Origin of the sequence: Streptomyces erythrochromogenes (assembly GCF_036170895.1) — a bacterium.
Lineage (GTDB): Bacteria > Actinomycetota > Actinomycetes > Streptomycetales > Streptomycetaceae > Streptomyces > Streptomyces erythrochromogenes.
The window spans coordinates 5077501-5135171 of record NZ_CP108036.1 but is presented as its reverse complement, the minus strand read 5'-3'; the positions used below and the strand labels follow the sequence as shown (position 1 = coordinate 5135171).

Annotated in this window: 43 protein-coding genes, 2 rRNA genes and 1 other RNA gene (2 of these 46 only partly in view); 21 read left to right on the top strand and 25 right to left on the bottom strand. The window is 71.8% G+C overall.

Going from position 1 to position 57671, the window contains the following annotated elements; all coding sequences use genetic code 11:
- The 3 genes from OHA91_RS23490 to OHA91_RS23480 all read right to left on the bottom strand — a co-directional run.
- Positions 1-48 carry the 5' portion of a uroporphyrinogen-III synthase gene (locus OHA91_RS23490; protein WP_051893257.1) on the bottom strand. The gene continues 1131 nt to the left of window position 1, outside the view, so only the first 48 of its 1179 coding nucleotides appear in the window; the start codon lies at positions 46-48; the stop codon falls past the left edge of the window.
- A 95-nt stretch (positions 49-143) separates the two neighbouring features.
- Positions 144-1511, bottom strand: a complete 1368-nt coding sequence (locus tag OHA91_RS23485) for a nitrate/nitrite transporter (protein ID WP_328739952.1) — start codon at positions 1509-1511, stop codon at positions 144-146.
- 97 nt (positions 1512-1608) lie between these two features.
- Positions 1609-2595, bottom strand: coding sequence for a LysR family transcriptional regulator (locus OHA91_RS23480; protein WP_031152429.1), 987 nt, complete (start codon positions 2593-2595; stop codon positions 1609-1611).
- 93 nt (positions 2596-2688) lie between these two features.
- On the opposite strand from OHA91_RS23480, the gene OHA91_RS23475 reads away from it, so the two are divergent.
- The 4 genes from OHA91_RS23475 (at position 2689) to OHA91_RS23460 (ending at position 5939) form a co-directional block, all read left to right on the top strand.
- Positions 2689-3999, top strand: a complete 1311-nt coding sequence (locus OHA91_RS23475) for an MFS transporter (protein ID WP_328741164.1) — start codon at positions 2689-2691, stop codon at positions 3997-3999.
- 48 nt (positions 4000-4047) lie between these two features.
- Positions 4048-5241, top strand: a complete 1194-nt coding sequence (locus OHA91_RS23470; protein ID WP_328739951.1) for an SH3 domain-containing protein — start codon at positions 4048-4050, stop codon at positions 5239-5241.
- A gap of 165 nt (positions 5242-5406) precedes the next feature.
- On the top strand, positions 5407-5679 hold the full coding sequence (locus OHA91_RS23465) for a type II toxin-antitoxin system Phd/YefM family antitoxin (RefSeq protein ID WP_031152436.1): 273 nt from the start codon (positions 5407-5409) through the stop codon (positions 5677-5679).
- Complete coding sequence (locus tag OHA91_RS23460) at positions 5676-5939, top strand: Txe/YoeB family addiction module toxin (protein ID WP_328739950.1); 264 nt, start codon at positions 5676-5678, stop codon at positions 5937-5939. Before OHA91_RS23465 ends, OHA91_RS23460 begins: the two co-directional genes overlap by 4 nt.
- Before the next feature lie 95 nt (positions 5940-6034).
- Here OHA91_RS23460 and ssrA read toward each other — a convergent pair.
- From ssrA to ftsE, 5 genes are all read right to left on the bottom strand, one after another.
- Positions 6035-6423: a transfer-messenger RNA gene (gene ssrA, locus OHA91_RS23455) on the bottom strand.
- Between the two features lie 82 nt (positions 6424-6505).
- Positions 6506-6991: an SsrA-binding protein SmpB gene (gene smpB, locus OHA91_RS23450; RefSeq protein WP_030028291.1), complete on the bottom strand. Its 486-nt coding sequence runs from the start codon at positions 6989-6991 to the stop codon at positions 6506-6508.
- An 18-nt stretch (positions 6992-7009) separates the two neighbouring features.
- Positions 7010-8197 (bottom strand): S41 family peptidase, encoded by a 1188-nt coding sequence (locus OHA91_RS23445; RefSeq protein ID WP_266500772.1) that lies wholly within the window; start codon positions 8195-8197, stop codon positions 7010-7012.
- Between the two features lie 67 nt (positions 8198-8264).
- Positions 8265-9227, bottom strand: a complete 963-nt coding sequence (ftsX, locus tag OHA91_RS23440) for a permease-like cell division protein FtsX (protein ID WP_031152441.1) — start codon at positions 9225-9227, stop codon at positions 8265-8267.
- Positions 9228-9243: 16 nt separating this feature from the next.
- Positions 9244-9933, bottom strand: a complete 690-nt coding sequence (gene ftsE, locus OHA91_RS23435; RefSeq protein WP_030011324.1) for a cell division ATP-binding protein FtsE — start codon at positions 9931-9933, stop codon at positions 9244-9246.
- 236 nt (positions 9934-10169) lie between these two features.
- Here ftsE and OHA91_RS23430 point away from each other — a divergent pair, with 236 nt between their 5' ends.
- The gene (locus OHA91_RS23430; protein ID WP_030662818.1) at positions 10170-10361 is read left to right on the top strand and encodes a hypothetical protein; all 192 of its coding nucleotides are present in this window, start codon (positions 10170-10172) and stop codon (positions 10359-10361) included.
- Positions 10362-10496: 135 nt separating this feature from the next.
- Here OHA91_RS23430 and prfB read toward each other — a convergent pair whose 3' ends face one another.
- Positions 10497-11606: a peptide chain release factor 2 gene (gene prfB, locus OHA91_RS23425; RefSeq protein ID WP_031152444.1), complete on the bottom strand. Its 1110-nt coding sequence runs from the start codon at positions 11604-11606 to the stop codon at positions 10497-10499.
- Positions 11607-11921: 315 nt separating this feature from the next.
- Between prfB and OHA91_RS23420 the strand changes: the two genes are divergently transcribed.
- A complete protein-coding gene (locus OHA91_RS23420) occupies positions 11922-12923 on the top strand; it encodes an isopenicillin N synthase family dioxygenase (protein WP_328739949.1) in 1002 nt (333 codons plus the stop codon).
- Between the two features lie 80 nt (positions 12924-13003).
- On the opposite strand, the gene OHA91_RS23415 is transcribed toward OHA91_RS23420, so the two are convergent.
- Both OHA91_RS23415 and OHA91_RS23410 read right to left on the bottom strand, forming a co-directional pair.
- Positions 13004-14257: a serine/threonine-protein kinase gene (locus OHA91_RS23415; RefSeq protein ID WP_328739948.1), complete on the bottom strand. Its 1254-nt coding sequence runs from the start codon at positions 14255-14257 to the stop codon at positions 13004-13006.
- A 159-nt stretch (positions 14258-14416) separates the two neighbouring features.
- A complete protein-coding gene (locus OHA91_RS23410; protein ID WP_328739947.1) occupies positions 14417-16180 on the bottom strand; it encodes a serine/threonine-protein kinase in 1764 nt (587 codons plus the stop codon).
- A 435-nt stretch (positions 16181-16615) separates the two neighbouring features.
- Between OHA91_RS23410 and OHA91_RS23405 the strand changes: the two genes are divergently transcribed.
- From OHA91_RS23405 to OHA91_RS23385, 5 genes are all read left to right on the top strand, one after another.
- Complete coding sequence (locus OHA91_RS23405; RefSeq protein ID WP_328739946.1) at positions 16616-19678, top strand: FHA domain-containing protein; 3063 nt, start codon at positions 16616-16618, stop codon at positions 19676-19678.
- A 117-nt stretch (positions 19679-19795) separates the two neighbouring features.
- A complete protein-coding gene (locus OHA91_RS23400; RefSeq protein WP_051893261.1) occupies positions 19796-21154 on the top strand; it encodes an ABC transporter substrate-binding protein in 1359 nt (452 codons plus the stop codon).
- A 4-nt stretch (positions 21155-21158) separates the two neighbouring features.
- Positions 21159-22475 (top strand): carbohydrate ABC transporter permease, encoded by a 1317-nt coding sequence (locus OHA91_RS23395; RefSeq protein WP_051893262.1) that lies wholly within the window; start codon positions 21159-21161, stop codon positions 22473-22475.
- Positions 22472-23380 (top strand): carbohydrate ABC transporter permease, encoded by a 909-nt coding sequence (locus OHA91_RS23390; protein ID WP_031152462.1) that lies wholly within the window; start codon positions 22472-22474, stop codon positions 23378-23380. The genes OHA91_RS23395 and OHA91_RS23390 overlap by 4 nt, the downstream gene beginning before the upstream one ends.
- A gap of 116 nt (positions 23381-23496) precedes the next feature.
- Positions 23497-25764: a bifunctional glycosyltransferase/CDP-glycerol:glycerophosphate glycerophosphotransferase gene (locus OHA91_RS23385; protein ID WP_266500763.1), complete on the top strand. Its 2268-nt coding sequence runs from the start codon at positions 23497-23499 to the stop codon at positions 25762-25764.
- A gap of 63 nt (positions 25765-25827) precedes the next feature.
- On the opposite strand, the gene OHA91_RS23380 is transcribed toward OHA91_RS23385, so the two are convergent.
- Positions 25828-26475, bottom strand: a complete 648-nt coding sequence (locus tag OHA91_RS23380) for a TetR/AcrR family transcriptional regulator (RefSeq protein WP_328739945.1) — start codon at positions 26473-26475, stop codon at positions 25828-25830.
- Positions 26476-26591: 116 nt separating this feature from the next.
- Between OHA91_RS23380 and OHA91_RS23375 the strand changes: the two genes are divergently transcribed.
- Both OHA91_RS23375 and OHA91_RS23370 read left to right on the top strand, forming a co-directional pair.
- The gene (locus OHA91_RS23375; RefSeq protein ID WP_328739944.1) at positions 26592-27500 is read left to right on the top strand and encodes an ABC transporter permease; all 909 of its coding nucleotides are present in this window, start codon (positions 26592-26594) and stop codon (positions 27498-27500) included.
- A gap of 37 nt (positions 27501-27537) precedes the next feature.
- Positions 27538-28326 carry an ABC transporter ATP-binding protein gene (locus OHA91_RS23370; protein ID WP_051893268.1) on the top strand — a complete coding sequence of 263 codons (789 nt, stop codon included), beginning with the start codon at positions 27538-27540 and terminating at the stop codon, positions 28324-28326.
- Positions 28327-28411: 85 nt separating this feature from the next.
- Here OHA91_RS23370 and OHA91_RS23365 read toward each other — a convergent pair whose 3' ends face one another.
- From OHA91_RS23365 to OHA91_RS23355, 3 genes are all read right to left on the bottom strand, one after another.
- On the bottom strand, positions 28412-33361 hold the full coding sequence (locus tag OHA91_RS23365) for an NAD-glutamate dehydrogenase (RefSeq protein WP_031152472.1): 4950 nt from the start codon (positions 33359-33361) through the stop codon (positions 28412-28414).
- A 367-nt stretch (positions 33362-33728) separates the two neighbouring features.
- Complete coding sequence (locus OHA91_RS23360) at positions 33729-34394, bottom strand: HAD family hydrolase (RefSeq protein ID WP_328739943.1); 666 nt, start codon at positions 34392-34394, stop codon at positions 33729-33731.
- Entirely contained in the window at positions 34391-34891 is a 501-nt protein-coding gene (locus OHA91_RS23355; RefSeq protein WP_031152476.1) for a DUF6912 family protein, read from the bottom strand. Before OHA91_RS23355 ends, OHA91_RS23360 begins: the two co-directional genes overlap by 4 nt.
- 313 nt (positions 34892-35204) lie before the next feature.
- Here OHA91_RS23355 and OHA91_RS23350 point away from each other — a divergent pair, with 313 nt between their 5' ends.
- On the top strand, positions 35205-35681 hold the full coding sequence (locus OHA91_RS23350) for an Rv3235 family protein (RefSeq protein ID WP_266500754.1): 477 nt from the start codon (positions 35205-35207) through the stop codon (positions 35679-35681).
- An 80-nt stretch (positions 35682-35761) separates the two neighbouring features.
- Here the strand turns inward: OHA91_RS23350 and secA are convergent, their stop codons facing one another.
- The gene (secA, locus tag OHA91_RS23345) at positions 35762-38554 is read right to left on the bottom strand and encodes a preprotein translocase subunit SecA (RefSeq protein ID WP_328739942.1); all 2793 of its coding nucleotides are present in this window, start codon (positions 38552-38554) and stop codon (positions 35762-35764) included.
- A 240-nt stretch (positions 38555-38794) separates the two neighbouring features.
- Between secA and OHA91_RS23340 the strand changes: the two genes are divergently transcribed.
- Together OHA91_RS23340 and OHA91_RS23335 are read left to right on the top strand one after the other, a co-directional pair.
- Complete coding sequence (locus OHA91_RS23340; RefSeq protein ID WP_031152483.1) at positions 38795-39370, top strand: GNAT family N-acetyltransferase; 576 nt, start codon at positions 38795-38797, stop codon at positions 39368-39370.
- Positions 39371-39419: 49 nt separating this feature from the next.
- Positions 39420-40601: a winged helix-turn-helix domain-containing protein gene (locus OHA91_RS23335; protein WP_031152485.1), complete on the top strand. Its 1182-nt coding sequence runs from the start codon at positions 39420-39422 to the stop codon at positions 40599-40601.
- A 30-nt stretch (positions 40602-40631) separates the two neighbouring features.
- Here OHA91_RS23335 and OHA91_RS23330 read toward each other — a convergent pair whose 3' ends face one another.
- From OHA91_RS23330 to mtrA, 6 genes are all read right to left on the bottom strand, one after another.
- The gene (locus OHA91_RS23330; RefSeq protein WP_031152487.1) at positions 40632-41384 is read right to left on the bottom strand and encodes a response regulator; all 753 of its coding nucleotides are present in this window, start codon (positions 41382-41384) and stop codon (positions 40632-40634) included.
- A 191-nt stretch (positions 41385-41575) separates the two neighbouring features.
- On the bottom strand, positions 41576-42271 hold the full coding sequence (hpf, locus tag OHA91_RS23325) for a ribosome hibernation-promoting factor, HPF/YfiA family (protein WP_031152489.1): 696 nt from the start codon (positions 42269-42271) through the stop codon (positions 41576-41578).
- Positions 42272-42601: 330 nt separating this feature from the next.
- Positions 42602-43342: a ComF family protein gene (locus OHA91_RS23320; protein WP_328739941.1), complete on the bottom strand. Its 741-nt coding sequence runs from the start codon at positions 43340-43342 to the stop codon at positions 42602-42604.
- Between the two features lie 104 nt (positions 43343-43446).
- On the bottom strand, positions 43447-45327 hold the full coding sequence (locus OHA91_RS23315) for an LpqB family beta-propeller domain-containing protein (protein WP_031152493.1): 1881 nt from the start codon (positions 45325-45327) through the stop codon (positions 43447-43449).
- Positions 45317-47173: an MtrAB system histidine kinase MtrB gene (mtrB, locus tag OHA91_RS23310; RefSeq protein WP_328741163.1), complete on the bottom strand. Its 1857-nt coding sequence runs from the start codon at positions 47171-47173 to the stop codon at positions 45317-45319. Before mtrB ends, OHA91_RS23315 begins: the two co-directional genes overlap by 11 nt.
- An 88-nt stretch (positions 47174-47261) precedes the next feature.
- Positions 47262-47951 carry a two-component system response regulator MtrA gene (mtrA, locus tag OHA91_RS23305; RefSeq protein WP_189747360.1) on the bottom strand — a complete coding sequence of 230 codons (690 nt, stop codon included), beginning with the start codon at positions 47949-47951 and terminating at the stop codon, positions 47262-47264.
- Positions 47952-48185: 234 nt separating this feature from the next.
- Here mtrA and OHA91_RS23300 point away from each other — a divergent pair, with 234 nt between their 5' ends.
- The 5 genes from OHA91_RS23300 to OHA91_RS23280 are packed head-to-tail and all read left to right on the top strand — an operon-like array spanning position 48186 to position 53841.
- Positions 48186-49433 (top strand): hypothetical protein, encoded by a 1248-nt coding sequence (locus tag OHA91_RS23300; protein ID WP_328739940.1) that lies wholly within the window; start codon positions 48186-48188, stop codon positions 49431-49433.
- Positions 49434-49443: 10 nt separating this feature from the next.
- The gene (locus tag OHA91_RS23295) at positions 49444-50121 is read left to right on the top strand and encodes a DUF4129 domain-containing protein (RefSeq protein WP_328741162.1); all 678 of its coding nucleotides are present in this window, start codon (positions 49444-49446) and stop codon (positions 50119-50121) included.
- The gene (locus tag OHA91_RS23290; RefSeq protein WP_328739939.1) at positions 50118-51548 is read left to right on the top strand and encodes a DUF4350 domain-containing protein; all 1431 of its coding nucleotides are present in this window, start codon (positions 50118-50120) and stop codon (positions 51546-51548) included. Before OHA91_RS23295 ends, OHA91_RS23290 begins: the two co-directional genes overlap by 4 nt.
- On the top strand, positions 51545-52531 hold the full coding sequence (locus OHA91_RS23285) for an AAA family ATPase (protein WP_328739938.1): 987 nt from the start codon (positions 51545-51547) through the stop codon (positions 52529-52531). Before OHA91_RS23290 ends, OHA91_RS23285 begins: the two co-directional genes overlap by 4 nt.
- Positions 52531-53841: a DUF58 domain-containing protein gene (locus OHA91_RS23280; RefSeq protein ID WP_328739937.1), complete on the top strand. Its 1311-nt coding sequence runs from the start codon at positions 52531-52533 to the stop codon at positions 53839-53841. The genes OHA91_RS23285 and OHA91_RS23280 overlap by 1 nt, the downstream gene beginning before the upstream one ends.
- Positions 53842-53972: 131 nt before the next feature.
- Here OHA91_RS23280 and OHA91_RS23275 read toward each other — a convergent pair whose 3' ends face one another.
- The 3 genes from OHA91_RS23275 to OHA91_RS23265 all read right to left on the bottom strand — a co-directional run.
- Positions 53973-54497: a hypothetical protein gene (locus tag OHA91_RS23275; RefSeq protein ID WP_328739936.1), complete on the bottom strand. Its 525-nt coding sequence runs from the start codon at positions 54495-54497 to the stop codon at positions 53973-53975.
- A gap of 141 nt (positions 54498-54638) precedes the next feature.
- Positions 54639-54755 (bottom strand): 5S ribosomal RNA (gene rrf / locus OHA91_RS23270).
- A gap of 76 nt (positions 54756-54831) precedes the next feature.
- A 23S ribosomal RNA gene (locus tag OHA91_RS23265) occupies positions 54832-57671 on the bottom strand; it runs 283 nt beyond the window's last position.

Genomic DNA, 57671 nt, shown 5'->3' with positions numbered 1-57671 from the left:
GACCCCGACGGTGAAGCCTGCGAGCGGGCGGGTGTTCCTGTCGTCCATCGTGACCTGCCTACTGACGCATGTGGGGGCGGTACGGGTGGACCGAGCCTGCCAACTCGGCGTGTCGGACTCGGTTCACCCGTATTTCGCCCCGGTTACACCGACGTGAGCTGGGGTTTCGCCGGGGCCTCGGCCGCGTGGATCACCGGGGCCGCCGGGCGGCGAAGGTATACCGCCCAGGTCACCGCGCAGCACAGCGCGTAGAAGCCGAGGAAGGTGACGAAGGCCGTCGTACCGGATCCGGAGGTGCGGAACGCCTCCCGGAAGACCAGGTTGATGCCCAGGCCGCCGAGCGCGCCGACCGCCCCGATCAGCCCCATGGAGGCCCCGGAGAGCCGCCGCCCGTACGCCGCCGCGCTCTCGCCGCTCATCCCGCGCGCCAGGGCCTTCGCCTGGAAGATGCCCGGGATCATCTTGTACGTCGAGCCGTTGCCGAGCCCGCTCAGGACGAACAGGGCCACGAAGCCGACGAGGAAGACCGGCAGCGAGGACCGCTGCGAGGCGAACACGACCACCCCGGTCGCCGCCGCCATCGCGACGAACGTGCCCAGGGTGATCCGGGCCCCGCCGAACCGGTCCGCGAGCGCCCCGCCCACCGGCCGGATCAGCGAGCCGAGCAGCGGTCCGACGAAGGTCAGCGAGGCGGCCTGGAGCGGGGTGCGCCCGAACTGGGTCTGGAGGACCAGCCCGAAGGCGAAGCTGTAGCCGATGAAGGACCCGAACGTCCCGATGTAGAGGAACGACATGATCCAGGTGTGCGCGTCCTTCAGGGCCTCGCGGACCGCGCCGGTGTCGTTGCGGACGGGCGCCAGGTTGTCCATCCGTACGGCGGCCAGCACCGCGGCGATCACGATCAGCGGGATGTAGGCGCCCAGCAGCAGCCGCGGGTGGCCGGCTCCGGCGGTGGCGATGACGAGCAGGCCGGCCAGCTGGACGACGGGCACGCCGATGTTGCCGCCGCCGGCGTTCAGGCCGAGCGCCCAGCCCTTCTTCCGCAGCGGGAAGAAGGCGTTGATGTTGGTCATGGAGGAGGCGAAGTTGCCGCCTCCGACGCCGGTGAGGGCGGCGACGAGCAGGAAGGTCCCGTAGGAGGTCCCCGGCTCCATCACGACGATCGCGGCGACCGTCGGGGCGAGCAGCAGCAGCGCGCTGAAGACCGTCCAGTTCCGGCCGCCGAAGCGGGCGACGGCGAAGGTGTACGGCACGCGCACGAGGGCGCCCACGAAGGTGGCCGTCGCGATCAGGAAGAACTTCCCGGCCGGGTCGATGCCGTACTGCGGGCCCATGAAGAGGACCATCACGGACCAGAGGGACCAGATGGAGAATCCGATGTGCTCGGAGAGCACGGAGTACAGCAGGTTGCGGCGGGCGACCCGCTCCCCGGTCTCCTTCCAGAAGGTCTCGTCCTCGGGGTCCCACTGCTCGATCCAGCGGCCCCGCTTGCGCGGTGCGGTACCGGTCATCACACGCCTCCACAGCTGTCGCGTCCGTGGGAACGACGGTAGGAAGGGCGCGTTTCGGCCCCGGTCCCCGCCGGATGACCGCCGGGAAACCTTGCTCTCACCCGCCGCCCGGGCCGTGTGTGAGCGGGGCGGGCAGCCAGCTCCCGGCCGGTGGCACGAGCCAGCCCCGCTCGGCCGCCAGCCCGTCGGCCGCGGCCTGCAGGGCGTCCAGCCCTGGGTGGCCGAAACCCTTGCGCCACACCATCGACAGCGGCGACAGCGGCACCGGATCGGTCAGCGGCAGCTTCACGCACCCCGGCATCTGGAGGAAGCCCACGGTCGCCAGGACCGGATTGCCGGTCTTGACCATGACCCGGCGGAACTCGTCCATGCCCATCGCGACCGGCGCGGGCGGCGCCATCAGGATCCCCCTCCCGGTGAACAGCTCGCGCGCCAGCCCCGTCCACTCCAGCGTGCGGGGGTTCCCGGCGCCCGCGTACACGGTCTCCCCGGCCAGCGCGTCCAGCGGTACGGACTCGCCCGCCGCCAGGGGATGCCCCTCGGGCAGCAGCACGGCGAGCGGCTCGTACCGCACGGGCCGCTGCGCGAGCGGTGCCAGCAGTACGGGGTCGAGCCCGTCGGCGTACCCGAAGGCGACGTCGAGCCGGCCGGCCGCGACCTCGGCGGCGGCATGGGTGAGCCCGCTCTCGAAGCGAGCCATCAACTCGCAGTCCGGGGCGAGTTCGCGGGCCCGTTCCAGCACGGTGCGCGCGGTGCCGGGGCCGTCGGTGTTCAGGTCGACGAGGAGCGGCCGGGGCGCCGCGCCGGCCGCGGCCCCGGCTCCGAAGGCGCCGGTCAGCTCCTCGTGGGCGCGCAGCACGCGCCGGGCCAGGGGCAGCAGGCGGTGCCCGTCGGCGGTGAGCTCGACGGCGCGGGTGGTGCGGACGAACAGCGTGGCCGCCAGGGTCGCTTCGAGGCGCCGGACGTCCCGGCTCAGCGCCTGCTGGGCGACGTACAGGCGGGCGGCGGCCCGGGTGAAGTGCAGTTCCTCGGCAACGGCGACGAACCCGCGCAGCAGCCGGGGTTCCACATCACGGGGATTCACCCCCGGAGACTAACAACGGGAACGGGTGAATGGCCTCGGAACAGGTGTTGGACGCCGCACACCGCCCCGGCCGAGGGTGGATCCATGCCCCTCATGACCGTCACCGGCAGCACCCTCGTCATCACCGCCGCCTCCCCTGCCCCCGCCACCGCTCCCGTCGCGGCTCCCGCCGCCCGTCGCCGTGCCGCCGGGCGGGCACCCGGCCCCTACCGGACGCTGTTCGCACTGCCCGGCACCCGGGGGTTCACCGCCGGCAACCTCATCGCCCGCCTCCCGATGGGCATGTTCGGGGTCAGCGCGGTCATGATGATCGCCGGCCAGCGGGGCTCGTACGCGCTCGCCGGTGCGGTCACGGCGACCGGCCTGGCGGCCACGGCGGTGGTGGCGCCCTGGACCGCCCGCCTGATCGACCGCCACGGCCAGGCCCGGATCGCCGTGCCGGCGACGCTGATCGCGGTCCTCGGGTCGCTGGCCCTGATCGCCTGCGTCCGCAGCGGCGCTCCCGCCTGGACGCTCTTCGCCTCGTACGCCGCGACCGCCACCACGCCCAACATCGGCGGCATGTCCCGCGCCCGCTGGACGCACCTGCTGCACGACTCCCCCGCCGCCCACCACACGGCGATGTCCTTCGAACAGGCCGCGGACGAGCTGTGCTTCATGCTCGGGCCGGTCCTGGCGGCCTTCCTGTGCGGTGTGCTCTTCCCGGAGGCGGGCACCCTCGCCGGAGCTGCCCTGCTGCTCACCGGCATGCTGGCCTTCACCTCCTGCCGCGCCACCCAGCCCCCCGTGTCGGCGGCGCCGCGGCGCGGGTCCCCGCTGCGCGCGCTGGGTCCGCTGCTGCCGCTCTTCCTCGTCACGGGCGTGGTCTTCGGCTCGATGGAGGTCACCTCGATCGCCTACCTCGACGTCCAGGGCCTGGGCGCCGCCTCCGGCCTGGTCCTTGCCCTCCAGGCGGCGGGCTCCTGCGCGGCCGGCCTGCTCTACGGCACCGTGCGCGCCCGCTCGTTGAAGACCTGCGTGTGCGCCCTGGCCGTCTCGATGACCCTCCCGTGGGCGGCGGCGGCCACCGGCTCCGTGACCGCCCTGGCGGGCGCCCTGCTGCTGGCCGGCATGGCCACGGCCCCGACGATGGTCACGGCGATGTCGCAGGTCCACGCCCGCACCCCCGAGGGGCGGCTGAACGAGGGCATGACCCTGGCGGTCACCGCCATCTTCGCGGGCATCGCGGTCGGCGCGGCGAGCGCCGGCTGGGTGGTGGAGGGCGCGGGCCCGGCCGCCGCGTACGCGGTGCCGGCGACGGCCGCGCTGATCGCCCTGGCGATCGCCCTGGCAGGCCGATCGATCCGGCGGCCGAGTGATCGTTCCCGCGTGGTACGCACGACCACCGCGGGAGATCCGCGATAACTGGGGGTGCTTCCCCTCAGCGCCCTTCCCTTTGCGGAGGAACTACCCGTGCCTGCTTCCCGTTCCGTGCCCGCGGCCCTGTTCGTCGCAGCCGTCACCGCCGCCTGCCTGGCACCGGCCGTACCGGCCGCCGCCGACTCGTCGAACATCCGGTTCTTCCAGCCGTACGTCCCCTCGATCGCCCCCGGCGCGACGGGCCGCGTCGTCATCGCGGCCGCCAACGGGTCCGACCAGGCCGTCAGCAGCACCTTCCGGATCACCGCGCCGGACCGTACGACCTTCCCCGAGGCCCGCTTCTACTGGGACGGGCAGCGCTCCTCGCTCCCGTGCACGCGCTCGGCCGACGCCCGCCGGCTGACGTGCGACGCCGGGGACCGCGCCGGCTTCGTCTTCCCCTCGAACGAGCAGACCCGGCTGGGCGTCGCCCTGCGGGTGGACGCGGACGCGCCGCAGGGCACCACCCTGCACGGCGGCGAGTGGTCGACGGACGAGGCGGCGCCCGCCCTGTTCGCGGTCGCCACCCCGGTGACCGGCCCCAAGGGCGACAAGGGCGACGACGGCAAGCCGGGCCACCACGGCAAGCCCGGGCGCCCCGGCCCCAAGGGAGACAAGGGCGAGAAGGGCGAGAAGGGCGACAAGGGGGACAAGGGCGACACCGGCAAGCCGGGCCCGAAGGGCCACGAAGGCAAGCCCGGCCCGGCCGGCCCCCGCGGGCCGCAGGGCGAGCCGGGACCCGCGGGCGGCCCGAAGGGCGACACCGGCCCCGCGGGCCCGCGCGGACCGGAAGGCCCCCGCGGCCCGCAGGGCCACAAGGGCGACACCGGCAAGCCGGGCCCGAAGGGCCACGAAGGCAGGCCCGGCCCGCAGGGACCGCAGGGCCCGAAGGGCCACACGGGCAAGCCCGGCCCCGCAGGCCCCCAGGGCCCCAAGGGCCCGAAGGGCGACACCGGCAAGCCCGGAAAGCCCGGCGACTGCAAGTGCGGCGGCGGCCACCACGAGAAGCCCGAGGCAAAGCCCAAGGCCAAGATCGTCAGCCCCGGCAAGGGACTCGGAGTCCGCTCCGGCCCCGGCACCCACTACAAGCAGCAGGGCAAGATCCCGACCGGCACGGTGGTCAAGCTCCAGTGCAAGGTCAACGGCCAGAACGTCGACGGCAATTCGATCTGGTACAAGCTCGCCGACGGCTCCGGCTGGATCGCCGCCCGCTACGCCCTGAACCTCAACAAGGTCCCCTTCTGCTGACCCCCGCCCCCGCCTGACCCAGGCCCCCGCCCCCGCCTGACCCAGGCCCCCGGCCCCCCGGCCGGGGGCCCGTTGCCATGTACCCACACAGACCACGCCTCCGGTACCACAATCCGGTACGCGAGCGGTACCATAACCTCGTACCATTCCGAATGGAGGCGGCAGATGCCCATAAGCGCCAGCGAGGCTCGCAAGACGCTTTTCCCCCTCATCGAGCGCGTCAACGACGACCACGTCCCCGTACGCATCAGCTCCAAGAGCGGTGACGCGGTGCTCATGTCGGCGGCCGACTACGACTCCTGGCAGGAGACGGTCTACCTGCTGCGGTCCCCCGCGAACGCCCGTCGGCTGATGGAAGCCGTCGCACGGGACAAGGAAGGTGCCGCGAGCGTGGCGAAGAGCATGGAGGAGCTCCGGGAACTGGCCGGTGACGAGTGAGGAGCGTCCATTTCGACCCGGACGCATGGGAGGACTTCCTCTTCTGGCTCGGGGCGGACCGCAAGATGGCCAAGCGGATCACCCGCCTGATCCAGGAGATCCAGCGGTCCCCGTTCGCCGGCATCGGCAAGCCCGAACCACTCAAGGGCGACCTGACGGGCTACTGGTCCCGCCGGATCGACGACGAACACAGACTGGTCTACAGGGCCGACGACAAAGAAGCGAAGATCCTCAAGGCCCGCTACCACTACTCGGACTGACCTCTCGCCATCCCGTCGACCCGGCGGGCGCGGGAAAGCCGAAGGCCCCCGGTCGCGACGTCAGTCGCGACCGGGGGCCTTCGCCCACATGGGATGAGTGGAGATGGCGGGAATCGAACCCGCGTCCAACGGTGCAGAAGCAGGGCTTCTCCGAGCGCAGTCCGCTGCGCTTTTCTCAGCCCCGGAGATCACACGGACAAGTCTCCGACGGGCTCAGTCACTGTTTGGTTTCCCTCCAACCCCCGTGACCGGGGCTAGAGGTTTAGATCCCTAGTTGACGCCAGGATCCGGACCGGGACCACTTCCGGGCTGACGCTCCTCACAGAGGCTTCAGCTCACTGTTATTAGGCAGCGAGGGTGAAGCGGGAGTTATCGCTCTTGGAGTTGGCGATTATTTTTTGCGACATGTGGTTAGCGAGATCATTGCCGCTTCCTCGGCTCGCTTCCCCTGCATCGACATCCGCTGTCGAAACCGATCATCCCCATGTTTTTTTAACAATGTGCTCCACCCCGGGGGGCGGTGCTGACGCCATGGTACGCGAAGTGGACCACCGCGTGCCAGGTGATTAAACCGTGCCGCGCTGCTTGCGACGGATGGCCGAGATCGCCCGGTTCGTCTCGCGCGTGTCCTGCTTCTCCCGCAGCGTCTGCCGCTTGTCGTACTCCTTCTTGCCCTTCGCCAGCGCGATCTCGACCTTCGCGCGGCCGTCCTTGAAGTACAGCGAGAGGGGCACGATCGTGTGACCCGACTCGTCCGCCTTGCGCTCCAGCTTGTCGATCTCCTCCCGGTGCATGAGGAGCTTGCGCTTGCGCCGGGCGCTGTGGTTGGTCCAGGTGCCCTGGCTGTACTCCGGCACGTGCACGTTGTAGAGCCAGGCCTCCCGGCCCTCCACCGACACGAAGCCGTCCACCAGCGAGGCCCGGCCCTGGCGCATGGACTTGACCTCGGTACCGGTGAGCACGAGACCGCACTCGTAGGTGTCGAGGATCGCGTAGTCGTGCCGCGCCTTCTTGTTCTGGGCGATCAGCTTGCGCCCTTTTTCCTTAGCCATAGTGCGGTCATTTTCGCACTACGGACCCACCCCGAGGCCACCCAATACCGTGACGGCCCGCTCTTCGGCCCGCTCGCCCGCCGGTACGTCCGGGGTGATGCCGCCGCCGTCGAGGCTGCGGCCCGCCGGTGTGCGGTACGTGCCCACGGTCAGCTCGGCCACCGAGCCGTCCGGGAGCTCGGTCGGCATCTGCACCGAGCCCTTGCCGAAGGTCCGGCTGCCCACCGCCACCGCCCGGCCGCGGTCCTGGAGCGCGCCCGTGACCAGCTCGGCGGCGCTCATCGTGCCCCCGTCGACGAGGGTCACCAGCGGCCGGGTCGTGTCCCCGCCCGGGGCCGCGTTCAGGACGCGCTGCTCGCCCCGTACGTCGTACGTCGCCACGAGCCCGCCGTCCAGGAACGCGGATGCGGCCGCGACGGCCTCGGCGACCAGCCCGCCGCGGTTGCCGCGCAGGTCGAGCATGACCCCGCCGCCGGCCGGGGCCGCGCGGACGGCCGCCCTGACCCGCTCGCCGGAACCGCGCGTGAAGGAGGTGACCTTGATGACGGTGACGTCGCCCGCGAGCTGCCGGACGGTGACCGGCTCAGTGCTCAACCGCTCGCGCAGGACGGTCTCGGTGAGGTCGGCGCCGTCCCTGCTCAGGTTCAGCACGACGGGGGTGCCGGCGGTGCCGCGCAGCAGCGCGACCACGTCGGCGACGGCCATCCCGGTCACGGCGTGCCCGTCGACGCTCAGCAGCCGGTCCCCGGCGCGCAGGCCGGCCCGGGCGGCCGGGCCGGCGGGCTGGACCCCGTCGACGGTGATCATGCCGTCCTGGGCGCGCACGGCCCAGACCCCGACACCGGTCCAGTGCCCGTCGAGTCCCTCGGCGAAGGCGGCGTACTCGCCCCGGTCGTAGACGGTGCCCCAGCGGTCGCCGCTGCGGCTGACGACCTCCTGTGCGGCCTTCTTGCCGGACTTGCCCTCGGCGACGGCCTCGGCGGCGGCCCGGGCGACCGCCTCTCGGTCGGCGGTGCCCGGCGCGCGCGGGGCTCCGGGCGCGGGGGCGTCCGTACGGGCGGCGGCCACGGCGCCGTCCTCGCGGTCCCAGCAGCCGGTGAACGCGCCGACGGCGACGACGGCGACGAAGGTTAACGTCAAAACGGCCCCGCGACGTGGGTCGCGGGGCCGGAGACAGGAGGCGGGGATACTCGGCAAGCCCAGCATGGCGCCGAGTCTAGGACAAGCCCCGCGCCGGTACGGATGGTTGGCCGGACCGCTTGCGGGGCGCTTGTCACACCTTCAGGTACTTGCGCAGGGCGATGAAGGCGGCCATGGAGGGCATCAGGAGGCCGATGAAGAGCACGTACGGGAGCTTGGCCAGCACCGATCCCCAGCCCATGAAGTCGATGAGCTGGATCTTGTCCCGCAGGCCGACGCCGTGGTCGATCACGAAGTACTGGCCGGAGACGAGCATGGCGCAGGCGAAGAGCGCGCCGATGAGGCCGGCGACGGCGGCCTCCATGATGAAGGGGACCTGGATGTAGAAGCTGGAAGCGCCCACGAGCCGCATGATCCCGGTTTCCCGCCTGCGGCTGAACGCCGAGACGCGCACGGTGTTGACGATCAGCAGCAGCGCCACGATCAGCATGATCGCCATGATGCCCACGGCAGCCATGTTGAGGTAGTTGAGGATCCGGAACAGGTCGTCGATCGCCTGGCGCTGGTCGTCGACGGTGTGGATGCCGTCGCGGCCCGCGAAGGCGGAGGTGACCACCTTGTACTTCTCCGGGTTCTTGAGCTTGACCCGGAAGGACTCCTGCATCTGGTCGGGCGTGATGGAGGAGGCCAGGGCGGTGTGGCCGTACTGCTCCTGGTAGTGCTTGTACGCCTCGTCGGCCGACTCGTAGGTCACCGACTTGACCAGGGACATCGCCTTGAGCTCGGACTCGATCTGCTTCTTCTGCTCTTCGGTCACGGCGCCCTTGCGGCAGGTGGCCACGCCTCCCGCGCCGCCTCCCGCGCTGGTGGCGGCGGCCTCGCCGGCCTCCTGGGCGTCCTGCTTGTTGCAGAGGTAGATCGAGACGTTGGCCTTGTCGTACCAGTAGCCCTTCATCCTGCCCACCTGCTCGCTCATGAGCAGGGAGCCGCCGAACAGGGCCAGTGACAGGGCCACCGAGATGATGACCGCGAAGGTCATGGTGAGATTGCGGCGGAGGCCGACGCCGATCTCGGACATGACGAACTGGGCGCGCATGACTCTGGGGGGCCTTTCAGTGCTGGTAGCCGTAGACGCCGCGCGACTGGTCGCGCACGAGTCGGCCCTGTTCGAGTTCGATGACGCGCTTGCGCATCTGGTCGACGATCTGCTGGTCGTGCGTCGCCATGATCACGGTGGTACCGGTCCGGTTGATCCGGTCCAGCAACTTCATGATCCCGACGGAGGTCTGGGGGTCGAGGTTGCCGGTGGGCTCGTCCGCGATCAGCAGCGCCGGGCGGTTGACGAAGGCGCGGGCGATGGCCACGCGCTGCTGCTCACCGCCGGAGAGCTCGCCGGGCATGCGCTCTTCCTTGCCGCCCAGGCCCACGAGTTCGAGCACCTGCGGGACGGCCTTGCGGATCTCGCCCCTGGGCTTGCCGATGACCTCCTGGGCGAAGGCCACGTTCTCGGCCACTGTCTTGTTGGGCAGCAGGCGGAAGTCCTGGAAGACGGTCCCCAGCTGGCGCCGCATCTGCGGGACCTTCCAGTTGGAGAGCTTGGCGAGGTCCTTGCCCAGGACGTGCACCTGGCCGTGGCTCGCCCGCTCCTCGCGCAGGATCAGGCGCAGGAACGTGGACTTGCCGGAGCCGGACGAGCCGACCAGGAAGACGAACTCGCCCTTCGCGATGTCGAGGGAGACTTCTCTGAGTGCGGGACGGCTCTGCTTCGGGTAGGACTTGGAGACGCTGTCGAATCGGATCACGGGTGCACCACGGTCGCCGGGAGTAGGTGTGCGTGACCATACGCGAACGGGCGCGAGGTGTGGACCCGGCATCCGGAGTTGTCCGCTTTATCCCCTGGTCCGGGAGGGTCCGTTCCGCGATTGCCCGGACGGGCCGCGCCGAATGTCGGCGAAGCTGGCACAGTGGTAGGGGGAACGCTCCGGTTCCCCGTGCCGTTAGGCAAGAAGGAAGACCGAGGGGACGAGAGGAGGAGCGCATGACATATGACCGGCTCGTGTGCGCGAACTGCGCCGCACCCGTCAGCCAGGGCCGCTGCCCGGTGTGCCGGGCGAACCGGGAGCGCCTCCAGCAGGAGGGCCCCTTCTCCGGCTTGAACCCCGTGGCTCTCATCGTGCTCATGGTGGTCCTCGTGGCAGCTCTGGTGCTGGTGGCCCAGCAGACCGCCTAGGAGGCTGTCCGGGCGGGACCCCGGCGCCGGTACTCGTCGGTGCCCGCGCCGCGTACCGATCACATACAGCGGAAGGGCCCGGACACCTGGTGTCCGGGCCCTTCCCGTGTTCCGTGCGTGCGCGCAGGGAGCGCCTTACGCGGTCTGCTCCTGCTGCTTGCGCCAGCGGATTCCGGCCTCCAGGAAGCCGTCGATCTCGCCGTCGAGGACCGCCTGCGGGTTGCCGACCTCGAACTCCGTCCGCAGGTCCTTGACCATCTGGTACGGGTGCAGGACGTAGGAGCGCATCTGGTTGCCCCAGGAGCTGCCGCCGTCCTTGAGGGCGTCCATCTTGTCCTTCTCCTCCTGGCGGCGCCGCTCGAGCAGCTTGGCCTGGAGGACGTTCATCGCGCTGGCCTTGTTCTGGATCTGCGAGCGCTCGTTCTGGCAGGAGACGACGATGCCGGTCGGGATGTGCGTGATGCGCACGGCCGAGTCGGTCGTGTTGACGCCCTGGCCGCCGGGGCCGGAGGCGCGGTAGACGTCGACGCGCAGTTCGGACTCGTCGATCTCGACGTGGTCGCTGGTCTCGACGACCGGGAGCACCTCGACGCCCGCGAAGGAGGTCTGGCGGCGGCCCTGGTTGTCGAAGGGCGAGATGCGCACCAGGCGGTGGGTGCCCTGCTCGACGGAGAGGGTGCCGTAGGCGTACGGGGCCTTGACGACGAAGGTGGTCGACTTGATGCCGGCCTCTTCCGCGTACGAGGTCTCGTAGATCTCGGTGGAGTAGCCGTGGCGCTCGGCCCAGCGCAGGTACATGCGCTGGAGGCGCTCGGCGAAGTCGGAGGCGTCGACGCCGCCGGCCTCGGCACGGATGTTGACCAGGGCCTCGCGCTCGGCGTACTCGCCGGAGAGCAGGGTCCGGACCTCCATCTCGTCCAGTGCCTTGCGCACGGACGTCAGCTCGGTCTCGGCCTCGGCGAGGGTGTCGGCGTCGTCCATCTCCTGGGCGAGCTCGAACAGCACCCCGAGGTCGTCGATGCGCCCGCGCAGGGTCTCGGCCTTGCGGACCTCGGCCTGGAGGTGCGAAAGCTTGCTCGTGATCTTCTGGGCGGCTTCCGGGTCGTCCCACAGGGACGGCGCGGCGGCCTGCTCCTCGAGCACGGCGATATCTGCCCTCAGCTTGTCGAGGTCCAGGACGGCCTCGATCGACCCCATGGTCGAGGAGAGGGACTTCAGCTCTTCGGAAACATCGACGACTGCCACGGGTCCAGCGTAGCCGGTCCGCAGCCAAGCCCGTCCGGGCAGGCCGGATCACCCGTTCTGATGATGGCTCGCACGGGCGTACGCTCACCGTATGACCGTTCTCCTCGTCAAGCGCCGCCATGTGGACTACATGCGCGTCACGACGACGAGCTGTCAGCCGCCGGACCGAACCCAAGCCTGATCCACCCCGATCCGACTTGGTCCTGTACGCGGCCCAAGCGGTCCCGGCACCATCCCTGCCGGCGGCCCCACCCCACCCGCTGCCCCCGCCACCTCTGGGGAACAGGACCCCGTGACATCCGAAACGGAGCCGTCATGCCGTCCGCGCACTCCCTCCCCGTCCTGGACCTCTCCCAGGCCGACGACCCGGCCCAGCGGGCCGAATTCCTGAAGAAGCTGCACGCAGCAGCCAGGGACACCGGTTTCCTGCACCTGACCGGGCACGGCGTGACCGCCGCCGAGAGCGCCCGCATCCTGGAGGTCACCCGGACCTTCTTCTCCCTCCCGGAGGCCGACCGGCTCGCCGTGAGCAACCTCAACTCCCCGCACTTCCGCGGCTACACCCGGATCGGGCACGAGCTGACCGGCGGGGCCTCGGACTGGCGCGACCAGCTGGACGTGGGCGCGGAGCGGCCGGCGCCGGTGGTGGGCCCGGACGACCCGCCGTACCTGTGGCTGGAGGGCCCGAACCAGTGGCCGGCCGCCCTTCCCGAGCTCCGCACGGTGGTCCTGGACTGGCAGACCCGCCTGGCAGCGGTGGCGCACCGCCTGCTCCAGGAGCTCCTGGTCTCGATCGGCGCCCCGGCGGACTTCTTCGACGAGGCCTTCGCCGACCGCCCCCACCTGCACACCAAGCTGATCCGCTACCCGGGGTCGGCCCCGTCCGGCGCCGACCAGGGGGTCGGGGCGCACAAGGACTACGGCTTCCTCACTCTCCTGCTGCAGGACTCGGTGGGCGGCCTGCAGGTGGTCCGGGACGGCGGCTACGTGGACGTGCCGCCGATGCCGGGGGCCTTCGTGGTGAACCTGGGCGAGCTGCTGGAGATCGCGACCGAGGGGTACCTGACGGCGACCGACCACCGGGTGGTCAGCCCGCCCGGGGCGGTGGAGCGGTTCTCGGTGCCGTTCTTCTACAACCCGCGGCTGGACGCGGTGGTGGAGACCGTGCCGGGCGACTACCTGCGCTCGGCGCCCGGGGTCGCGCACGACGCGACGAACCCGCTGCACGCCGAGTACGGCCGCAACGAGCTGAAGGGCTGGGTCCGCGCCCACCCGGCCGTGGCGCGGCGCTGGCACCCGGAACTGGTCCCGGCGTAGCCGTCCGCGGCGGCGGGGGCGGGGCGCGTCCGCCGCGCGGGGTCCGGGGGCGGGGCCCCCGGCCCCGGCGCCGCACGGCCTTACGGCACCCGTGGAACGGACTGCTGCTTGTTGTCCTGGCGGGGCTGCGGCTCGTCGCCCCCGGAGAAGGCCAGCCAGCTGCCCAGGCCGACGGCGGCGGCCAGGGCCACGGCGACCGCGGACAGGGTCAGGCGCCGCTTGCGCGCGGCCTCTGCGCGGTGCCGGGCCGAGCCGGGCCGGTGCCCGCCGGCCGGGCGCGGCACGCGGGCCGTGCCCAGCGCCCCGCCCGCCAGCTCGTCCGGCCCGGGCACCCGCATCGAGGTGTGGGTGTCCCGGTTGGAGTCGGTCGCCGACCCCGGCACCAGCGGGACCACGCTGCGCCGCCGCACCGGGTCGGCGGAGGGCTCCTCGGAGACCGCGGGCTCCGGCTCCGCGTCGTCCGGCTCGTCCACGTCCAGGGGCGGCATCCCGGCCAGCATCGGCAGCAGGTCCCGCAGCCGGACCGACAGCTCCGAGGCCCGCAGCCGCGAGGCCGGGGCCTTGGCCAGGCACTGCACGATCAGCTGCCACAGCTCGTCGGGGATCCCCGGCAGCGGGACGACCGTCTCCGTCACGTGCCGCCGCAGGACGGCGCCCGGGTGGCCCCCGCCGAAGGGCGTGAACCCGGCCAGCAGCTCGTACAGGACCGTGGCGAGGGCGTATATGTCCACGGCCGCGCGCGGGGGCAGGCCCTCCACGATCTCGGGCGCCAGGTAGTCCGGGGTGCCGATGATCCGGGTCGTCGGGGCGGTGGCCCGGCCCGCGGAGGCCCGGCGGGGGGAGTCGATCAGCTTGGCGACGCCGAAGTCGGTCAGCAGGGCGGGGTGCGAGCCGCCGGGGCCGAGCGGGCCCTGCATGTCCAGCAGGACGTTCTCCGGCTTGACGTCCCGGTGCACGACGCCCGCCGCGTGCGCCGCGGCCAGCGCGTCGGCCACGTCCGCGACGATCGCCACGGCCGCCTCGGGGGCCAGCCTGCGCTCGCGGTCGAGCCGCGTGCGCAGGTCCGTACCGCGTACGAGGTCCATGACGAGGGCGAGGTCGTTGCCGTCCACGACGAGGTCGCGGACGGAGACGACGTGCGGATGCTCCAGGCCGAGCAGGGCGCTGCGCTCCTGGACGAAGCGTCCGACCAGTTCCTGGTCCGACGCGAGGTCCTCACGCAGGAGTTTGACGGCGACGGGCCCGTCAGGCCCATCGCCCAGCCACACCGTGCCCGCGCTGCCGCGCCCCAGGATCTGGTGCGCGGTGTACCGGCTGCCGATTTTCCGTGCCACGACTGCTCCCTCAGTGGCTGGCGTACGCCCCAAAGCTACGCGGCCCGATGGGCTTCGGAGGCCAGCAGGGGGCCCGATTCGCGACGACCTTCACTTCTGCGGGCGAAATCACGCCCCGGATGTCGACAAATCCACGAAGTCGGCGCTACGGGCCCCGACTCAGGGGGCGCCGGAGCCGGAACCCGAGGAGCCCGAGCTCGCCGAGTCGCCGATCGTGGTGACCCAGTCGACGACGCCGGTGCCCCAGCTCCACACCTGGTCCCACCACCCCTTGCCGGTGCCGACCCACTCCTGGAGCGGGGTCAGCTCCCAGATCAGCCAGCCCGCCACGAAGAAGACCAGGATCAGCACGAGGCATCCCTTGAGGCAGCCGAGGCCGGGGATCCGCACCGGGTTGGCGCTGCGGCGGCGCGGCTCGCGCGGCTCCCGGGGGGCCGGGGGCTGCGGCGGGGCCTGCTGGGGCTGCTGCGGCTGGCGGTACTGCGGCTGCTGCGGCTGCTGGTACTGCTGGCGCTGCTGCGGCTGGTAGTGCTGCGGCGGCGGGGGCGGCGGCGCGTACTGCTGCTGCGGAGGCTGCTGCGGCTGGCGGTACTGGGGCTGGTGCGGCTGCTGGTACTGCTGCTGCGGCGGCGGACCCTGCCGGTACTGCGGCGGCTGCTGGGGCCGGTGCTGCGGCGGCGGGGGCGCCTGGCGCTGTGGACGGCGGCGCAGGGGGTCGTCCTCGGGGTCGAGGTACTGGATCTGCGTCTGCTCGTTGCGGTCGCGGGCGGCTGCCATCTGCGTCTGCCACGGGTGCGGCGCGTCCGGCTGCTGCACGGGCGGCATGACCGAGGTCGGGTCGGCCCCGGGGCCTCCCGTGCTCGGCAGCACCGAGGTGGCGTCGGCGGCGCCGACCGGCGGCATGACGCTGGTCATGGCGTTCGGGTCGTAGGCGCCCATCGGGGAGCCCGCCCCGGACGGCAGCACCTGGGTGGGGTCGGCGGCGCCGGGGGTCTCGGGGACCGGGGCCGGAGAGGGGTCGGGCGCGAGGAGGGCGCCCACGCCGAGCGCGGCCTCCACCTCGGCGGACGTGGAGTGCACGCCGATGCCGGCGGCGACCACGCGCAGGCCGCGGGCCAGGCTCACGGCGCTGGGGCGCTCGTTCGGCTCCTTGCGCAGGCAGCGCTCGATGACCGTCCACAGCGGCTCGGGCACGGTCGAGGGGCGCTGCGGCTCCTCGCTGAGGTGGCGGTGGAGCACTTCGAGCGCGGTGCCCCCGGCGAACGGCGGGCGGCCGGTGAGCAGCTCGTAGAGCAGGATGCCGGCGCCGTAGATGTCGACGGCGGAGGTCTGCGGGCGGCCCTCGGCGGACTCGGGGGCGACGTAGGCGGGGGTGCCGACGAACTCGTGCGTGCGGGTCAGGCCCGGGGAGTCCGCGAGGCGGGCGATGCCGAAGTCGGTGAGCATCGGCTTCATCTGGCCGCCGCGCTCGTCGAGGAGCACGTTGGCCGGCTTGAGGTCGCGGTGTACCACGCCGTCGGCGTGGCTGGCGGCGAGCGCGTCCGCGATCTGGGCGGTCAGCAGGCTCGCGGCGACGGGCGTGAAGGGGCCGTTCTCGCGCAGGTACCGGTGCAGGTCGGGGCCCTCGATCAGGTCCATGACCAGGGCGAGCAGGTCGCCCTCGACGACGAGGTCGCGGGTGCGCACGATGTTGGGGTGGGTCAGGCGCAGCAGGACCGAGCGCTCCCGCAGGAAGCGCATGACGATGTCGGCGTCCTGGGCCAGCTCCTCCTTGAGGACCTTGATGGCCACGGTCTCGCCGGGCTGTCCCGCGACGGCCGCCTCGGCGCCGGCGGTCTCCCTCTGGCGGGCACGCCAGACAGTGCCCGTGGCGCCGCGCCCGAGCGGCTCCTCGAGCAGGTATTTACTGCCGACTGGCCGCACGTCTCGCGCTCCCCTGCTGTCGTCTGCTGTGGTCGATCCGTCGAGTGGTTTTCCGGCCCACTCTAGGGGGTGTCCCCCGGGAAGACGCCGGTCCGCGGAGGTTGGTTGCCGCACATATGTACGGAGGGTGACGTTTTCGGGGTATGCCGGAGGCGATTTTCCCCCTCTTTCCCCCGCTCGCGGTCCGGATTCGATCGGGCCCTTGCCCGGCCCGCAACAGATCAAGATCATTTATTGCCGGGTGCCGGGCGTGTTGTCCGCGACAGGTGCGAGGATGCACCCGTACGGAACGGCACGGGACGGGAGCCCCGCCTTCCGGGCAGACCTGACCGGACGACGCGTCCGTGCCGGGTGGGGGCGATCGGGCATGCGTGTCACGGGATCCCCTGCCGGGCGCACACACCGCGCACCGCGCAGAAGGGACCGCTGACGGCGATGCAGATCCGGCTGACCGTCCTCGGGTCGCGCAGCGGCCACCAGACCGCCCCCGCGAGCTGTGACGTGCTCGTCACCGCGCCCGCCGGCACCGCGCTGGCCGCGGTCGCCTCCGGGCTCGCGGCCACCGTCGGCGGCCCCGACACCGGGGGCACGGTCGTGCTGTACGCGGGCTCCGAGCGCCTCGACCTCCAGCGGCGGGTGCTGGGCGAGCCGCCGCTGGTGGACGGCGCGGTGCTGGCGCTGCACTCCCCGATGCCGGACGTGCTGCCCGAGGACGGCCTCGGCGCGCCCCAGCTGCACGTCGTGGCCGGACCCGACGCGGGCGGGGTGCACCTGCTGCACGGCGGGCAGATCCGGATCGGCCGGTCCTCCGACGCCGACGTCCCGCTGGACGACCCCGACGTGTCCCGGATGCACTGCGCGGTGACGGTCATCGGCGACGGCCGGGTCGCCGTGGCGGACCTGGACTCGACCAACGGCACCACCCTCGACGGCTCCCCGGTCGGGATCCAGCCGGTCGCCCTGCCCCCGGGGGCCCTGCTGCAGGTCGGCGAGTCCACCCTGCGGCTGGCGCCCGCGAGCGCGCCCGCGCTGCCCGTGATCCCGGACCAGGAGGGCCACCTGGCCCTCGCCGCGCCCACCGGCTCCGACGGCCCCGACGGCCCCGCAGGGGCCTTCCCCGACGTCCCCGGGAGCGCCGCGGGCGCCCGCGGCCCGGCCGGCCCCGGCGCCCGGGCGTACGGCCTGCACCTGCCGCCCGCCGCGCCCGGCCGGGCACCGGGCGCCTCCGGCACCGCCGCGGACACCGCCGGGCCGGCCGGCGCGGTCGGCGCCGCCCACCCCGGTACGCCCGACTCCGCCGACGGTCCCGGCGCGGCCGGGCCGGACGGGTCCCGGCCCGGATCCGGCCGCCGCAAGGGCCTCGGGGCGTGGGCCCGCAAGTGGGTGCGCGGAGAGGACGTCGCGCAGGCCGCTCCGGAGGCCGTCGTCGCCGCCACCCCGCCGCACCCCGACGACCCGGCCGCACTGCTGCTGGCCGCGATGGGACCCACCGCGCGCCTGTGGTCCCGTACGTCCGGGCGGGCCGCCGGTACCGCGCCGCTGGAGGTCGGGCTCGGCGCCGGCAACCGGGTGTCGCTGCCCGCCGTCGGCGCCCTCGGCCTGGCCGGCCCGCGCGCCCGGCTGTCCGGGGCCGCCCGCTGGGTGGTCGCGCAGCTCGCCGGACTGCACGCACCGGGGCAGCTGGAGATCGTGCTCGTCTGCGCCGACCGGGCCCGTCCGCTCGCCGACCGGCGGCGCGACTGGGGCTGGCTGGGCTGGCTGCCCCACGTACGGCCCGCGCACGGCCAGGACTGCCGCCTGCTCCTCGCGTTCGACCGCGACCAGGCCGCCGCCCGCACGGCCGAGCTGACCCGGCGCCTCGACGACGGTCCGCTGGGCGCGCACTGGGCGAGCGCCTCTCCCGACCAGGTCCGCGAGACGGCCGACGCCTACGCGGGCCCGTACACGCTCCTCGTCCTCGACGGCGATCCGGGCACCGGCGCGCTGCGCGACATCACAGGCCGGCTCGCCTCGCACGGGCCGGCCGCCGGGATCCACGTCCTGGCACTCGCCGAGGCCCCGGCCGCCACCCCCGCCTCCCCGGTCACCGACACGTACGAGTCCGCCTGCGCGGGCACCTCCGCCTTCCGGGACTGCGGTGCGGTCGCCCTGCTCAGCGGGGACGTGGCCACGGCCGTACGGACCTTCGAGATCCGGGGCGGCCGGCCGGTCCCGTCCGGCGGCACCGCCGTCTCCGACGCCGTCTCCACCGCCTGGGCCGAGCGGTTCGCCCGGGCCCTGGCACCCCTGCGGCCCACCGACGCCGGGACCGGCGGGCCGAGCCGTCCCACGGCCGCCACGCTGCCCGCCACGGCACGCCTGCTGGACGAGCTGGGGCTGGCCCGGGCCACCCCGGCCTCCCTGATGGCCCGCTGGGCGGCCGCCACCGACCAGGGGCAGGGCCAGGGCGGCCTGGCCGAGATCGTGCTGGGCAGCGGGCGGCGCGGACCCGTCGGCACCGAACTGGTCCACGACGGCCCGCACCTGATCGTGGAGGGGCCCGCCGGCAGCGGGCGGACCGAGCTGCTGCGCTCGGTGGCCGCTTCGCTGTCCTCGGGCGCCCGGCCGGACCGGCTCGGCCTCGTCCTCCTCGACGGGGCCGGCGGCGAGCGCGGCGACGGACTGCTGCCCTGTACCGAACTCCCGCACGTCTCCGCCCACCTCGTCGCCTCCGACCCGCTGCGCATGCGGGAGTTCGCGCAGGCGCTGGGCGCGGAGCTCAAGCGGCGCGCCGAGCTGCTGGACGGCGTCCACTTCGCCGAGTGGCACGCGCAGCGCGAGGTGTCCGGCCGGATGGTCGCGCCCCGCCGACCCGCCCCGGGCGAGGTCCGCGGCGACGGCGGCCCGTCCGCCGGCCCGCCGGGCACCGGCGAGCCCGTACGGACGGGAACGCTGCGGCTGCGCGCCTCGGCCACCCGTACGGATCCGGTCGGGCCGAGCCCGCTGCCCCGCCTGGTCGTGCTCGTGGACGACCTCGACGCACTGGTCGCGCCCGGGCTGGGCAGTGCGGGGCGGCCCGCCGCCGGCTCGGTGGTGCGGGCGCTGGAGGCGGTGGCCCGTGACGGCGCCCGGCTCGGCGTGCACCTGGTGGCGAGCACGTCCCGCCCGGACCGTACGGCCGACACCGGCCCGGCCCGGATGGCGGCCCTGCGCGTGGAGCTCGAGGCCCCGGACCAGCCGGGGCCCGGCCGCGGCGTGCTCCGCTTCGCGGACGGCCGTACGGTCCCCTTCCAGGCGGGCCGGGTCACCGGGCGGATCCCCCGGACGGCGACCCTGCGGCCGACGGTGGTCCCGGTGGAGTGGGAGCGGATGGGCGATCCGCCGGCCCGCCGGCCGGTGCGCGAGCTGGGCAACGGCCCGACCGACCTCGCGCTGCTGGCCAGCGCCCTGGACCGGGCCGCGCACCTGGTCTCGGCGATACCCGTGCTGTTCCCGCCGGCGCCCCTGGACGCCTCCTGAGGTCCTGGCGACACTGCCGGGCCTCGCGCCCGTCCCGGTGACGCGGTATTGCGGGGGCGCGCGGGTCGGCGTAGACCTTGTGGTCCGGGACACACCACGGGTATCGGGGGCAGAGCCATGCGCGAGCACGGAACGGGCCGTACGCATCTCAGGTGGGCGGCGCTGGCCGCGGCGGGCGCGCTCGCGCTCACGGCGTGCGGGGGCGACGCGGAGAAGGAGCCCCGGGCGCCGCAGGGCGCCACGGCCTCGCCCGGGGTGGAGTTACCGCGCCTGGACGGCGAGAAGCTCCAGGTCGCGGCGGTCTGGACGGGCCCCGAGCAGGAGAACTTCACCAAGGTCCTGAAGGAGTTCGAGAAGCGGACGGGGGCTTCCGTCACCTTCGTCCCGGCCCAGGACCCGATCGTCACCTTCCTCGGCACCAAGATCGCCGGCGGGGCTCCGCCGGACGTCGCGCTGCTGCCGCAGGTCGGGGCGCTGGTCTCGGCGGTGGAGAACAAGTGGGCGCAGCCGGTGGGACCGGAGGCGCAGGCGCAGCTGGACAAGAACTACTCGGCGGGCTGGAAGTCGCTGGGCGCGGTCGGCGGCACCCAGTACGGCGTCTACTACAAGGCCGCCAACAAGTCGCTGATCTGGTACAACGCGAAGGCCTTCGAGGCGGCGGGCGTCAAGCCGCCGAAGACCTGGAAGGAACTGATCACCGCGGCGGACACCCTGTCGGCGTCGGGCACCCCGGCGGTCTCGGTGGCGGGCGCGGACGGCTGGACCCTCACGGACTGGTTCGAGAACATCTACCTCTCCCAGGCGGGCCCGGAGAAGTACGACCAGCTGGCCAAGCACGAGATCAAGTGGACGGACGACAGCGTCAAGCAGGCCCTGACCACGCTCGGCGAGCTGTTCGGGCGGGGGGACTTCCTGGCGGGCGGCACGAGCGGGGCGCTGGCCACCGAGTTCCCGAAGTCGGTGACGCAGACCTTCACGGGCGGCGACCGGCCGGCGGCCGCGATGGTCTTCGAGGGCGACTTCGTCGCGGTGAACATCGGGCAGACCGAGGCGAAGGTCGGGGAGGACGCCCTGGTGTTCCCCTTCCCGGCCGTCGGCGCGAAGGCGCCGGTGGTCTCGGGGGGTGACGTGGCCGTCGCGCTGAAGCCCTCGAAGGGCGCGCAGGCGCTGCTGACGTTCCTGGCGTCGGCGGACGCGGCGCAGATCCAGGCCCGCGAGGGCGGTTTCGTCTCCCCGAACAAGGCGGTCGACCCGGCGGCGTACCCGAACGACATCCAGCGGGGCATCGCCAAGGCGCTGATCGCGGCGGGCGACGACTTCCGCTTCGACATGTCGGACCAGGCGCCGGCGGCGTTCGGCGGGACGCCGGGCGCGGGCGAGTGGAAGGCGCTCCAGGACTTCCTGGCGAACCCCTCCGACGTGGCGGGCACCCAGGCGAAACTGGAGGCGGACGCGGCCAAGGCCTACGGGAACTGATCCCGTGACGGCCCCCGCCGCCCACGGTCTGTCCGCCGAGGCCCGGCGCCGCCGTCTGGTGGCGGCGGCGTTCCTCCTGCCGGCCCTCGTGCTGCTCGGCGCGCTCGTCGTGCACCCGATCGGCTACTCCCTCTACCGCAGCTTCTTCGACCGTTCCGGCGGGGTCTTCGTCGGCGGCGACAACTACCGGGAGATCCTCACCGACGACAGCATCCGCACCGCCCTGAAGAACACGGCGGTGTGGGTGGTGCTCGCCCCGGCCACGGCCACCGCCCTCGGGCTGATCTTCGCGGTGCTGACCGAACGGGTGCGCTGGGGAACGGCGTTCAAGCTGCTGGTGTTCATGCCGATGGCGATCTCGATGCTGGCCGCGGGCATCATCTTCCGGCTCGTCTACGACCACGACCCCGACCGGGGCGTCGCCAACGCGGTCTGGGTCGGCGTCCACGACACCTTCGCGCAGTCCTCGGCCTTCCCCAAGGCCCGTCCGGGCCGTGACTCGCCGCTGGCGGACGCGGGCGGGGGCGCCTTCGTGACCCGCGAACCGGTGCGCGCGGGCAGCCCGGTGCTGCTCCCGCTGGTGGGCATGGCCCCGGAGGCGCTGCCCGAGGGGACCCGTACGGCGGGCACCCCGGCGCCGGCGGCGGGGAAGGTCACCGGCACCGTCTGGCAGGACTTCACCCGGGGCGGGGGCGGCGCGACGAACGTGGTCGACCCGAGCGAGCAGGGCTTCTCCGGGATGCGGATCGAGGCGGTCAAGGACGGCCGGGTGGTCGATACGGCGACCGCCCGCGCCGACGGCACCTTCACGCTGTCCGAGAAGGCCGACGGGGCGCTATTGCGGCTGCCCGCGGCCAACTTCCGGGAGGCGTACGGCGGGGTGGAGTGGCTCGGCCCGGCGCTGGTCACCCCGGCGGTCATCGGGGCGTACGTGTGGATGTGGGCCGGTTTCGCGATGGTGCTGATCGGAGCCGGGCTGGCCGCCGTACCGCGGGAGCTGCTGGAGGCGGCGCGGGTGGACGGGGCGAACGAGTGGCAGGTGTTCCGGCGGATCACCGTCCCGCTGCTGGCGCCCCTGCTGGCGGTCGTGATCGTCACGCTCGTCATCAACGTCATGAAGATCTTCGACCTGGTCTTCGTGATCGCGCCGGGCGCGGTGCAGGACGACGCGAACGTGCTCGCGCTCCAGCTGTACCGGACCTCCTTCGGCACCGACGCCGATCCGGGGCTGGGCAGCGCCATCGCCGTGCTGCTGCTGTTGCTGGTGATTCCGGTGATGCTCGTGAACATCCGCCGCCTGCGGAAGGAGGGGGACCGATGACCCGTACCGAAGCGCCACCGGCCACACCGTCGGCGGCACGGGCCGGGCGCTCCGCGGGCAGTCTGGCGGGGCGGGCCGCCGGCCGGCTGGCCGGCGGGGCCGTGCGCGTCTTCCTGGTCGTGGCGGCGCTGTTCTGGCTGCTGCCCACCCTGGGGCTGCTCGTCTCCTCCCTCGTCGCCCCGACCGACCTGAACGACGGCGGCTGGTGGCAGGTGTTCAGCGCGCCGTCGCGGCTGACCGCCGACAACTACGAGCGGCTGCTGGCCAACGACACGATCACCTCCTCGCTGCTGAACACGTTCGCGATCGCGGTGCCGGCCACGCTGCTCGTGCTGGTCCTCGGCTCGCTCGCCGGATACGCCTTCGCCTGGCTGGACTTCCCCGGCCGGGACTGGCTCTTCCTCGTCGTCGTCGGACTGCTCGTCGTGCCCGTGCAGGTGGCGCTGATCCCGGTGTCGGAACTCTTCGGCACCATCGGGCTGTTCGAGACCACGGCGGGCGTGGTGCTCTTCCACACCGCCTTCGGGCTGCCCTTCGCCGTGTTCCTGCTGCGCAACTTCTTCGCGGAGATCCCGCGCGAGCTGCTGGAGGCGGCCCGCCTCGACGGGGCGGGTGAACTGCGGCTGTTCACACGGGTGGTGCTACCGCTGGGCGGCCCGGCGATCGCCTCGCTCGGCATCTTCCAGTTCCTGTGGGTGTGGAACGACATGCTGGTGGCGCTGGTCTTCGCCGACTCGGCCAACCCGCCGATCACGGTCGCGCTCCAGCAGCAGGTACGGCAGTTCGGGAACAACATCGACGTGCTGGCGCCGGGCGCGTTCCTGTCGATGGTGGTCCCGCTCGTCGTCTTCTTCGCGTTCCAGCGGCAGTTCGTCACGGGGGTGATGGCCGGCGCGGTCAAATAGTCCCCGCCCCACATGCGGTGTTGACGCTCCGTAACCCGAATGCCACACGCTGCGTAACCCGATCGCCACGCCGGGGGTTCCTGGGCAATATGCCCGCGCCGACCCCTGGATGTCCCGTGCCCCGGTTCAGCGTCATCGTGCCCGCGTACAAGGTCCAGGCCTACCTCCAGGAGAGTCTGGACTCGGTCCTGACGCAGTCGTACCCGGACCTGGAACTGATCGCCGTCGACGACGCCTCCCCCGACGCCTGCGGTTCGATCATCGACGAGTACGCGGCCCGCGACCCCCGGGTGACCGCGGTGCACCTGGCGCACAACCTGGGGCTGGGCCCGGCGCGGAACGCGGGCCTGGTCCGGGCCACCGGCGACTACCTGATCTTCCTCGACGGCGACGACACCCTCGCCCCGGGCGCCCTGCAGGCACTCACCGACCGGCTGAAGGCCACCGGCTCCCCCGACGTCCTGGTCTACGACTACGCGCGCGCCTACTGGTCCGGGGAACTGGTGCGCAACCGGCTCTCGCACCGGCTGTCCGAGGAGGGCCCGGCCAGCTTCCGGCTCGCCGACCGCCCCGCGCTGCTCGCCATGCTGATGGTGGTGTGGAACAAGGCGTACCGCCGCGAGTACATCGAGCGCGAGGGCCTCGAATTCCCGCCCGGGCTCTACGAGGACACCCCCTGGACCTACCCGGCGATGCTGGCCGCGGAGTCCGTCGCCGTCCTGGACCGGGTCTGCGTCCACTACCGCCAGCGGCGCACCGGATCGATCCTGACCACCTCAACCCCCCGCCACCTGGAGATCTTCGACCAGTACGAGCGGGTCTTCGGCTACCTCGCCGGACGGCCCGAGCTGGAGCGCTGGCGCTCCACCCTGCACCGCCGGATGGCCGAGCACTTCTGCGCCGTCCACTCCGACACCCGCCGCCTCCCGCGCGCCAGCCGGGCCGAGTTCTTCGCCCGGGCCTCCGCCCTGCTGCGCCGCTACCGCGCCCCGGGCGCCCGGAGTTCGCTGCCGCTGTCCCTGTCGCGGACCGACCGGATCCGGCACGCGCTGATGCGGCTGGGCGCCCGGCGGAGCTACCGGATGCTGTCGGTGCTGCGCTCGGCGGGACTGGCGCTGGGCCGGGCCGCCACGGCGCTGGGGCGGGGCCTGCGGGAGTCCTCTGTGCGGCTGCACTACCGGATCCAGCGGCTGCTGCCGCTGCGCCCGGAGCTCGCGGTCTTCTCCGCGTACTGGCACGGCGGCTACGCCTGCAACCCGGCGGCGATCGAGGCCAAACTGCGTGAACTGGCGCCCCGGATGCGCACGGCGTGGATCTGCGACCCGGCGCACGCCGCGACGCTCCCGCGGGAGACGGTGGCGCTGCGTCCCGGTTCGGCGGCGTACTGGAGCGCCCTGGCCCGGGCCGGGTACCTGGTCACGAACGTCAACTTCGACCGCGCGCTGGTCAAGCGGCCCGGCCAGATCCTGCTCCAGACCCAGCACGGCACCCCGCTCAAGCGGGTCGGCCTCGACCTCCAGGACCGGCCGGCGGCCACCCCGACCGCGGACTTCGCGGGCCTGCTGCGCGGCGCCGACCAGTGGGACTACCTGCTCTCCGCGAACCGGCACTCCACACTGGTGTGGGAGAAGGCCGTCCCGTCCTCGTACACGACCCTCGAATACGGCTACCCGCGCAACGACGTCTTCCACCGCGCGAGCCGGACGGACGTGCTGGAGCTGCGCGAACGGCTGGGGATCCCGGCGGGCTCGACGGCGATCCTGTACGCGCCCACCCACCGCGACTACCGCCGCAGCCGGCCGGACCACCTGGACTTCGAGCGGCTCCTGCGGGACCTGGGCCCGCGCTTCACCGTGCTGGTCCGCACCCACCTGACGTACGCGGACGCCGACCGCACGTGGGAGCCCCACCCGCGCCTCGTGGACGTCTCCTCGCACCCGTCGGTGGAGGAGCTGTGCCTCGCCTCCGACGCGCTCGTCACGGACTACTCGTCCCTGATGTTCGACTACGCGGCGCTGGACCGGCCGATCGTGATCCACGCGGACGACTGGGAGGCGTACGAGGCGGCCCGCGGCACCTACTTCGACCTGCGGTCGTGCCCGCCGGGCGCGATCGCCCGCACCCAGGACGAGCTGGTGGACATCTTCACCACGGGCCACTGGCAGGGCTCGCGCTCCGCCCAGCTGCGCTCCGCCTTCCGCGCGCGCTTCTGCTCGTACGACGACGGCCACGCGGCGGAGCGCGTGGTCCGCCGGGTCTTCCTGGGCCAGACGACCCCGTCCCCGGCGATCATCCCGCTCCCGGACCGCCACCCGGCCCCGCCGGCCCCGGCCCCGGCCTCGACCGCCGCGCCGGAACCGACCCTGGCGCACGTCTGGCCGTAGGGGCGCGGATTCAGGCCTTTTCTCCCACGGCGCGGGAAGGGGAGTGTCCGGCGTTCCGACCCCTCAGGCCGGGCCGGGGGCCGACTTCAGGCCTGCCACCACCTGGTGGGCCAGGGTGTCCAGGTGGGCGGGGGTCACCGCGTCGCGGACGACGACCTGGCGCCAGTAGAGCGGGCCGATCAGCAGGTCAAGGGCGTGGTCGGGGCTGATCTGCGCCGGGAGTTCGCCGCGGGCGACGGCGTCGGAGACGATGCCCTGCGCCATGCGGTGCTGGCCGTCCAGGAGGGCGCCGCGGACCGCGTCCGCGATCTCCGGGTTGCGGGACGCCTCGACGAGGAGGTCGGGGATCACCGCGGAGGCCACCGGGTGCCGCAGCACGTGTGACATGACCTCCAGCAGGACGCGTACGTCCCCGTACAGCGAGCCCGTCGCCGGCACCGGCAGGCCGTCCACCGCGAAGGCCCCGACCAGGTCCAGCACCAGGTGCAGCTTGGACTTCCACCGCCGGTAGACGGCCGTCTTGCCGACCCCGGCCCGCCGCGCGATGCCCTCGATGGACATCCGGGAGAACCCGACCGCGGCCAGCTCCTCCAGCACCGCGTTGCGGATCGCCTCGGTCACGTCCTCGCGCAGGACGGCCGCACCGGCGGGGGCGCGGCGGGCGGATGCGGAGGCAGTGGCGGAGGGGGCGGGGCCGGGATCCGTGGTCATGCACAGAGCATAGCCGCGGCCCGTCACGACGATACGGTTGCGTTCCATCGCTCCACGCCATAGCCTCGCCGTAGCGACGATACGGACCCGTCCCGACCTACGTCGAAAGCGAACCTGTGACCACCGCGACCGCATCCAAGACCGCGCCCGCCACCTCCACGGAACTCGCGCAGCTGGCCGCCGCCCACGGCCTCACGCTCAGCGGCGCCCGCCCCACGCTCCCCCGCTACATCGCGCAGCTCTGGCAGCGCCGCCACTTCGTGAGCGCCTACGCCACCGCCCGCATGCAGGCCACGTACAGCACGGCGCGGCTCGGCCAGGTCTGGCACCTGGTGACCCCGCTGCTCAACGCGGCGGTCTACTACTTCATCTTCGGCCTCGTCCTCAAGGCCAGCCACGGCGTGCCGGACTACGTGCCCTTCCTGATCACCGGCGTCTTCGTCTGGGACTTCATCAGCAGCTCCGTGAACGCCGGCACCCGCGCCGTCCACAGCAACCTCGGCCTGGTCCGCGCCCTGCACTTCCCCCGCGCGAGCCTGCCCATCTCCACCGTCGTGCAGCTCTTCCAGCAGCTGCTGGTCTCCATGGCCGCCCTGGTGATCCTGCTGCTGGCCTTCGGGCAGAGGCCCGGCCCGGCCTGGCTCCTGGCCCTGCCAGCGCTCCTGCTGACGGCCGTCTTCGCCGCCGGCTGCGCCATGGTCATGGCCCGCATCGGCAGCAAGAGCCCCGACGTCAGCCAGCTGATGCCGTTCGTCCTGCGGACGTGGATGTACACCTCGGGCGTCATGTGGTCCATCGACCAGGTGCTCAAGACGGACGACCTGCCGCACTGGGTGCTGGTGGCGCTCAAGGCCAACCCCCCGGCGGTCTACATCGACCTGATGCGCTTCGCGCTGATCGACAGCTTCCCCGCGCACGCGCTCCCGCACCACGTGTGGCCGCTGGCCATCGGCTGGGCGCTGCTCGCGGGTGTCGGCGGATTCATCTACTTCTGGAAGGCAGAGGAGGCGTACGGACGTGGCTGACACCCCGAAGAAGACCGAGAACGATACCGAGACCGAAATCCGGACCGTGACCGAGACCGAGGACCGGGTGCCCACCGTGATCGCGGACGGGGTCCACGTCATCTACAAGGTCCACGGCGCCGGCGCCCGCAGGGGCGGCGCCACGGCGGCCCTCAGCCGGATCTTCTCCCGCCGGTCCACCCCGGGGATGAGCGAGGTGCACGCGGTCAAGGGCGTCTCCTTCACCGCCTACGAGGGCGAGGCCATCGGCCTCATCGGCTCCAACGGCTCGGGCAAGTCCACCCTCCTCAAGGCCATCGCCGGCCTCCAGCCGGTGGCCCGCGGCCGGATCTTCTCGCACGGCCAGCCGTCCCTGCTGGGCGTGAACGCCGCCCTGATGAACGACCTGACCGGTGAACGCAACGTCATCCTCGGCGGCCTCGCGATGGGCATGTCCCGGCAGCAGGTCCACGAGCGCTACGACGGCATCGTCGACTTCTCCGGCATCAACGAGAAGGGCGACTTCATCTCCCTGCCGATGCGGACGTACTCCTCCGGCATGGGCGCCCGGCTGCGCTTCTCCATCGCGGCCGCCAAGGACCACGACGTCCTGATGATCGACGAGGCACTGGCCACGGGCGACGCGGCCTTCCAGCGGCGCAGCCAGGCCCGCATCGAGGAACTCCGCGAGCGCGCCGGCACCGTCTTCCTGGTCAGCCACGCCATCAACACGGTCCGCGAAACCTGCGACCGCGCGATCTGGCTGGACTCGGGCGTCCTGCGCATGGACGGCCCGGCGGACGAGGTCTGCGCGGCCTACGAGAATTCCAGCCGCGCCGGCGCTTGAGGCGCACCCGCGGACACGGCGGCGAACGGGCCGGGCCCGGGACCGGAAGGTCCCGGGCCCGGCCCGTTCGGCTGTACCGAGACGATCAGCTGTGCGCGCGCAGCAGGCTGCGCATGGTCCGCATCGCCACCGACAGGTTCGCCAGGTCGAAGTCGTCCGACCCCCGGATCTCCTCCAGGGTCGTCCGGGCCCGCCCGATGATCGCCGCGTTCTTCTCCTCCCACGCCTGGAAGCGCTCCTCGGGAGTGGAGGCGCCGTTGCCCACCGACAGCACGTCGGCGGTCAGGGCCGCGTGCGCCGCGAACAGGTCCTCGCGGATGGACGCGCGGGCCATGGACTGCCAGCGGTCGGCCCGCGGCAGCTCGATGATCCGGTCCATCAGCTGCGTGATGTCCAGGCGGTCGGCGAGGTCGTAGTACACCTCGGCGACACCCAGCGGGTCCACGCCCGTCCGGTCCGCGATCGCGACGATGTCCAGCGTCGGGAAGGCCGAGGAGAACCCGGCGACCTTCGCCGCCAGCTCCTCCGGCACGCCCTCGCCGGTCAGCTCGTCCATGACCAGCTGGTACCACTCCAGGTCCGCGCCGCGCACCAGCTTCGGCAGCTCCGCCCACACCTGGGCCACCCGCTCCCCGAAGAAGGCGATGGTCTCGGTGATCTGGAGCGGCTGCGGCCGGTTGTTGAGCAGCCAGCGGGTACCGCGCTCGACCAGGCGGCGCGAGTGCAGGCGCACCCGGGTCTGGACGTCCGCGGCCACCTTGTTGTCCAGCGCCTCCACCGCGTCCCACACGTCGGCCAGGCCGAAGATCTCGCGGGCCGCGAGCTGCGCCCGGACGATCTCCTCCGTGGAGGCGCCGGTCTCCTCCCGCAGGCGGTGCAGGAAGGTCGAACCACCGGTGTTGACGGTGTCGTTGACCAGGATCGTCGTGATGATCTCGCGGCGCAGCGCGTGCGCGTCGATCTGCTCGGCGAACTTGTCGCCCAGGGCCGCCGGGAAGTACGCGAAGAGCAGGCGGCGCAGGTACGGGTCGTCCGGCAGCTCGGTGACGATGAGCTCGTCCGCCGTCGTGATCTTGGTGTACGCGAACAGTACGGCCAGCTCCGGCTGGGTCAGGCCCTTGCCGTTGTTCAGCAGCTCGCGGATCTGCCGGTCGGTGGGCAGGAACTCCAGCTCGCGGTTGAGCAGTCCGGCGCCCTCCAGGCGGCGCATGAAGCGCTGCTGGGCGTGGAGCAGGCTGGGCGCCTGGGCCGAGCCGTTGGCCAGCGCGATGTTCTGCGCGTAGTTGTTGCGCAGCACCAGGCGGCCGACCTCGTCGGTCATCTGCGCGAGCAGCTTGTTGCGCTGCTTGACGGTCATGTCGCCGTCGGCGACGACCGCGTTGAGCAGGATCTTGATGTTCACCTCGTGGTCGGAGGTGTCCACGCCCGCGCTGTTGTCGATGGCGTCGGTGTTGACCTTGCCGCCCTCGCCGCCGGCGCCGCTGCGGGCGAACTCGATGCGGCCGAGCTGGGTCAGGCCCAGGTTGCCGCCCTCGCCGATGACCTGCGCCCGCACGTCGGAGCCGTTGACGCGGATGGCGTCGTTGGCCTTGTCGCCGACGTCGGCGTGCGTCTCGGAGGTCGCCTTGACGTAGGTGCCGATGCCGCCGTTCCACACCAGGTCCACGGGGGCCTTGAGGATCGACTGCATCAGCTCGGCCGGGGTCATCTTGGTGACGCCGGCTTCGATGCCGAGGGCCGCGCGCATCTGGGCGGTGACCGGGACGGCCTTGGCCGAACGCGGGTGGATGCCGCCGCCCGCCGAGATCAGCGAGGCGTCGTAGTCCGCCCACGAGGACCGCGGCAGCTCGAACAGGCGGCGGCGCTCGGCGTACGAGGTGGCCGCGTCCGGGGTCGGGTCGATGAAGATGTGGCGGTGGTCGAAGGCGGCCACCAGGCGGATGTGCTCGGAGAGCAGCATGCCGTTGCCGAAGACGTCACCGGACATGTCGCCGACGCCGACGACGGTGAAGTCCTGGGTCTGGGTGTCGTGGCCGAGCTCGCGGAAGTGCCGCTTGACGGACTCCCACGCGCCGCGGGCGGTGATGCCCATGCCCTTGTGGTCGTAGCCGGCCGAGCCGCCGGACGCGAAGGCGTCGCCGAGCCAGAAGCCGTAGGCCTCCGCCACGCCGTTGGCGATGTCGGAGAAGGTCGCGGTCCCCTTGTCGGCGGCGACCACGAGGTAGGTGTCGTCCTCGTCGTGGCGGACCACGCTGCGCGGCGGCACGACCTCGCCGGCGACCATGTTGTCGGTGATGTCGAGCAGCGCCGAGATGAAGATCTTGTACGAGGCGATGCCCTCGGCGAGCCAGGCGTCGCGGTCCACCGACGGGTCGGGGAGGTTCTTGGCGACGAAGCCGCCCTTGGCGCCGACCGGCACGATGACGGTGTTCTTGACCATCTGCGCCTTGACCAGGCCGAGGATCTCCGTACGGAAGTCCTCGCGGCGGTCGGACCAGCGCAGGCCGCCTCGGGCGACCTTGCCGAAGCGCAGGTGGACGCCCTCGACGCGCGGGGAGTACACCCAGATCTCGAACGCCGGGCGCGGCGCCGGCAGGTCCGGGATGGCCTGCGGGTCGAACTTCATCGACACGTAGGCGTGCTGCTCGCCCTTCGAGTCGAGCTGGAAGAAGTTCGTGCGCAGGGTCGCCTTGATGAGGGTGAGGAAGGCCCGCAGGATGCGGTCCTCGTCGAGCGAGGCGACCTGGTCCAGGGCCCCGTCGAGCTCCTCCAGCATGGCGTCCACGAGCTCGCTGCCGGCGGCCTGGCGGACGGGCGACATCCGGGCCTCGAAGAGCGAGACCAGCAGCCGGGTGGTGTGGACGTTGTTGCGGAGGGTGTCCTCCATGTAGTCCTGGCTGAAGGTGGAGCCGGCCTGGCGCATGTACTTGGCGTACGCGCGCAGGACGACGGCCTGGCGCCAGGTCAGACCGGCGCTCAGCACGAGGGTGTTGAAGTTGTCGTTCTCGGCCTGGCCGTTCCAGACCGCCGCGAAGGCGTCCTGGAAGCGCTCGCGGGCGTCGTCGCCGAGGTCGCCCGCCGAGAGCCGCAGACCGAAGTCGTAGATCCACGCGTTCGTGCGGTCGGCGCAGCGCAGCTCGTACGGGCGCTCGTCGGTGACCTCGACGCCGAGGCGCTGGAGCACCGGCAGGACGGCGGACAGGGAGACCTGCTCACCGGCGCGGTAGATCTTGAAGCGGCGTTCGCCGGGGCCGGCGCCGACGGGCTCGTACAGCGACAGCGCGAAGTCCTTGTCGCTGCCGCGCAGCTTCTCCAGGTGCACGAGGTCGGCGACGGCGGCGCGCGGCGAGTGGTCGGCCTTGTAGCCCTCGGAGAAGGCACTGCCGTAGCGGCGCAGCAGCTCCGCGGCGCGCTCCTCGCCGAGCTCGGCGTTGAGCGCCTGGTCGAAGCCGTCGGCCCAGGAGCGGGCGGCCTCGACGAGGCGGCCCTCGATGCGCTCGACGTCGCCGTCGGTCAGCACGGGCAGCTCGGTGCCCTGCGGGACGCGGATGACGAAGTGGATGCGGGAGAGGATCGACTCGGTGTTCCAGGCGGTGAAGTCGACGCTGATGCCGCCGAGCTCCTCGCGCAGGATGTCCATCAGGCGCAGCCGCACACCGGTGGTGAAGCGGTCGCGCGGCAGGTAGACCAGCGCCGAGTAGTAGCGCCCGTACTCGTCCTGGCGCAGGTACAGCCGCAGCCGGCGGCGTTCCTGGAGGTAGAGGACGGAGGTGACGATGGACTGGAGCTGGTCGACCGGGGTCTGGAACAGCTCGTCGCGCGGGTAGGTCTCCAGGATCTGCGTCAGGTCGCGGCCGTCGTGGCTGGCCGGCGAGAAGCCGGCCCGCTCCAGTACCTCGGCGACCTTGCGGCGGATGACCGGCACGCGGCGCACGGACTCGGTGTACGCGGCGGAGGAGAACAGGCCGAGGAAGCGGCGCTCGCCGACGACGTTGCCGTCGGCGTCGAACTTCTTGACGCCCACGTAGTCGAGGTACGAGGGGCGGTGCACGGTGGAGCGGCTGTTGGCCTTGGTCAGCACCAGCAGGCGGTGCTCGCGGGCCTTGGCGCGGGCGTCGGCCGGCAGCCGGTTGAAGGACGGCGAGACCGGGTGGCCGTCCTCCTTGCCGCTGTGGTGCGGGTCGGAGCGCAGGATGCCGAGGCCCGTGCCGGGCACGGCGGCCAGGGCGTCGCCGTCGACGAGGTTGTACTCGCGGTAGCCGAGGAAGGTGAAGTGGTCGTCGGCGAGCCAGCGCAGCAGCTCTCGGGCCTCTTCGAGCTCGTACTCGCGCAGGTCCGGGGCGGTGGGCTCGTCGGGCAGGGCGTCGGCGATGCGCAGCGCGGCCTCGCGCATCTTCTCCCAGTCCTCGACGGACTCGCGCACGTCGGACAGGACGCGCTGCAGGTCGACGGTGATCTGCTTGAGGTCGGCGCGGTCGGTCTCGCGGTCGATCTCGACGTGGATCCAGGACTCGACGAGGGAGTCGTGGGGGCGCTCGGTGCGGGGGCCGTGCGCGTCGCAGTCGGGGCCGAGGATCTCGATCAGCTTGCCGGTGATGTCACGGCGGACGACGACCTGCGGGTGGATCACGACGTGGATGCCGCGGCCCTGGCGGGACAGCTCGTTCGTCACGGAGTCCACGAGGAAGGGCATGTCGTCGGTGACGACCTCGACGACGGAGTGGCTGGAGGTCCAGCCGTTCTCCTCCACCGTGGGGGTGTGCACGCGTACGTTCGCGGTGCCCTGCGGCCGGTTCTCGGCCAGTCGGTAGTGGGAGAGCGCGGCTCCGAATACATCGACCGGGTCCCGGTCCGTGAGGTCCTCGGGCGCCGTGTGCAGGTAGTAGCGCTGGAGGTAGGAGAGGACCGCGTCCTGGTCCGGACGCTCTCCCTGCTCGGACCCAGTCGGAAGTAGCCCCCCGGCCGGGCTGTGCTCAGCTACCCGGGCCGCCCGTGTGAGCAGCTCGGCCTTTGCTTCGTCCAGCTTGGTCTGCATGTCCTCTGGCTCCTGTCGCGCGCCATTGCGTGACGTAGGTGAAGGAAGGAATGACATAGCGCCGCGAGGCGGGGTGTCCGTTCGGGATCGACGCTATGCCGTCGAGAGAGCCGACCGGGAGGGAATGAGCCAAGATCGGCCGACGGTCCCGGTGGCGGGGATCAGCGATGGCCCGGGCACTGTCGTGCGCCGGGCGCAGGCCGGAGGCTCCAGTGCCCCCGATGGATATCGCGCTGATCACGGGTACAAGGCTATCCCGACCTACCCCCAGGTCGTCATTCGCTGCATCTGTACAAATCTTGGGGTGGAACTTTGACACTCTGGCCAGCGACGCGGCAGGCCGTCCGTGCAGCGGCCCGTCCAGTCGCTATTCGGCCAGCTCGCGAGCTGTCAGAACGGCCTCCGCCAGGGTGTCCACGACCGGCACTCCGGCTGATTCCAGACTGCGGCGGCTGTGCGAACCGCCCGTGTAGAGCACGGCGCGGGCGCCGACGTGCGCGGCCGCGAGGGCGTCGTCCACGGCGTCTCCGATGAGGACCGTACGGTCGGCGCTCACCCCCGTCGCGTGCAGGGCCTCCATGTGGCGTACGAGATGTCCCGCCTTGGAGGTGTGGGAGGGGCCGGTCCGCCCGTCGACGCGCAGGAAGTGCACGTCGATGCCGTGGTCGCGCACGAGCGGGACGAGCCTGTCGTGGGGCGCGAGGGAGAGCAGGGACTGGGTGAGCCCGCCGAGCTGCCACTCCCGGAGCAGTTCCCGGGCGCCCTCGGTGAGCCCGGCGTCCGCGGCGGCGGCCCAGTAGTGGCGGTGGAAGGTCTCGTCCATGACGAGCCACTCCGCCTCGGTGGGCAGCCGTCCCATGAGTCGCTCGTAGAACTTCGGCACCGGTACGACGTACAGCTCGCGGTACGTCTCCAGCGTGATCGGCGCGAAGCCGAGCTCGGCGAAGGAGGCGTTCGTCGCGGCTATGACGGCGTCGATGTCGTGGAGCAGCGTGCCGTTCCAGTCCCAGACGATGTGGTTCGTGTGCGTCATTTCAGCAGCCCCGGGATCTCCTGGACGCCGAACCACAGCAGCTCGTGGTCCTCGGCCCCGTCGACGGTGGACTGCGCCGCCTCGTCCCCGCCGTCGGCGGCGGGCAGGGCCAGCGCGGCGGCGGCCACGTCCTCGTCGGCGTCGTCGGCGTCCACGTGTACGGCGGCGGCCACGGTGAGCCGCACGGCGGCGGCGAGGCTCACCTGGCCGAGGGTGGCTTCGTCGGTCCCGGGGGTGGCGGTGGCGGCCTCGTCGGCCACGTCGAGGGCGACGACGACGCGCCGGCGGGGCGCGCCGGGGTCGGCGGCGAGCAGCCGCAGCGAGGCGGCCGCGGCCCGGCCCAGGGCCGCGTACTCCAGCTCCTCGATGTCGTCCGAGACGTACCACTCGCGCAGGCCGGGGGTGACGGCGTACGCCCGCAGCGGGGCGGGGCCCAGCTCACCCGCCTTGTGCACCTCGGCGAGCCCGGGGAGGGTCAGGGGGACGTACACGCGCATGGCCGGCTGCTTTCGGTAGTCGGAAACGCACCCAGGATACGACTCGGAGGTGGTCGGCCGGGGTTCGGCAGGGTGACGGCCGCCGTCCCCCATCGGGCTGCCGCGGCCCGCGGGGCGCCCGTCCACCCCCGGCCCCGGCCCGGGGCCGGGCCGCCCCCGCGGCGGCGGGGCGCGCACTCGGATAGGTGAACCGGGCCGACTGCGGGCCGGGGCCGGCGGGTGGTTGCGGAGCGTGTTCGCCGACCGTAGAAGGTCCCCATCAAGTTACCGCCCGGTACCGCTCCGGGCCCGGCCTGTACGGGGGCAGATCGCGATGGACACCACGACGCGCGGCACGATCGGCAGCAACGGCGGCCGCCGCCGGCCCGCCGGCCGCTCCGCGGCCCGCCCCGCCGGACGGCGCGACCAGCGGCGCCCGGGCGGCCCCTCGTCTCCCGCGGGGCCCGGGGGGCCGGTACTCACCCCGCACACCGGCCCGCACCACTGGTTCGCCGAACGCCTCCTCGCCGTGGTCAGCGGCCGGCGCCCCGTCCACTCGCTCCTCGGCCACACGATCGGCCCGGCCTACCAGCAGCTGGTGAACCTGGCCCCCGCCGAGCACCACCTGCGCGAGCGCCTGTCCCCGGTCGTCCGCCAGTGCGGCCGCTTCATCCCCGGCCCCGGCGTCATCGAGGCCTTCGCCCGCATCTCCACCGGCGACCGCCTGACCGCGATGGCCTTCCGCCTCGAACAGGGCCCTGACCTCCGCTGGCGCTGCGCGGCGGTCGAGATCCAGGGCCCGCGCCCGTGACAGGGCCCCGCCGCGAAACGGCCGGGGCCGGACACCGCGTGCGGTGTCCGGCCCCGGCCGTCGGTACCAACCCCGGGGGGCTACTTCTTGCGGCGGCGCCCGCCGGCGGCCTTCTGCGCCTTGCGGCGCTCGGCCCGCGTCATCCCGTCGCCCGCGTCGCTCTCGAAGTCGCCCTCGATCACGCCGCCCTCGCCGTCGACCGTCGGCGCGGAGAAGTGCAGCCGGTCCGGACGCTGCGGCGCGTCCAGCCCCTTCGCCCGGATCTCCGGACGGGCGGCCGCGGCCGCCGGCTCCTTCGTCAGCGACGGCGCGGCGTCCTGCACCGGAAGCTCCTCGACCTGCTGCTCGACCTGGACCTCCAGGTTGAACAGGTAGCCGACGGACTCCTCCTTGATGCCGTCCTGCATGGCGTTGAACATGTCGAAGCCCTCGCGCTGGTACTCGACCAGCGGGTCCTTCTGGGCCATCGCCCGCAGGCCGATGCCCTCCTGCAGGTAGTCCATCTCGTACAGGTGCTCACGCCACTTGCGGTCCAGCACCGACAGGACCACGCGCCGCTCCAGCTCGCGCATGATCTCGGAGCCGAGGGCCTTCTCGCGGGCCTCGTACTGCTCGTGGATGTCGTCCTTGACGGACTCCGCGATGAACTCGGCGGTGATGCCGGCACGGTCGCCCGCGGCGTCCTCGAGCTCCTCGATGGTGACCTTCACCGGGTAGAGCTGCCGGAAGGCGTTCCACAGGCGCTCCAGGTCCCACTCCTCGGCGAAGCCCTCGACCGTCTCGGCCGCGATGTACGCGTCGATCGTGTCGTCCATCATGTGGCGCACCTGCTCCTGGAGGTCCTCGCCCTCCAGGACGCGGCGGCGCTCGCCGTAGATGACCTCGCGCTGGTTGTTGAGGACCTCGTCGTACTTCAGGACGTTCTTGCGCGTCTCGAAGTTCTGGGTCTCGACCTGCGACTGGGCCGACGCGATCGCGCGCGTCACCATCTTGTTCTCGATCGGCACGTCGTCCGGCACGTTCGCCATCGCCATGACGCGCTCGACCATCTGCGCCTTGAACAGGCGCATCAGGTCGTCACCGAGCGACAGGTAGAAGCGGGACTCGCCCGGGTCGCCCTGACGGCCGGAACGGCCGCGCAGCTGGTTGTCGATGCGGCGCGACTCGTGGCGCTCGGTGCCCAGCACGTACAGCCCGCCGAGCCCCTTGACCTCCTCGAACTCCGCCTTCACGGCCGCCTCGGCCCGGGTGAGCGCCTCGGGCAGGGCGTGCGCCCACTCCTCGATGTGCTCCTCGGGGTCCAGGCCGCGCTGGCGCAGCTCCGCCTCGGCGAGGTCGTCCGGGTTGCCGCCGAGCTTGATGTCGGTACCGCGGCCGGCCATGTTGGTGGCGACGGTGACCGCGCCGCGGCGGCCGGCCTGGGCGACGATGGTCGCCTCACGGTCGTGCTGCTTGGCGTTGAGCACCTCGTGCGGGATGCCGCGCTTGGAGAGCTGCTGCGAGAGGTACTCGGACTTCTCGACCGACGTCGTACCGACGAGGATCGGCTGGCCCGTCTCGTGCTTCTCCGCGATGTCGTCGACGACGGCGGCGAACTTGGCGACCTCGGTCCGGTAGATCAGGTCGGGCTGGTCCTTGCGGACCATGTCGCGGTTGGTCGGGATCGGGACCACGCCGAGCTTGTAGATCTGGTGGAACTCGGCGGCCTCGGTCATGGCCGTACCGGTCATGCCCGACAGCTTCGAGTACAGGCGGAAGAAGTTCTGCAGGGTGATCGTGGCGAGGGTCTGGTTCTCGTCCTTGATGTCCACCCCTTCCTTCGCCTCGATCGCCTGGTGCATGCCCTCGTTGTAGCGGCGGCCGGCGAGGATACGGCCGGTGTGCTCGTCGACGATCATGACTTCGCCGTCGATGACGACGTAGTCCTTGTCCTTCTTGAACAGTTCCTTCGCCTTGATGGCGTTGTTCAGGTAGCCGACGAGCGGGGTGTTCACCGACTCGTAGAGGTTCTCGATGCCGAGCCAGTCCTCGACCTTGGCGACACCGGCCTCGTGGATGCCGACGGTGCGCTTCTTCTCGTCGACCTCGTAGTCGCCGGTCTCCTCGATGCCCTTGAGCGGCTGGCCGGCCTCGCCCTTGGTCAGGCGGGTGACGAGCTTGGCGAAGTCCGCGTACCACTTCGTGGCCTGGTCCGCGGGACCGGAGATGATCAGCGGGGTGCGGGCCTCGTCGACGAGGATCGAGTCGACCTCGTCGACCACGGCGAAGTTGTGGCCGCGCTGGACGAGCTCGTCCTGGGACCACGCCATGTTGTCGCGCAGGTAGTCGAAGCCGAACTCGTTGTTCGTGCCGTAGGTGATGTCGCAGTTGTACTGCTCGCGCCGCTGCGCGGGCGACATGTTCGCCAGGATGCAGCCGACGGTCAGGCCCAGGAACTTGTGGACGCGGCCCATCATCTCGGAGTCGCGCTCGGCCAGGTAGTCGTTCACCGTGATCAGGTGGACGCCCTTGCCGGACAGCGCGTTCAGGTACGCGGGCAGGGTACCGACGAGGGTCTTGCCCTCACCGGTCTTCATCTCGGCGACGTAGCCGAGGTGCAGCGCCGCGCCGCCCATGATCTGGACGTCGTAGTGGCGCTGGCCGAGGACGCGCTTGGCCGCCTCGCGCACCGTCGCGAAGGCCTCGGGCAGCAGGTCGTCCAGGCTCTCACCGTCCTGGAAGCGCTGCTTGTACTCGTCCGTGAGCGCCCGCAACTCGGCGTCGGAGAGGTTGACGAAGTCCTCTTCGATGGAGTTGACCTGGTCCGCGATGCGGTGCAGTTTGCGCAGGATCTTGCCTTCGCCTGCACGCATGAGCTTGTTGAAGACGGACACCGAGGTTTGTCTCCTTGCCGGTCGGGCCTGGGCACTGTACGTACACGGGCACGGCAGGTGGGCCCCACCGCAACGGCCATCGTAAGCGAGGACGCGGCCGCGTCGGGAGGTCCGCCGTTCCCATGAGGGCACGGGTGCCCGGATTGAGAACGTACGGGGGACGCCGAAGGTGCCGCATCGCCCGCGGGGATTCCCGAAAAGTGTTCGCCCCGGGCCCCGCCGCGGCAGCAGAATCCGCGCATGGAGCCCACCACACTGACCACCGAGCGCCTCGTCCTTCGACCCTTCGCCACCGGGGACGCCCCCGAGGTGTACGCCGCCTGCCAGGACCCGGAGATCCAGCGCTGGAACGAGGTCCCCTCCCCCTACGGGCGCGCGCACGCGGACACCTGGGTGGACGAGACCGTACCGGCCGGCTGGCGCGAGGACACCGCGTACAGCTTCGCGGTCCGGCTCGGGGCACAGGGCCCGCTGGTGGCGGCCCTGGGCGTGCACCCGCGCGGCGAGTCCGTGTTCGAGGTCGGCTTCTGGGCGGTGAAGGAGCACCGGGGCCGGGGCTACGTCACCGAGGCGGTCGGCGCCGCCGCCCGCTGGGCCTTCGCCGAGCTCGGGGCCGGACGCCTGGAGTGGCGGGCCGAGCTGGGCAACGAGGCCTCCCGGGCCGTCGCCGAGAAGGCTGGCTTCCGGATGGAGGGGGTCCTGCGCGCCGGGATCTCCCACCGCGGGACCATGCGCGACTGCCGCGTCGGCGGCCTGCTCCCCTCCGACCTGGACCTGCCCTCGCGCCTGCCGTACCTGCCCTCGCCCGCCGCCTGACCCCTCGGCTCCCGTCCCGCTGTCAGTGGCACGCCCTAGGCTTCGGCGCATGACCAGCCTGCCGCCGCCGACCGTGTCCCTGTCCGCCGACGAGGCCCGCCGGATCGCCCTGCGCGCGCAGGGCTTCCTCGGAGCCCCCGACCGTCGCGGCGGGGTCCGCGGGGTCCTGCGCCACCTGGGCGCCGTCCAGCTCGACACCATCTCGGTGCTGGCCCGCTCGCACGAGCTGATCCCGTACGCACGGCTCGGCGCGGTCGGCCGGGACGCCGTGGAGAAGGCCTACTGGACCGATCGGCACGCCTTCGAGTACTGGTCGCACGCGGCCTGCATCCTGCCCATCGAGGAATGGCCGCATTTCGCCTTCCGCCGCCGGGCCAACCGGGCGCGCGGTCACCGCTGGCACATCCTCGAGGACAAGCAGCACTCGACGCGGGCGGTCCTGGACCGGCTGAAGGCGGACGGCCCGCTGACCTCCACCGAGCTGGGCGGCGCCAAGAACGGCGGCGAGTGGTTCGAATGGTCCGAGACCAAGATCGCGGTGGAGTGGCTGCTCGACACCGGAGAGGTGGTGTGCAGCGAGCGCCGCGGCTGGAAGCGGGTCTACGACCTCCCCGAGCGGGCCGTGCCCGACGCGCTGCTCCACGACGACCTGGACGACCGCGAGTGCCTGCGCCGCCTGGTCGCCCTGGCCGGCCGGTCCCTCGGCGTCGGCACCCGCGCCGACATCGCGGACTACCACCGGCTCAAGGGGGAGCAGTTCGACGCGGTCGTCGCGGACTCCGGGCTGGTCCCGGTGGAAGTGGAGGGCTGGTCCAAGCCGGCCTGGGCGGACCCGTCGGCCCTCGCGACGGCTCCGCGGGGCCGCCACCGCACGACGCTGCTGTCCCCCTTCGACTCCCTGGTCTGGGACCGTCCGCGCACGGAGCGGATCTTCGGCTTCACGCACCGCCTGGAGGCGTACGTCCCCAAGCCGAAGCGGATACACGGGTACTTCGCGATGCCGCTGCTGGCGGGCGGCCGGCTCCAGGGCCGCGTCGACCCGGCCCGCGAGGGCCGCACGCTGGTCGCCCGGCAGCTCTCCCTGACCTCTCCCGCGGCCGCCGCCCCGATGGCGCGGGCCCTGCGGGAGGCCGCGGAGTGGGTGGGCTGCGACGCGGTCCGCGTGGACCGCGCGCAGAGCGCCGCCGAGGCCTCGGCGGTGACGGCCGAACTGGCGGCACTGGGCGCCTGACGGGCCCGCTGCCGGCCCCGGGTCGGGAGGCTAGCGGATCTCCAGGATCTTCTCCCGCATCGCGTAGACCACGGCCTCCATCCTGGAGTGCAGCTGGAGCTTCTCCAGGATGTTGCGGACGTGGTTCTTCACGGTGTTCTCGGAGATGAACAACTCCTTCGCGATGTCGCGGTTGTTCATGCCGGTGGCCACCAGCTTGAGGACCTCCAGCTCCCGGTCCGTCAGCCTCGGCGCCGGCACCAGCCGCCGCTCGTCGGTCCGCTGGATCATCGACTTGAACTCGGTGAGGAGCTTCGACGCCATCGACGGGCTGATCTGCGACTGGCCGTCGGCCACCGCCCGGATCGCCGTGGCCACCTCGTCCGTGGAGATCTCCTTCAGGAGGTAGCCGGTGGCGCCCGCCTTGATCGCGTCGTAGAGGTCCGCCTCCTCGTCGCTGATCGTCAACATGATGATCTTCGCGGAGGGGGCCACCTCCTTGATCGAGGTGCACGCCTCGATGCCGCCGCGCCGGGGCATCCGCACGTCCATCAGCACGATGTCCGGCAGCAGGTCGGCCGCCTTGTCGACCGCCTCCGCGCCGTCCCCGGCCTCGCCGACCACCTGGATGTCCTCCTCCTGGGCGAGGACGATCTCCAGTCCCCGCCTGAAGAGCGCGTGGTCGTCGACCACGAGGACCCGGATGGGCTCCCCGGCCGGCGCACCGTCGGTTTCCTCCGACGGGTCCGACCCGCGGCAGGCCGCGCCGTCGCCCGCGCGTACCGGACCGAAGCTGTCCGCCATCGTCCCTCCCCCTGCATGGTGCTGAGCTGCCGAGCCAACCGGACACGTTCCGCAGCCGGTTGACTGCCCGCCATGATTCCATGCCCGCACCACGCCGCGGGGGATGCCGGCGGACCTCCTGGCGCATACCCGCCATGCAGGTGCCCCCGCGGAGGCGCCGGAGCGTCCCGCGGGGGCAGCGAACGGTCTGCTCAGCCGCCGAGCGCGCCACCCGCGCCGCCCCGCGGCTCCTCCGAGCTGGAGGCACCGTCGGGGTTCACGTGGATGACGCCGTAGTCATAGGCGTGACGCCGGTAGACGACACTGGGCAACTTCGTCTCGGAGTCGACGAACAGATAGAAGTCGTGGCCGACCAGCTCCATCTCGTACAGAGCCTGGTCGAGCGACATGGGCGCGGCCGAGTGGGTCTTCTCGCGGACGATCAGCGGGCCTTCGCCCTGCACCTCGAGGGATCCGATCCGGGTGATCGGCACCCCGTCCGTCTTCTCCTCGGAAACAACCTGGCCGCTGCCGTTCAGCGAGGCCACGCCCGGCACGACGTCGGCGACCTCTGCCGCCGGGATGCGGCCGCTGCCACGGCGGGTGTAGCGCTTGTCGTGCTGCTTGCGCAGCCGGGCCTCCAGCTTGTCCTGAGCGAGGTCCAGCGCCGCGTACGCGTCGGCCGCGGCGGCCTCGGCCCGGATCACCGGGCCCCGCGAACGCAGGGTGATCTCCACGCGGTCGGAACGGTCGGCCTGACGCGGGTTGTGCTCCTTGGACACCTCGACGTCCAAGCTGATCACCTTGGCGTCGAGCTTCTGGATCCGCTCCGGATTCAGCTTCTCGGCCACGTGCTTGCGGAACCGCTCGGGCACCTCGGTCTTGCGGCCCTTGACGACGATGTCCACGCAGAACTCCGTTCCCGGATAGCTCCGCCCGACGGGGCGAAGCGTCTCCCTTTCGCACCAGACTCCGGTGAAGGCCGGAGCCTCGGACTTGGCGACTTTCACCTCCTCCTCCCCCATCGGCAAGATCTACACCCCACCGACTTCGGAGTCGAGAGAACAGCCTCCTGAGTTCCTTACAACCGAACATATCCCTGTATGACGGTTGTCGGCACCCGCTACTGGCACGTACTTCCAGTCCAGTGGCCGTTCCCTCGTACTACCTGCAACGATGGGCCTTCCCCTCCAGTTCCAAATGTATTCACGGGTTTTTCCTCCCCGAGACGTTGCAGGTCACCGCGCCCCCGTCCGGGGACCCCGCGCGAAGGAGTCGGCCGGCGCGGCGACCACGGCTGCCCGCAGCACGGCTCCCGGCCCCGCCGCCGGTCCGCCCACCAGACCCGCCGCACGCACCGCCCGTGCCGCCTCGGCCAGCGTCGCCCCGGTGGTGACCACGTCGTCCACCAGTACGATCCGGGCCCCGCCCGTCAGCCGTGCCCCGTCCCGGCGCACCGCCAGCGCCCCGGCGAGGTTCTCCCGGCGCTGCCGGGCCCCCAGGCCCGCCTGGTCCGCCACCGCCCGCCGCAGCCCCAGTACGGGCGCCACGCGCGCGGGAACCCCGGCCCGCCGCAGCCGCCCCGCCGCGGCCAGGGCGATCCTGCGCGCCGGATCGTGCCCGCGCGCCCGCACCTGCCGCCGCGCCGACGGGACCGGCACCAGCGCCACCTCGCCCCGCCCGGGCGCCGTCCCGCCCGCCAGGACGGCCGCCGCCAGCGCGGCGCCCAGCACCCCGGCCAGCGGGAGCGCCCCGCGCTCCTTGTGGGCCAGCAGAACGGCGCGTACGGCTCCCTCGTAGGCGGCGGCCGCCTGTACCACCGGCAGCCCCTCGGGACGAGGAGACGGCCGCACCAGCCCCGCCACGGCCCCGCTGAGCGCGCCCCTGCAGTCGGCGCACACCAGTACGCGGACGGCACCGCACCCGGCGCAGTCCACCGGCAGGACCAGCCCGGCGAGCTCCTGCCACCACCCCCGCATGGCTCCACCCTGGCGGCCCGGACCCCGGGCGGCCACCCCTGTGGACGACCGTCCGGCCGCGGCTGGCCATGGCCGGGCCGTGCCGACCCGAGAGCTGCCGCGCCTCAGCCCGGGTAGACCGGGGACCGGCCGCCCTCGACCACCGTGCGCCACTGCGCCCCCGGCGGCAGCCAGACGATCCCGTCCTCGGAGAACGCCAGCACCGGCTTCGGCTTCGACTCGTCCTCCGCGGCCGCGACCGCGACCTCGGCCAGCCCCGTGGCCCCCGGCAGGCTCGCCGCGACCATCGAGCCGTCCGCCAGCATGTAGCGGGCCTGCTGCACCCCGCCCTTCTCCCGGCCCACCACCAGCAGCCGGCCCCGCGGGGCCCAGCTCATCGTCGTCACGTTCTCCATCTGCGGCGCCGCGGGACGCAGCTCGCGCACCGACACCGCGGAGACGTCGCCCTTCGCGTCGGGCCGCTCGATCCGCCCGATGTAAAGGATCTTGCTGTTGGCGTCCTTCTCCAGCAGCAGCGCGATCCGCGCGCCGTCGGCGGACACCTTCAGCGAGGCGATCCGCTGGCCGTCGAGCCCCGCCACCTGCACCCTCTCGGGCGCTGCGGTCCCGCCCGGCACCCGCCACAGCCCCGGGTGCTGCGGATCCCGGTCCGCGACCCACACGTCGCCCGAGGCGTCCCAGCTCGGCGCCGTCAGCGTCTCCGCCTTGCCGCCCTTGCCGATCGGCACCTGCGCCGGCATCGGCCCGCCCCCGACCAGCGACACGACGTACAGCCCGTGCCCGTCCTCAGAGACCACGGCCGCGCGCCGCTCGTCGTGCGAGACCGCCGCCGAGCTGACCTTGAACACGGGAACGGCCGCCAACGGCCCCGGCACCGGCTCGGTACGGGTCTGCTGGTCCTCGCTGCTCACGTCGAGCTTCATCCGGACCAGCCGCTTCTCGTTGTCCACGAAGTACTGGAACTCGGGAATCTTGGGCCGGTTGGCGATCGCGTCCGCGCTCACCGAGGTCACCGAGCACAGCGACGACGTCTTGTCGTCACTGGAGCGCAGCAGTTCGACCTGGTCGAGCCGAGAGCCCGTCAGGTCCTTGACGGTGTAGAGGAGTTGGGTGGCCATCTTCTTGCACTGCGGCTGCGCGACGTTGCCCACCTTGTCGTTCAGCGGCACGCGCAGCGTGTTCTGGCCGTCGTACGAGAGGGACTTGGTGCCCGTGCGCAGTTCCGTACCGGTGGGGAAGCTGGACTCCACGACCGGCGCGAGCCACCGGGACGGCCCGGCGAGCAGCGACTGCACCGTCTGCGTGGTCGGGTCCATCCGCGAATCGGGGTCGGTGCGCTGGCGCACGTAGACCGGGTCGGCGACGAGCGTGCTGCCCGCGAAGTAGTACTTGTTCACCGGCATGTAGATGCGCTGGAAGTCCGACTCGCTGAGCACGAGGCCGCTCGGCGGCGTCGAGATGCGCCACTGCTTGTCCTCGTCCTGGACGAGCTGGAGCTGTTCCTCGTACTCCCTCGCCCCGGTCTGCGGCTGGTACGCGCTGTGCTCGTCGACGGTCGCGAGCTTCTTGCCGGTCACCTTCCAGCGGGGCCCCTCGGGGTCCTTCTCGCCCCGGACCGCGACCCGGTTGAGGCCGGAAGAGAGCACGGTGACGGCGGAGCCGGGCTTCCAGGACTTCGCGGCGGCCGGCGTGAGGTACTTGCGGGCGGTCTCCAGCTGCGGGTCGTCGCTGGTCATCGCCTCCAGGAAGCCGTCGACGATCTCCGCCGGAGTGGCCTTGTCCGCGGGCGGTACGCCGAACACCCGCACCTGCGAGTCCACGCCCTGCGAGGCCTGCACCGCGCGGATCTCGCCGCTGTCGGGCATCGAGGCGCACCCCGCCAGGAGCAGCCCGGCCGCTGGGAAGGCGTACGCCCGCACCGTGCGCAGGCGCCGGCCCTTCACCCGTGCGCTCCCCCACCGCGCGTCCACGGGCTCACCGTCCATCGGCTCGATCCTCCTGTTGTGCCTGCTCGGCGGGGCGGGCCACGACCCGGGCCCCGTTCCCCGGCAGAGCGGTCGGGTCGGCGGGCACCGACTGCGCCCCGGCGACGGGCGAGCGCGGCGGTATCGACGAGCGGTCCCCGGCATCGGCCGCCGGGCGCTCCGCCCCGGTGTCCGAGGCCGCGGCGTCCGCGGCGGCCCTGGCCCGGTTCGCCCGGGAGTCCTCGGGCTCCAGCGGGATGGGCGAGCCCCGCAGCGGCTCGTCCGCCGTGCGCGGCAGCGTCAGCCGGAACTGCGAGCCGCCGCCCGGCTCGCCCCAGGCCTGGAGCCAGCCGCCGTGCAGCCGGGCGTCCTCGACGGCGATGGACAGGCCGAGGCCGGTCCCGCCGGTCGTGCGCGCCCGCGCCGGGTCGGCCCGCCAGAAACGGTTGAAGACGCGGGTCGCCTCACCGGGCTTGAGCCCGACGCCGTAGTCGCGTACGGCGACGGCGACGGCCCCGCCCGCGGACGCCAGCCGGACCACCACGTCCCGCCCCTCACCGTGCTCCACGGCGTTGACGACGAGGTTGCGCAGCACCCGCTCGACGCGCCGCGAGTCCGCCTCGGCGATCACCGGCTGGGAATCGCCGAGGACCCGGATCCGGGTGCCCTTGTGCTCCGCGAGCGGCTCCGCCCCGTCGATGACGCGGCGCACCACCTCGCGCAGGTCGATCGGCTCGGCCTCCAGGGCCGCCGCCCCGGCGTCGAAGCGGCTGATCTCCAGCAGGTCGGCGAGGAGCGACTCGAAGCGGTCGAGCTGCCCGGCGAGCAGCTCGGCGGAGCGCGCCGTCACCGGGTCGAAGTCGACGCGGGCGTCGTGGATGACGTCAGCGGCCATCCGCACCGTCGTCAGCGGGGTCCGCAGCTCGTGGCTGACGTCCGAGACGAACCGGCGCTGCATCCGGGACAGCTCCTCCAGCTGCTGGATCTTGCTCTGGAGGTTCTGCGCCATCTTGTTGAAGGCCTCGCCCAGGCGGGCGATGTCGTCCTCGCCGGTGACCTTCATCCGCTCCTGGAGCCGCCCGGCCGAGAGCCGCTCGGCGATCCCGGCGGCCATCCGGACCGGGGTCACCACCTGGCGTACGACGAGCCAGGCGATACCGCAGAGCAGGACGACGACGAACAGCCCCGCGGTCACGATGGTGACCTTGATCAGATTGAGGGACTCCTCCTCCTGCGTGAGCGGGAAGAGGTAGTACAGGTCGTACGGATCGCCGTTGATGTCGGTCAGCCGCTTGCCGACGACCAGCGCCGGCTCGGGCTCCTTCTTGTCCGCCCCGCTGGTGTAGCGGATCTCCGAGAAGGTCTTGAACGTGCCGGTGGCGTGGTTGACGGCCCGCCGCAGGCTGATCGGCACGCTGGCCGTCGGATCCACGTTCCCGGAGGCGCGGGCACCGCGGACGCCCTGCGCGCCGGGCTGCGACTGCTCCCCGGTGCCGGCACCGAGCGCGGCCACCTCGAAGGCGGTCTGCCCACCACTGGCCAGCTGCTTGACCAGGGAGTTCATCCACGTACTGGCGTCACGGCCGACCTTGTTGTCGGTTGCGTCGGGCCCGTCCACGGTCGCGGGGGTGTTGGCCTTCTCCTGCGCCACCGCGAACCCGCCCGCGGCCTGGCTCTGCGCGGCTTCCTCCTTCGCGTCGAGGAGACCCTTGCTGACCTGAGCGATGACGACGAAGCCCAGGGCCAGGACCACGGAGAGCGAGATCAGCAGGGTGGCCGCGACCACCCGGAGCTGGATGTTGCGGCGCCACAGCCGGACAGCCGGAAGCAGCGGTCGTCGTACGAGACGTACGAACAGCCGCAGCATCCTGCCGGCGGGCGCCCCGTCCCGGAGCAGTCTGCCGGTCCACAGGCGGGAACCGCCCCGGACCCTGCCCGAGGTGCCGGACTGCACGTCAGCTGGGTCCGGCCTTGTAGCCGACACCGCGCACCGTCACGACGATCTCGGGGCGCTCCGGGTCCTTCTCGACCTTCGAGCGCAGACGCTGCACATGCACGTTGACCAGGCGGGTGTCCGCCGCGTGCCGGTAGCCCCAGACCTGCTCCAGCAGCACCTCGCGGGTGAACACCTGCCAGGGCTTGCGCGCGAGCGCGACCAGCAGGTCGAACTCGAGCGGGGTCAGGGCGATCGAGGCGCCGTCGCGCTTGACCGAGTGCCCGGCCACGTCGATGACCAGGTCACCGATGGCCAGCTGCTCGGGCGCGGGCTCCTCCGACCGGCGCAGACGGGCTCGGATACGGGCCACCAGCTCCTTCGGCTTGAACGGCTTGACGATGTAGTCGTCGGCCCCGGACTCGAGGCCCACGACCACGTCCACCGTGTCGCTCTTGGCGGTGAGCATGACGATCGGCACGCCGGACTCGGCCCTGATCAGCCTGCACACCTCTATGCCGTCCCGTCCGGGCAGCATGAGGTCCAGCAGGACCAGATCGGGCTTCGCCTCCCGGAAGGCGGCCAGCGCCTTGTCACCGTCCGCTACGAACGACGGCTCAAAACCTTCTCCCCGCAGCACAATGCCGAGCATCTCGGCCAGCGCGGTGTCGTCGTCGACGACGAGGACGCGTCCCTTCATGGTTGACATCATCCCATTAGCCAATCGTGACAAGGCGGTGAGCTGTCCCACAGCCAAAAGGGCTGGAAATCGCCCCTCGGACCTGCGTGGACATCCGCTCGACCGGTCTGACCCGGATCCGGGCGACAATTGAAGGTACGGGCTGCCGGGCATCCGGGGGGACGGCTGGTCCGTTCGGGGTCCTCACGTGGCACGATGGCAGCGACCAGCGCCCCCGCCGCAGCAGGTGGATGTGAAGGAGCGACGATGAACGACTCTCCGGGCTGGGCTACGCCCGGATCTCCGTCCGACGGCGATCGGCAGGGAAACCCCGCCGACCAGCCGGGCAACGACGGCGGCGCGCAGCAGCCCGCACGGCCCACCGGCGACCCCAAGTGGTCCGCCGAGCAGCCGCCGCCCGGCCAGTGGTCGAGCCCCGGCGCCACACCTCCCGCCGACGCCCCGCAGCCGCCCCCGGCGCAGCCCGCCGGCGGCTGGGGAGCGCAGCCCGGCACCCCGTACGGCGGCCAGCAGGCCTACCCGGGCGGCCCGGGCCAGTGGAGCCAGCCCCTCGCCGCCAAGCCCGGAGTGATCCCGCTGCGCCCGCTGGGCCTCGGCGAGATCCTCGACGGCTCGGTCGCCACCATGCGCACGCACTGGCGCTCCGTCGTGCCCATCACCCTGGTCGTGGCCACGGTCATCCAGGTCATCAGCGTCCTCGTGCAGAAGTTCATGCTGAGCGACCTGCCGCTGAGCTCGACCGAGGACATGACCGCCGAAGAGGCGATCGACACCCTCGGCAGCTCCCTCGCCGTGTCCGTGGTGAACCAGTTCATCCAGGTCCTCGGGACGATCGTGGTCACCGCGATGCTCACGATGATCTTCAGCCGGGCCATCCTGGGACAGCACTCCTCGGTCTCCACCGCCTGGCGCGAGGCCCGCCCCCAGCTGCTGCGCCTGATCGGCCTGACCCTGCTGCTGGCCCTCGGCATCATCCTGCTCGGCGCCGTACTGGTCCTGCCGGGAGCCCTCGCGGGCAACATCGGCCTGGCCGTCGTCGGCTTCGCCGCCTGGCTGCCGCTCATCATCTGGCTCGGGATCAAGTTCAGCCTGGCCTCCCCCGCCCTGATGCTGGAGAAGAGCACCGTCATCAAGGCCTTCACGCGCTCCTCGAAGCTCGTCGGCGGCTCCTGGTGGCGCATCTTCGGCATCACGCTCCTCACCAGCCTGATCGCCTTCATGGTCGCGCTGATGGTCGTGGCGCCGTTCCAGATGGTCGGCATCTTCGCCGTCGGCGGCGGCATGGACTCCCTGGAGGACGGCAGCGCCCAGACCGCGTGGGGGCCGCTGATCTTCTCCGGCATCGGCCTGATCATCGCCCAGACGATCATCATGCCCATCCAGTCCGGCGTCACCGTCCTCCTCTACGTCGATCAGCGCATCCGCCGCGAGGGCCTCGACCTGGAGCTCGCCCGGGCGGCCGGCATCGAGAACTACGGCACGACCGGAGGCTGACCCACCGATGATGAGCACGGGGGGCCTCATCACCCGCACCGCGGCACTCCTGCCGACCGCGGAGACACCACCGGTGACGACACCGCGCGCGCCCGCCCAGGAGGCGGCGGAGCGCGAACTGTCCAAGCCGATGTACCACGAGAACGACCCGGGCCTGGTGGACCGCGCCCTGCGCGCGTTCTTCGACTGGCTCGACGACCTGTTCGGCGCCGCCTCCGGGGCGACCCCCGGAGGCGCCGTGGGCCTGTTCGCCATCGTCCTCCTGGTCGTCCTCGCCGTCGCCGCCCTGTGGTGGCGCCTGGGCGCCCCCCGCCGCGCGGCCGCCGCCGCGGGCACCCTCTTCGACGACGGCATCCGCAGCGCGGCCGACCACCGCACCGGCGCCGAGGCCCACGCCGCCGCCGGCCGCTGGACGGAAGCCGTCCAGGAACGCATGCGCGCCGTCGTCCGCTCCCTGGAGGAGCGCACCCTGCTGGACCCCCGCCCGGGCCGCACCGCCGACGAGGCGGCCGCCGAAGCCGCGGTCTCCCTGCCCGACCACGCCGCCGACCTCCGCGCCGCCGCCCGCACCTTCGACGACGTCACCTACGGCGGCCGCACCGCCGACGCCGACGCCTACGCCCGCCTGCGCACCCTCGACCTCACCCTGGACCGCGCCAAGCCGCTCCTGACGGGACCCACCGCATGACCGGCCCGAACCACCCCTCAGACGCGTCCGACGCCGCCGGCTCCGGCGGGGCCGGGAGTGTGCCGGGGCGATCCCCGCAGGGCGCCGAACGCACCGCCGCCGCGCCGTCCGGCCCCGAGGGCCGTTCGGCGGCCGAGGAGACGCCCCGGCGCGCGCCCGGCCCCGCCGGAACCGCCCCCGCCACGGCCGTGGCCACCGAAGCCCCCGCCCCCGGCCGAGCCCCCGGCTCGGGAACAGGTGCGGGAACGGGCACGGGACCCGGCACGACCATCCGCCGAGCCGCCCGCAGGGTCCGCCGTACCGCCGCCGTCCTCGCCGTCCTCGCCGCCGGCGCCGTCATCCTCGCCGTCCTGAACTCCGGCACGCGCCACGGCCACCTCGACCCCCGCTCCGCCGACCCCTCCGGCAGCCGCGCCGTCGCCGAACTCCTCAGGGAGCGCGGCGTCACGACCCGCGTCGTCACCACCGCCCGCGAGGCCGCCGACGCGACCGGCCCCCGCACCACCCTCCTCGTCACGGACCCGGACCTGCTCGGCGCCACCCAGCGCAGCGTCATCCGCTCGGCCATCGACCTCTCCGGCGGCCGCACCGTCCTCCTCGCCCCCGGCGACGTCGGCCTCTCCGACCTGTCCCCCGGAGTCCGCACCGAGGGCGACGCCACCACCGACGACCTCGACCCCCGCTGCACCCTGCCCGCCGCGGACTCGGCCGGCCGCGCCGGCACCGGCGGCGGCCTCCGCTACACCACCGCCGTCCCCGGAGCCACCGCCTGCTACCCCAGCGGCGGCCACCCCACCCTCCTCGTCCTCCCCACCGGCACCAGCGGTGGCGACACGGTCCTCCTCGGCTCCGAGACGATCCTCCTCAACGAAAGCCTCGCCGAGGAGGGCAACGCCTCCCTCGCCCTCCAGCTCCTCGGCTCCCGCCCGGACCTCGTCTGGTACCTGCCGTCCCTCGCCGTCTCCGAACCCGGCACCGGCTCCGGAGACGAGGACAAGACCCTCTTCGAGCTCGTCCCGGCCGGCTGGTCCTGGGCCCTGCTCCAGCTCTTCCTCGCCGCCGTCCTCGCCGCCCTGTGGCGCGCCCGCCGACTGGGCCCCCTCGTCACCGAGAAGCTCCCCGTCGTCATCCGCGCCTCCGAGACCACCGAGGGCCGCGCCCGCCTCTACCGCAAGGCCGGGGCCCGCGACCGCGCCGCCACCGTGCTGCGCGCCGCCACCCGCGAACGCCTGGCCGCACTGGTCGGCGTACCGCCCACCCGGGCCCACGAACCGGCCGCACTGGTCCCGGCCGTCTCCGCCCGCCTGGCCGGCGGATCCCGGGACGTGACCGCCCTCCTCTTCGGCACCACCCCCTCCGACGACGCGGCGCTCGTCGCGCTCGCCGACCACCTCGACGCCCTCGAAAGAGAGGTCCGCACGTCATGACGTACCCGGCCACCGAGTCCACGGCCGCGACCGCGGACAGCGCCCGTGCTTCCCTCGAAGCGCTCCGCACCGAGATCGGCAAGGCCGTGGTCGGTCAGGACTCCGCCGTCACCGGCCTCGTCGTCGCGCTGCTGTGCCGCGGCCACGTCCTCCTCGAAGGCGTCCCCGGCGTCGCCAAGACCCTCCTCGTGCGCGCGCTGGCCGCGTCCCTGGAACTCGACACCAAGCGCGTCCAGTTCACCCCGGACCTGATGCCCAGCGACGTCACCGGCTCGCTCGTCTACGACGCCCGCACCGCCGAGTTCTCCTTCCAGGACGGCCCGGTCTTCACCAACCTCCTCCTCGCGGACGAGATCAACCGGACCCCGCCCAAGACGCAGTCCTCGCTCCTGGAGGCGATGGAGGAGCGCCAGGTCACCGTCGACGGCACCCCCCGCAAGCTCCCCGAGCCGTTCCTCGTCGCCGCCACCATGAACCCGGTCGAGTACGAGGGCACGTACCCCCTGCCCGAAGCACAGCTGGACCGCTTCCTCCTCAAGCTCACCGTGCCCCTCCCCTCCCGCGAGGACGAGATCGGCGTCCTGAGCCGCCACGCCGCAGGCTTCGACCCCCGCGACCTGAAGGCCGCCGGCATCCGCCCGGTCGCCGGCCCGACCCAGCTCGAAGCGGCCCGCGACGCCGTCGCCCGGGTCTCCGTCTCCCCCGAGATCGCCGGCTACGTCGTCGACATCTGCCGCGCCACCCGCGAATCGCCCTCGCTCGTCCTCGGCGTCTCCCCGCGCGGCGCGACCGCCCTGCTGGCCACCTCCCGCGCCTGGGCCTGGCTCACCGGCCGCGACTACGTCACCCCCGACGACGTCAAGGCGCTCTCCCTCCCGACGCTGCGCCACCGCGTGCAGCTGCGCCCGGAGGCGGAGATGGAGGGCGTCACCGCCGACGCCGTCATCACGGCGATCCTCTCCCACGTACCCGTCCCGCGCTGATGGCCCTCACCGGACGCGCCGCCCTGCTGGCGGCCCTCGGCAGCATCCCGGTCGGCCTACTGGAGCCGAGCTGGGCGGGCCTGCTCGCGGTCAACGGCCCGATCGCCCTGGCCTGCGCGGTCGACTACGCCCTGGCCGCGCCGGTACGCAGCCTCGTGCTGGCCCGCTCCGGCGACAGCTCGGTACGCCTCGGCGAGCCGGCGGACGTCCACCTCACCGTTTCCAACCCGAGCAACCGCAAGCTGCGGGCCCGCGTGCGCGACGCCTGGCCCCCGAGCAGCTGGGTCGCGGGCACGGAGGCCGCGGCGTCCCGCCACGAGGTGGTCGTCCCGGCGGGCGAACGCCGCCGCCTGACCACCCGCCTGCGCCCCACCCGGCGCGGCGACCGCCGCGCCGACCGCGTCACGATCCGCTCGTTCGGCCCGCTCGGACTGTGGGCCCGCCAGGGCTCCCAGGTGGTCCCCTGGACGGTCCGCGTCCTGCCCCCGTTCACCAGCCGCAAGCACCTCCCGTCCCGGCTGGCCCGGCTGCGCGAACTGGACGGCCGCACCAGCCTCCTGACCCGCGGTGAGGGCACCGAGTTCGACAGCCTGCGCGACTACGTGCCGGGAGACGACACCCGTTCCATCGACTGGCGTGCGACGGCCCGTCGGCCCAAGGTGGCCGTCCGCACCTGGCGCCCCGAACGCGACCGGCACATCCTGATCTGCCTCGACACCGGCCGCACCTCGGCGGGCCGCGTCGGCGACTCCCCCCGCCTGGACTCCTCCATGGACGCGGCCCTGCTCCTCGCAGCCCTGGCCACCCGTGCCGGCGACCGGGTGGACCTCCTGGCCCACGACCGCCGCCCCCGCGCCCAGGTCCAGGGCCGGTCCGCAGCCGACGTCCTCCCCTCCTTCGTGAACGCCATGGCCACCCTCGAACCGGAACTGGTCGAGACGGACTCCCGCACCCTGGTGTCCACCATCCTCCGCAATGCCCCGCGCAGGTCCCTGGTGGTCATCCTGACGAGCCTGGACGCCGCCCCGATCGAAGAGGGCCTCCTCCCGCTCCTCCCGCGTCTCACACAGCGCCACACGGTTCTGCTGGCCTCGGTGGCCGACCCCCACGTCGCGGCGATGGCCGCCTCCCGGGGCAGTGCGGACGCGGTCTACGAGGCCGCGGCCGCCACCCAGACCCAGGCCCAGCGCCACCGCACGGCCGACCAGCTCGCCCGCCACGGCGTCCACGTCGTCGACGCCACCCCCGACACCCTGGCCCCCTCCCTGGCCGACGCCTACCTCTCCCTCAAAGCCGCAGGCCGCCTCTAGGCCGTCAAGACGGGGCTCCGCCCTCTGTACGTCTCGTGAATCTCGATTTTCGGAGCAGCCCGGCGGCCCGTAAACGCAGAAGAGCCCCGCACCGGAAGGTGCGGGGCTCTTCTGCCCACCCGCGACAGGGCCTAGTACTGCCAGCGCGGCTGGGTGCCGTCCAGTCGGCAATGGATCATGCGCCCGTTCCCCGCGTGGGTGGACCGGCCCAGGTCGGCCTTTCGGCAGAACTGGCCCGCGTTGTAGCAGTTCCCGGCGTTGGAGACGATCTCGCACTCGGCCTTCGCCGGCGGGGCCGACGCCTTCGTCGTGGCCGGAGCCACCGGCTTGGTCGTCCGTGTGGCGGGCGGCTTCGGGTCGGCCGTACGCGTCGCCGCGGGGGCCGCCGGACTCGGCCGGGCCGAGGTCGGCGAGGGGGACGCCGAAGGCGTGGGCGTCGATGACGGGGAGGGGGAGGGCGAAAGGGAAGGCTCGGCGGACGTCTGCGACGGGACCACCGAGGTGGCGGCCGGTGGCAGCGGCACCGCCGCTCCGTCCCCCTCCGCCGGACCACAGGCGACGGTGACTCCTGCCACCAGCAGCCCGACCAGCAGCCGCTTGACCATCCCCCTCGTGCGTCTTCCGCCCCGCGCGTCCTCGCCGGCTACTCTGCGCATCTGTGCCCCCACCCGAAGCTGCTTGAAGGAGGCACATCATATGAATACCCGTTCCGCTTCCGCCGGGTTTCACGTGAACTGGAGCCCGTAAACGCAGAAAAGCCCCGCACCCAGAGGGTGCGGGGCTTTCCCACAATGATTGTTCGGCGGCGTCCTACTCTCCCACAGGGTCCCCCCTGCAGTACCATCGGCGCTGAAAGGCTTAGCTTCCGGGTTCGGAATGTAACCGGGCGTTTCCCTAACGCTATGACCACCGAAACACTATGAAATTTGAACGCTGGCATAATCACAGCTGTTCGTTATTTCAGAACTAACACAGTGGACGCGAGCAACTGAGGACAAGCCCTCGGCCTATTAGTACCAGTCAGCTTCACCCGTTACCGGGCTTCCACATCTGGCCTATCAACCCAGTCGTCTACTGGGAGCCTTACCCTCTCAAGGAGGTGGGAATACTCATCTTGAAGCAGGCTTCCCGCTTAGATGCTTTCAGCGGTTATCCCTCCCGAACGTAGCCAACCAGCCATGCCCTTGGCAGGACAACTGGCACACCAGAGGTTCGTCCGTCCCGGTCCTCTCGTACTAGGGACAGCCCTTCTCAATATTCCTACGCGCACAGCGGATAGGGACCGAACTGTCTCACGACGTTCTAAACCCAGCTCGCGTACCGCTTTAATGGGCGAACAGCCCAACCCTTGGGACCGACTCCAGCCCCAGGATGCGACGAGCCGACATCGAGGTGCCAAACCATCCCGTCGATATGGACTCTTGGGGAAGATCAGCCTGTTATCCCCGGGGTACCTTTTATCCGTTGAGCGACGGCGCTTCCACAAGCCACCGCCGGATCACTAGTCCCGACTTTCGTCCCTGCTCGACCCGTCGGTCTCACAGTCAAGCTCCCTTGTGCACTTACACTCAACACCTGATTGCCAACCAGGCTGAGGGAACCTTTGGGCGCCTCCGTTACCCTTTGGGAGGCAACCGCCCCAGTTAAACTACCCATCAGACACTGTCCCTGATCCGGATCACGGACCGAGGTTAGACATCCAGCACGACCAGAGTGGTATTTCAACGGCGACTCCACACCAACTGGCGTTGATGCTTCAAAGTCTCCCACCTATCCTACACAAGCCGAACCGAACACCAATATCAAACTGTAGTAAAGGTCCCGGGGTCTTTCCGTCCTGCTGCGCGAAACGAGCATCTTTACTCGTAGTGCAATTTCACCGGGCCTATGGTTGAGACAGTCGAGAAGTCGTTACGCCATTCGTGCAGGTCGGAACTTACCCGACAAGGAATTTCGCTACCTTAGGATGGTTATAGTTACCACCGCCGTTTACTGGCGCTTAAGTTCTCAGCTTCGCACACCCGAAAGTGCACTAACCGGTCCCCTTAACGTTCCAGCACCGGGCAGGCGTCAGTCCGTATACATCGCCTTACGGCTTCGCACGGACCTGTGTTTTTAGTAAACAGTCGCTTCTCGCTGGTCTCTGCGGCCACCCCCAGCTCACGGAGTAAATCCGATCACCAGTGATGGCCCCCCTTCTCCCGAAGTTACGGGGGCATTTTGCCGAGTTCCTTAACCATAGTTCACCCGAACGCCTCGGTATTCTCTACCTGACCACCTGAGTCGGTTTAGGGTACGGGCCGCCATGAAACTCGCTAGAGGCTTTTCTCGACAGCATAGGATCATCCACTTCACCACAATCGGCTCGGCATCAGGTCTCAGCCTTAACGAGGGACGGATTTGCCTACCCCTCGGCCTACACCCTTACCCCGGGACAACCACCGCCCGGGCTGGACTACCTTCCTGCGTCACCCCATCGCTTACCTACTACAAGTCTGGTTCGTCGGCTCCACCACTTTCCTTTCCCCGAAGGGTCCGGAACGGCTTCACGGACTTAGCATCGCCTGATTCGATATTGGGCGTTTCAAAGCGGGTACCGGAATATCAACCGGTTGTCCATCGACTACGCCTGTCGGCCTCGCCTTAGGTCCCGACTTACCCTGGGCAGATCAGCTTGACCCAGGAACCCTTAGTCAATCGGCGCACACGTTTCTCACGTGTGTATCGCTACTCATGCCTGCATTCTCACTCGTGAACCGTCCACAACTAGCTTCCGCTGCTGCTTCACCCGGCACACGACGCTCCCCTACCCATCACAGCGGGCGTTGGCCCTATTGCTGCAATGACACGACTTCGGCGGTACGCTTGAGCCCCGCTACATTGTCGGCGCGGAATCACTTGACCAGTGAGCTATTACGCACTCTTTCAAGGGTGGCTGCTTCTAAGCCAACCTCCTGGTTGTCTCTGCGACTCCACATCCTTTCCCACTTAGCGTACGCTTAGGGGCCTTAGTCGATGCTCTGGGCTGTTTCCCTCTCGACCATGGAGCTTATCCCCCACAGTCTCACTGCCGTGCTCTCACTTACCGGCATTCGGAGTTTGGCTAAGGTCAGTAACCCGGTAGGGCCCATCGCCTATCCAGTGCTCTACCTCCGGCAAGAAACACACGACGCTGCACCTAAATGCATTTCGGGGAGAACCAGCTATCACGGAGTTTGATTGGCCTTTCACCCCTAACCACAGGTCATCCCCCAGGTTTTCAACCCTGGTGGGTTCGGTCCTCCACGAAGTCTTACCTCCGCTTCAACCTGCCCATGGCTAGATCACTCCGCTTCGGGTCTAGAGCGTGCAACTCAATCGCCCTATTCGGACTCGCTTTCGCTACGGCTTCCCCACACGGGTTAACCTCGCTACACACCGCTAACTCGCAGGCTCATTCTTCAAAAGGCACGCAGTCACGACCGCTGTTCCGAAGAACAACGGCGACGCTCCCACGGCTTGTAGGCACACGGTTTCAGGTACTATTTCACTCCGCTCCCGCGGTACTTTTCACCATTCCCTCACGGTACTATCCGCTATCGGTCACCAGGGAATATTTAGGCTTAGCGGGTGGTCCCGCCAGATTCACACGGGATTTCTCGGGCCCCGTGCTACTTGGGAGATGAGCAAGCAAGCCGCTGATGTTTCGTCTACGGGGGTCTTACCCTCTACGCCGGACCTTTCGCATGTCCTTCGACTACATCAACGGTTTCTGACTCGCCGACCGGCCGGCAGACCGATCAAGCTCATTCCCACAACCCCGCATGCGCAACCCCTGCCGGGTATCACAC

What these genes read in the sequence shown, in the direction of transcription:
- OHA91_RS23485 (WP_328739952.1), bottom strand. Translation starts at nt 1,511, where the DNA reads ATGACCGGTACCGCACCGCGCAAGCGGGGCCGCTGGATCGAGCAGTGG.
- OHA91_RS23475 (WP_328741164.1), top strand. Translation starts at nt 2,689, where the DNA reads ATGACCGTCACCGGCAGCACCCTCGTCATCACCGCCGCCTCCCCTGCC.
- OHA91_RS23465 (WP_031152436.1), top strand. Translation starts at nt 5,407, where the DNA reads ATGCCCATAAGCGCCAGCGAGGCTCGCAAGACGCTTTTCCCCCTCATC.
- smpB (WP_030028291.1), bottom strand. Translation starts at nt 6,991, where the DNA reads ATGGCTAAGGAAAAAGGGCGCAAGCTGATCGCCCAGAACAAGAAGGCG.
- OHA91_RS23445 (WP_266500772.1), bottom strand. Translation starts at nt 8,197, where the DNA reads ATGCTGGGCTTGCCGAGTATCCCCGCCTCCTGTCTCCGGCCCCGCGAC.
- ftsX (WP_031152441.1), bottom strand. Translation starts at nt 9,227, where the DNA reads ATGCGCGCCCAGTTCGTCATGTCCGAGATCGGCGTCGGCCTCCGCCGC.
- OHA91_RS23430 (WP_030662818.1), top strand. Translation starts at nt 10,170, where the DNA reads ATGACATATGACCGGCTCGTGTGCGCGAACTGCGCCGCACCCGTCAGC.
- OHA91_RS23420 (WP_328739949.1), top strand. Translation starts at nt 11,922, where the DNA reads ATGCCGTCCGCGCACTCCCTCCCCGTCCTGGACCTCTCCCAGGCCGAC.
- OHA91_RS23405 (WP_328739946.1), top strand. Translation starts at nt 16,616, where the DNA reads ATGCAGATCCGGCTGACCGTCCTCGGGTCGCGCAGCGGCCACCAGACC.
- OHA91_RS23400 (WP_051893261.1), top strand. Translation starts at nt 19,796, where the DNA reads ATGCGCGAGCACGGAACGGGCCGTACGCATCTCAGGTGGGCGGCGCTG.
- OHA91_RS23390 (WP_031152462.1), top strand. Translation starts at nt 22,472, where the DNA reads ATGACCCGTACCGAAGCGCCACCGGCCACACCGTCGGCGGCACGGGCC.
- OHA91_RS23380 (WP_328739945.1), bottom strand. Translation starts at nt 26,475, where the DNA reads ATGACCACGGATCCCGGCCCCGCCCCCTCCGCCACTGCCTCCGCATCC.
- OHA91_RS23365 (WP_031152472.1), bottom strand. Translation starts at nt 33,361, where the DNA reads ATGCAGACCAAGCTGGACGAAGCAAAGGCCGAGCTGCTCACACGGGCG.
- OHA91_RS23360 (WP_328739943.1), bottom strand. Translation starts at nt 34,394, where the DNA reads ATGACGCACACGAACCACATCGTCTGGGACTGGAACGGCACGCTGCTC.
- OHA91_RS23355 (WP_031152476.1), bottom strand. Translation starts at nt 34,891, where the DNA reads ATGCGCGTGTACGTCCCCCTGACCCTCCCCGGGCTCGCCGAGGTGCAC.
- OHA91_RS23350 (WP_266500754.1), top strand. Translation starts at nt 35,205, where the DNA reads ATGGACACCACGACGCGCGGCACGATCGGCAGCAACGGCGGCCGCCGC.
- OHA91_RS23340 (WP_031152483.1), top strand. Translation starts at nt 38,795, where the DNA reads ATGGAGCCCACCACACTGACCACCGAGCGCCTCGTCCTTCGACCCTTC.
- OHA91_RS23335 (WP_031152485.1), top strand. Translation starts at nt 39,420, where the DNA reads ATGACCAGCCTGCCGCCGCCGACCGTGTCCCTGTCCGCCGACGAGGCC.
- OHA91_RS23330 (WP_031152487.1), bottom strand. Translation starts at nt 41,384, where the DNA reads ATGGCGGACAGCTTCGGTCCGGTACGCGCGGGCGACGGCGCGGCCTGC.
- OHA91_RS23320 (WP_328739941.1), bottom strand. Translation starts at nt 43,342, where the DNA reads ATGCGGGGGTGGTGGCAGGAGCTCGCCGGGCTGGTCCTGCCGGTGGAC.
- OHA91_RS23315 (WP_031152493.1), bottom strand. Translation starts at nt 45,327, where the DNA reads ATGGACGGTGAGCCCGTGGACGCGCGGTGGGGGAGCGCACGGGTGAAG.
- mtrB (WP_328741163.1), bottom strand. Translation starts at nt 47,173, where the DNA reads ATGCTGCGGCTGTTCGTACGTCTCGTACGACGACCGCTGCTTCCGGCT.
- mtrA (WP_189747360.1), bottom strand. Translation starts at nt 47,951, where the DNA reads ATGATGTCAACCATGAAGGGACGCGTCCTCGTCGTCGACGACGACACC.
- OHA91_RS23300 (WP_328739940.1), top strand. Translation starts at nt 48,186, where the DNA reads ATGAACGACTCTCCGGGCTGGGCTACGCCCGGATCTCCGTCCGACGGC.
- OHA91_RS23295 (WP_328741162.1), top strand. Translation starts at nt 49,444, where the DNA reads ATGAGCACGGGGGGCCTCATCACCCGCACCGCGGCACTCCTGCCGACC.
- OHA91_RS23290 (WP_328739939.1), top strand. Translation starts at nt 50,118, where the DNA reads ATGACCGGCCCGAACCACCCCTCAGACGCGTCCGACGCCGCCGGCTCC.
- OHA91_RS23285 (WP_328739938.1), top strand. Translation starts at nt 51,545, where the DNA reads ATGACGTACCCGGCCACCGAGTCCACGGCCGCGACCGCGGACAGCGCC.
- OHA91_RS23280 (WP_328739937.1), top strand. Translation starts at nt 52,531, where the DNA reads ATGGCCCTCACCGGACGCGCCGCCCTGCTGGCGGCCCTCGGCAGCATC.
- OHA91_RS23275 (WP_328739936.1), bottom strand. Translation starts at nt 54,497, where the DNA reads ATGCGCAGAGTAGCCGGCGAGGACGCGCGGGGCGGAAGACGCACGAGG.